This is a genomic window from Helicobacter sp. MIT 21-1697 (genome assembly GCF_026241255.1).
Classification (GTDB): domain Bacteria; phylum Campylobacterota; class Campylobacteria; order Campylobacterales; family Helicobacteraceae; genus Helicobacter_C.
On record NZ_JAPHNC010000001.1, the window covers coordinates 230,687 to 288,357 of the forward strand.

General features: G+C 37.1%; 51 protein-coding genes and 2 tRNA genes (2 of these 53 running past the window's edge). 18 read left to right on the top strand and 35 right to left on the bottom strand.

From position 1 onward, the window contains the following. From OQH61_RS01165 to OQH61_RS01210, 10 genes are all read right to left on the bottom strand, one after another. On the bottom strand, positions 1 to 1,019 hold the 5' portion of the coding sequence (locus OQH61_RS01165) for an AAA family ATPase (protein ID WP_266025403.1). Its footprint begins 31 nt before the window's first position; the window shows 1,019 of its 1,050 coding nt (coding positions 1–1,019); its start codon is at positions 1,017 to 1,019; its stop codon lies off the left edge, out of view. 179 nt (positions 1,020 to 1,198) lie between these two features. Further along, the gene (locus tag OQH61_RS01170; protein WP_266025404.1) at positions 1,199 to 1,330 is read right to left on the bottom strand and encodes a hypothetical protein; all 132 of its coding nucleotides are present in this window, start codon (positions 1,328 to 1,330) and stop codon (positions 1,199 to 1,201) included. Positions 1,331 to 1,341: 11 nt separating this feature from the next. After that, on the bottom strand, positions 1,342 to 1,737 hold the full coding sequence (locus tag OQH61_RS01175; protein ID WP_266025405.1) for a hypothetical protein: 396 nt from the start codon (positions 1,735 to 1,737) through the stop codon (positions 1,342 to 1,344). A 213-nt stretch (positions 1,738 to 1,950) separates the two neighbouring features. Beyond that, complete coding sequence (gene motB, locus OQH61_RS01180; protein ID WP_266025406.1) at positions 1,951 to 2,706, bottom strand: flagellar motor protein MotB; 756 nt, start codon at positions 2,704 to 2,706, stop codon at positions 1,951 to 1,953. 19 nt (positions 2,707 to 2,725) lie between these two features. Further along, on the bottom strand, positions 2,726 to 3,496 hold the full coding sequence (motA, locus tag OQH61_RS01185) for a flagellar motor stator protein MotA (protein ID WP_266025407.1): 771 nt from the start codon (positions 3,494 to 3,496) through the stop codon (positions 2,726 to 2,728). A gap of 56 nt (positions 3,497 to 3,552) precedes the next feature. Next, complete coding sequence (locus tag OQH61_RS01190; protein ID WP_266025544.1) at positions 3,553 to 4,176, bottom strand: MBL fold metallo-hydrolase; 624 nt, start codon at positions 4,174 to 4,176, stop codon at positions 3,553 to 3,555. A gap of 7 nt (positions 4,177 to 4,183) precedes the next feature. Continuing rightward, positions 4,184 to 4,573, bottom strand: coding sequence for a 30S ribosomal protein S9 (gene rpsI, locus OQH61_RS01195; RefSeq protein ID WP_266025408.1), 390 nt, complete (start codon positions 4,571 to 4,573; stop codon positions 4,184 to 4,186). An 8-nt stretch (positions 4,574 to 4,581) separates the two neighbouring features. Further along, the gene (gene rplM, locus OQH61_RS01200; RefSeq protein ID WP_266025409.1) at positions 4,582 to 5,010 is read right to left on the bottom strand and encodes a 50S ribosomal protein L13; all 429 of its coding nucleotides are present in this window, start codon (positions 5,008 to 5,010) and stop codon (positions 4,582 to 4,584) included. Between the two features lie 80 nt (positions 5,011 to 5,090). Continuing rightward, the gene (locus OQH61_RS01205; protein ID WP_266025410.1) at positions 5,091 to 6,935 is read right to left on the bottom strand and encodes a menaquinone biosynthesis decarboxylase; all 1,845 of its coding nucleotides are present in this window, start codon (positions 6,933 to 6,935) and stop codon (positions 5,091 to 5,093) included. Positions 6,936 to 7,028: 93 nt separating this feature from the next. Then, the gene (locus OQH61_RS01210) at positions 7,029 to 7,538 is read right to left on the bottom strand and encodes an outer membrane beta-barrel protein (RefSeq protein ID WP_266025411.1); all 510 of its coding nucleotides are present in this window, start codon (positions 7,536 to 7,538) and stop codon (positions 7,029 to 7,031) included. Between the two features lie 201 nt (positions 7,539 to 7,739). Here OQH61_RS01210 and OQH61_RS01215 point away from each other — a divergent pair, with 201 nt between their 5' ends. After that, complete coding sequence (locus tag OQH61_RS01215) at positions 7,740 to 9,833, top strand: RNA degradosome polyphosphate kinase (RefSeq protein WP_266025412.1); 2,094 nt, start codon at positions 7,740 to 7,742, stop codon at positions 9,831 to 9,833. Positions 9,834 to 9,913: 80 nt separating this feature from the next. After that, complete coding sequence (locus OQH61_RS01220; protein WP_266025413.1) at positions 9,914 to 10,813, top strand: DUF5131 family protein; 900 nt, start codon at positions 9,914 to 9,916, stop codon at positions 10,811 to 10,813. A gap of 7 nt (positions 10,814 to 10,820) precedes the next feature. On the opposite strand, the gene OQH61_RS01225 is transcribed toward OQH61_RS01220, so the two are convergent. Then, positions 10,821 to 10,897 (bottom strand) — tRNA-Arg (locus tag OQH61_RS01225). On the opposite strand from OQH61_RS01225, the gene OQH61_RS01230 reads away from it, so the two are divergent. From OQH61_RS01230 to OQH61_RS01240, 3 genes are read left to right on the top strand one after another with little or no spacing between them, the layout of a single operon-like run. Further along, positions 10,870 to 10,992, top strand: a complete 123-nt coding sequence (locus OQH61_RS01230; protein WP_266025414.1) for a hypothetical protein — start codon at positions 10,870 to 10,872, stop codon at positions 10,990 to 10,992. The two genes, OQH61_RS01225 and OQH61_RS01230, sit on opposite strands and share 28 nt — an antisense overlap. A gap of 51 nt (positions 10,993 to 11,043) precedes the next feature. Then, entirely contained in the window at positions 11,044 to 12,027 is a 984-nt protein-coding gene (gap, locus tag OQH61_RS01235; protein ID WP_266025415.1) for a type I glyceraldehyde-3-phosphate dehydrogenase, read from the top strand. Positions 12,028 to 12,035: 8 nt separating this feature from the next. Then, on the top strand, positions 12,036 to 13,286 hold the full coding sequence (locus OQH61_RS01240; RefSeq protein ID WP_266025416.1) for a glucose-6-phosphate isomerase: 1,251 nt from the start codon (positions 12,036 to 12,038) through the stop codon (positions 13,284 to 13,286). On the opposite strand, the gene OQH61_RS01245 is transcribed toward OQH61_RS01240, so the two are convergent. From OQH61_RS01245 to OQH61_RS01280, 8 genes are all read right to left on the bottom strand, one after another. Next, a complete protein-coding gene (locus OQH61_RS01245) occupies positions 13,276 to 13,470 on the bottom strand; it encodes a hypothetical protein (RefSeq protein ID WP_266025417.1) in 195 nt (64 codons plus the stop codon). The genes OQH61_RS01240 and OQH61_RS01245 overlap by 11 nt on opposite strands. Before the next feature lie 169 nt (positions 13,471 to 13,639). Then, positions 13,640 to 14,602, bottom strand: a complete 963-nt coding sequence (locus OQH61_RS01250; RefSeq protein WP_266025418.1) for a TIGR01212 family radical SAM protein — start codon at positions 14,600 to 14,602, stop codon at positions 13,640 to 13,642. Positions 14,603 to 14,610: 8 nt separating this feature from the next. Further along, on the bottom strand, positions 14,611 to 16,035 hold the full coding sequence (purF, locus tag OQH61_RS01255) for an amidophosphoribosyltransferase (protein WP_266025419.1): 1,425 nt from the start codon (positions 16,033 to 16,035) through the stop codon (positions 14,611 to 14,613). A gap of 68 nt (positions 16,036 to 16,103) precedes the next feature. Continuing rightward, positions 16,104 to 16,871 (bottom strand): 4-hydroxy-tetrahydrodipicolinate reductase, encoded by a 768-nt coding sequence (dapB, locus tag OQH61_RS01260; RefSeq protein WP_266025420.1) that lies wholly within the window; start codon positions 16,869 to 16,871, stop codon positions 16,104 to 16,106. A gap of 41 nt (positions 16,872 to 16,912) precedes the next feature. Beyond that, positions 16,913 to 17,848: a thioredoxin-disulfide reductase gene (gene trxB, locus OQH61_RS01265; protein WP_266025421.1), complete on the bottom strand. Its 936-nt coding sequence runs from the start codon at positions 17,846 to 17,848 to the stop codon at positions 16,913 to 16,915. A gap of 77 nt (positions 17,849 to 17,925) precedes the next feature. Beyond that, a complete protein-coding gene (gene hisH / locus OQH61_RS01270; RefSeq protein ID WP_266025422.1) occupies positions 17,926 to 18,579 on the bottom strand; it encodes an imidazole glycerol phosphate synthase subunit HisH in 654 nt (217 codons plus the stop codon). After that, on the bottom strand, positions 18,572 to 18,805 hold the full coding sequence (locus tag OQH61_RS01275) for a hypothetical protein (protein WP_266025423.1): 234 nt from the start codon (positions 18,803 to 18,805) through the stop codon (positions 18,572 to 18,574). The genes hisH and OQH61_RS01275 overlap by 8 nt, the downstream gene beginning before the upstream one ends. 14 nt (positions 18,806 to 18,819) lie before the next feature. After that, on the bottom strand, positions 18,820 to 19,710 hold the full coding sequence (locus tag OQH61_RS01280) for a 3'-5' exonuclease (RefSeq protein ID WP_266025424.1): 891 nt from the start codon (positions 19,708 to 19,710) through the stop codon (positions 18,820 to 18,822). 63 nt (positions 19,711 to 19,773) lie between these two features. Between OQH61_RS01280 and purH the strand changes: the two genes are divergently transcribed. Continuing rightward, positions 19,774 to 21,309, top strand: coding sequence for a bifunctional phosphoribosylaminoimidazolecarboxamide formyltransferase/IMP cyclohydrolase (purH, locus tag OQH61_RS01285; RefSeq protein ID WP_266025425.1), 1,536 nt, complete (start codon positions 19,774 to 19,776; stop codon positions 21,307 to 21,309). 158 nt (positions 21,310 to 21,467) lie between these two features. After that, positions 21,468 to 22,190, top strand: a complete 723-nt coding sequence (locus OQH61_RS01290) for a hypothetical protein (RefSeq protein WP_266025426.1) — start codon at positions 21,468 to 21,470, stop codon at positions 22,188 to 22,190. Between the two features lie 83 nt (positions 22,191 to 22,273). Here the strand turns inward: OQH61_RS01290 and OQH61_RS01295 are convergent, their stop codons facing one another. After that, complete coding sequence (locus OQH61_RS01295; RefSeq protein WP_266025427.1) at positions 22,274 to 23,338, bottom strand: ATP-binding protein; 1,065 nt, start codon at positions 23,336 to 23,338, stop codon at positions 22,274 to 22,276. Between the two features lie 1,790 nt (positions 23,339 to 25,128). Here OQH61_RS01295 and OQH61_RS09565 point away from each other — a divergent pair. Then, entirely contained in the window at positions 25,129 to 25,569 is a 441-nt protein-coding gene (locus tag OQH61_RS09565; protein ID WP_416232488.1) for a methyl-accepting chemotaxis protein, read from the top strand. On the opposite strand, the gene OQH61_RS01305 is transcribed toward OQH61_RS09565, so the two are convergent. The 10 genes from OQH61_RS01305 to alr all read right to left on the bottom strand — a co-directional run bounded on the left by OQH61_RS01305 (position 25,570) and on the right by alr (position 39,153). Next, positions 25,570 to 27,327, bottom strand: a complete 1,758-nt coding sequence (locus tag OQH61_RS01305) for an ATP-binding protein (RefSeq protein WP_266025428.1) — start codon at positions 27,325 to 27,327, stop codon at positions 25,570 to 25,572. It abuts the gene before it with no gap. After that, positions 27,311 to 29,056: an ABC transporter ATP-binding protein gene (locus OQH61_RS01310; protein WP_266025429.1), complete on the bottom strand. Its 1,746-nt coding sequence runs from the start codon at positions 29,054 to 29,056 to the stop codon at positions 27,311 to 27,313. Before OQH61_RS01310 ends, OQH61_RS01305 begins: the two co-directional genes overlap by 17 nt. Before the next feature lie 50 nt (positions 29,057 to 29,106). Next, on the bottom strand, positions 29,107 to 30,930 hold the full coding sequence (locus OQH61_RS01315) for an extracellular solute-binding protein (RefSeq protein ID WP_266025430.1): 1,824 nt from the start codon (positions 30,928 to 30,930) through the stop codon (positions 29,107 to 29,109). 9 nt (positions 30,931 to 30,939) lie between these two features. Beyond that, complete coding sequence (locus OQH61_RS01320; RefSeq protein WP_266025431.1) at positions 30,940 to 32,367, bottom strand: sodium-dependent transporter; 1,428 nt, start codon at positions 32,365 to 32,367, stop codon at positions 30,940 to 30,942. Next, positions 32,367 to 33,554, bottom strand: a complete 1,188-nt coding sequence (locus OQH61_RS01325; RefSeq protein ID WP_266025433.1) for a cation:proton antiporter — start codon at positions 33,552 to 33,554, stop codon at positions 32,367 to 32,369. Before OQH61_RS01325 ends, OQH61_RS01320 begins: the two co-directional genes overlap by 1 nt. After that, positions 33,551 to 34,174, bottom strand: a complete 624-nt coding sequence (gene purN / locus OQH61_RS01330; protein ID WP_266025434.1) for a phosphoribosylglycinamide formyltransferase — start codon at positions 34,172 to 34,174, stop codon at positions 33,551 to 33,553. The genes OQH61_RS01325 and purN overlap by 4 nt, the downstream gene beginning before the upstream one ends. Before the next feature lie 13 nt (positions 34,175 to 34,187). Next, positions 34,188 to 34,457, bottom strand: coding sequence for a hypothetical protein (locus OQH61_RS01335; RefSeq protein WP_266025435.1), 270 nt, complete (start codon positions 34,455 to 34,457; stop codon positions 34,188 to 34,190). Beyond that, a complete protein-coding gene (locus tag OQH61_RS01340; protein WP_266025436.1) occupies positions 34,457 to 35,581 on the bottom strand; it encodes a DHH family phosphoesterase in 1,125 nt (374 codons plus the stop codon). Before OQH61_RS01340 ends, OQH61_RS01335 begins: the two co-directional genes overlap by 1 nt. A gap of 8 nt (positions 35,582 to 35,589) precedes the next feature. Then, positions 35,590 to 37,797, bottom strand: coding sequence for a flagellar biosynthesis protein FlhA (flhA, locus tag OQH61_RS01345; protein ID WP_266025437.1), 2,208 nt, complete (start codon positions 37,795 to 37,797; stop codon positions 35,590 to 35,592). A 108-nt stretch (positions 37,798 to 37,905) separates the two neighbouring features. Then, positions 37,906 to 39,153: an alanine racemase gene (alr, locus tag OQH61_RS01350; protein ID WP_266025438.1), complete on the bottom strand. Its 1,248-nt coding sequence runs from the start codon at positions 39,151 to 39,153 to the stop codon at positions 37,906 to 37,908. Positions 39,154 to 39,380: 227 nt separating this feature from the next. Between alr and leuS the strand changes: the two genes are divergently transcribed. From leuS to OQH61_RS01395, 9 genes are read left to right on the top strand one after another with little or no spacing between them, the layout of a single operon-like run. Continuing rightward, complete coding sequence (leuS, locus tag OQH61_RS01355) at positions 39,381 to 41,873, top strand: leucine--tRNA ligase (protein ID WP_266025439.1); 2,493 nt, start codon at positions 39,381 to 39,383, stop codon at positions 41,871 to 41,873. Further along, a complete protein-coding gene (lptE, locus tag OQH61_RS01360) occupies positions 41,873 to 42,385 on the top strand; it encodes an LPS assembly lipoprotein LptE (RefSeq protein ID WP_266025440.1) in 513 nt (170 codons plus the stop codon). The genes leuS and lptE overlap by 1 nt, the downstream gene beginning before the upstream one ends. Next, positions 42,375 to 43,406, top strand: coding sequence for a hypothetical protein (locus OQH61_RS01365; RefSeq protein ID WP_266025441.1), 1,032 nt, complete (start codon positions 42,375 to 42,377; stop codon positions 43,404 to 43,406). Before lptE ends, OQH61_RS01365 begins: the two co-directional genes overlap by 11 nt. Further along, positions 43,400 to 44,611, top strand: coding sequence for a Mur ligase family protein (locus OQH61_RS01370; protein WP_266025442.1), 1,212 nt, complete (start codon positions 43,400 to 43,402; stop codon positions 44,609 to 44,611). Before OQH61_RS01365 ends, OQH61_RS01370 begins: the two co-directional genes overlap by 7 nt. Then, the gene (locus tag OQH61_RS01375; protein ID WP_266025443.1) at positions 44,596 to 45,471 is read left to right on the top strand and encodes a M23 family metallopeptidase; all 876 of its coding nucleotides are present in this window, start codon (positions 44,596 to 44,598) and stop codon (positions 45,469 to 45,471) included. Before OQH61_RS01370 ends, OQH61_RS01375 begins: the two co-directional genes overlap by 16 nt. Before the next feature lie 3 nt (positions 45,472 to 45,474). Further along, a complete protein-coding gene (locus OQH61_RS01380; protein ID WP_266025545.1) occupies positions 45,475 to 46,374 on the top strand; it encodes a M23 family metallopeptidase in 900 nt (299 codons plus the stop codon). After that, the gene (locus OQH61_RS01385) at positions 46,332 to 46,754 is read left to right on the top strand and encodes a bactofilin family protein (protein WP_266025444.1); all 423 of its coding nucleotides are present in this window, start codon (positions 46,332 to 46,334) and stop codon (positions 46,752 to 46,754) included. The genes OQH61_RS01380 and OQH61_RS01385 overlap by 43 nt, the downstream gene beginning before the upstream one ends. Before the next feature lie 24 nt (positions 46,755 to 46,778). Beyond that, positions 46,779 to 49,778 carry a transcription-repair coupling factor gene (gene mfd, locus OQH61_RS01390; RefSeq protein WP_266025445.1) on the top strand — a complete coding sequence of 1,000 codons (3,000 nt, stop codon included), beginning with the start codon at positions 46,779 to 46,781 and terminating at the stop codon, positions 49,776 to 49,778. Between the two features lie 10 nt (positions 49,779 to 49,788). Beyond that, positions 49,789 to 50,037, top strand: coding sequence for a hypothetical protein (locus OQH61_RS01395; protein ID WP_266025446.1), 249 nt, complete (start codon positions 49,789 to 49,791; stop codon positions 50,035 to 50,037). Between the two features lie 31 nt (positions 50,038 to 50,068). Here OQH61_RS01395 and OQH61_RS01400 read toward each other — a convergent pair. The 5 genes from OQH61_RS01400 to OQH61_RS01420 form a co-directional block, all read right to left on the bottom strand. After that, positions 50,069 to 50,143 (bottom strand) — tRNA-Asn (locus tag OQH61_RS01400). Positions 50,144 to 50,215: 72 nt separating this feature from the next. Continuing rightward, positions 50,216 to 50,923, bottom strand: a complete 708-nt coding sequence (locus OQH61_RS01405) for a CheB methylesterase domain-containing protein (protein ID WP_266025447.1) — start codon at positions 50,921 to 50,923, stop codon at positions 50,216 to 50,218. Between the two features lie 3 nt (positions 50,924 to 50,926). Continuing rightward, on the bottom strand, positions 50,927 to 51,760 hold the full coding sequence (locus tag OQH61_RS01410; protein ID WP_266025448.1) for a CheR family methyltransferase: 834 nt from the start codon (positions 51,758 to 51,760) through the stop codon (positions 50,927 to 50,929). A 20-nt stretch (positions 51,761 to 51,780) separates the two neighbouring features. Next, positions 51,781 to 53,217: a Do family serine endopeptidase gene (locus tag OQH61_RS01415; RefSeq protein ID WP_266025449.1), complete on the bottom strand. Its 1,437-nt coding sequence runs from the start codon at positions 53,215 to 53,217 to the stop codon at positions 51,781 to 51,783. Positions 53,218 to 53,271: 54 nt separating this feature from the next. After that, the gene (locus tag OQH61_RS01420; RefSeq protein ID WP_266025450.1) at positions 53,272 to 56,157 is read right to left on the bottom strand and encodes an FtsK/SpoIIIE family DNA translocase; all 2,886 of its coding nucleotides are present in this window, start codon (positions 56,155 to 56,157) and stop codon (positions 53,272 to 53,274) included. Positions 56,158 to 56,498: 341 nt separating this feature from the next. Between OQH61_RS01420 and OQH61_RS01425 the strand changes: the two genes are divergently transcribed. Further along, positions 56,499 to 57,671, top strand: the 5' portion of a protein-coding gene (locus tag OQH61_RS01425) for a hypothetical protein (RefSeq protein WP_266025451.1). 300 nt of this gene lie beyond the right edge of the window; only the first 1,173 of its 1,473 coding nucleotides appear in the window; the start codon lies at positions 56,499 to 56,501; its stop codon lies beyond the right edge, outside the window.

The following is a 57,671-nucleotide window of genomic DNA, read 5'->3' on the forward strand; positions in this document are numbered from 1 at the left end:
AAATTTTCTAAGTCTTTCATATCATATTTATAAGTTTGCAAACCTTTAAGATTAGTTCTTGCAATATTAAAAATAGCAATTTGTTCGTATTGATACTCGCTAGAGATTGTATTAAGAATTTCTAAAAACTCATAGCTATGGGCGGAAATAAAGAGCTGTATATGTGTTTCTTTCGCTAAAGCAATAATGGCTTTAAGCAACTTTTGCATTGATTCAAAATGAAGTCCATTTTCAATTTCGTCAATACAAATATATTCGTATTCCCCCACAATGATACTTGCCAAAATCGCCAAATATTTTTTAAACCCTTCTCCCATAGTATGAAAGCTAATTTTTTTAGACATACCTGCCAAATCAACCATTATCTCACCATTGATTACCTCTATTCCCTGTATATGCTCATCAAAGATTTGGAGGTATTGTAATAAATCTTTTTCTTTTTTGTGAATCCTTAGTCTAGCTAAAATTGAGGCTGTATTCATAAATGTATGGCTTGGGAGCATCATACCTGAAAATGAGGGATAATCTGCTTGGGCAAATCTATTAATAATATTATTTTCGTGAATGTCAAAGCCACTTTTTACTGCAGGATCCCCATTAAATTGTATATCAAATTTTAAACCTGTGATATAAGCATTATCTGTTTTTTTATCTAAAACTTTATTTATGTTTATATCATTTGGCAACATTTGGGCAAAATCATTTGTCGTTTTTGGTGTAATTTGCAAGTGCATTTTTTGTTGCTTATAAAACGAGGTAATTTCAATCGGTTGGCTCACATCAAGCTGATGAAAAAAATAATCTAAATTGTCGTGGCTCACTTGTATTTGTCTTACAAAATTAGACACAATAGATACGATATTCATAGAATTGCTTGGCTGAAAATTAAGAAATATCGCCTCAAGCAAGGAGGTTTTACCACAATTATTCTTGCCTACAAAAATATTAATCTGTGTGAGGTTTTCAATTTGTATAGAATCTAATACTTTATAATTCTTTACTTCTACACTTTCTATCACACTAGACTCCTAAACTTTAATTGATTGAATGAGAACAGCAAAAATAATTCCTTGACATTTGAAATATATAAAAAGTTTGTTAATATAGAATTTAGTAGCTTTATTTTTTTCAAAAGCAAGAAGATTAAAAAATTGATAGATATGAAAATAGATGAGTGAGAGTAGTATTCACTTGGTGCTTATCCTAGTATTTTTGACAAACTCTTCAACTCTATTTCATTAGGCTGTGGAACATAGCAATAGCCATTTTCTCCATTACTATATGAAATTTTAAAAGCTAAATTATATTTTTCAATTTTTAGTCCATCCATTAAGTCTCCTTTTATTTTTCTTTTATAATACCATATATTCTCAAAAATTTTTCTAAATTTTCGGACAGCCCTACCTCATAATGAGTCATAAAATTATTATATACATCATCGGGCATAGAATCTAACATCCAAAAATACCCTGATTTTTGGAATACCTTATAATAACAATCTTTATTTATTTTTTTCATATCTAGTTGGAGATTATACCTTTTTGCTCCATCAATACGATTTACAACACAATATGCAACATTGACCCCATGATTATAACCTTGATGCCCTCTATATATTTTTTCTTTTTTACCTTTAACATCAATATATTTATAATCCAAACCTTTTTCATCTTGTAACCAATTATCATCTCCCCTCGCCTCATTTGCAAAAGTAACAACCAACCAAAACACTAACAACCAAACTCTTAATATTACCTTAAAACTCAAGTAATAAGGAGGTGCGTTGTCTTTGTGATGTGTGGCAAGATTCACAGAATGTGGTGTGTAGGAAAGTAGCTTATGCCCCCCCCCCCGTTAAAAAGCACTTCATAGTTACCCTCCATTAGATAAATTAAAGCCACAATTTTATAAAAATAATCCAAAAGAGTTTCTTAAGGATACAACGCAAGATTACTGCTGCGAGTTTTGCAGTGTCTCCTCTAAAATAGATTGCGTTACAGGCGCGTCCTTTGGATCAACAAAGAAAAATATTTCCACGCGATTATTTTTCGCACGATTGAGCGGACTATCATTGGGTGCAATCGCTTGATGTTCCCCATATCCCGAAAATGAAATGCGTTCAGGCGAAATACCATTTTTGATGAGATTTTTCATCACGCTTAAACTTCGCGCAGAGGAGAGCTCATAATTATCCTTATAGCGCGAACCAACAGGCAATGGCGCATTATCTGTATAGCCTCGCACATCAATTTTGACATAATCGGGCAGTTTTTTGATAATAGCGCTCATTCGTTGCAGATACAAAAACACATCGCTATTATCAATCTCCGCACTACCAGATTCAAAGAAAAGATTAGAAGGGAGGCGCAATGACATACCCATTTCCATTTGCTCTAAAATCCCGCCTTCCTCTGCCATTTGCTCAATCTCTGCCGAAGTAACTGATGAGCTTTCGCTTATTGCTCCACTTTCGTTTTCTACTTCGGAATCATTGACATCATCTTGGTCAGAAGCAAGCGGAGAGGTAAGAGTAAAATCAAAAATTTTAACAAATTCGGTTTTAAGCAATTCAGAATCTGCATCACTTGTTGAGCTAATTGCCCATAGTGCAATAAAAAGTGCCAACAAAAGCGAGAGGAAGTCCGCATAGGGAACAGCCCATTTCTCTCCTGCTGGACAAGCATCACATTTTTTCTTTTTAGCCATTTTGCGCTCTTAATATATCTTATTCAAATTGTGAGATTTTAGGCTCACCCGGTGGGATAAATCCAAGTAATTTTTCTTCAAGATTCCGAGGGTTATCGCCATTAGCAATACCTACAACGCCCTCTAGCACAACCATACGCCCTCTTATTATATCTGCGCTTTTAGAGTGCATTTTATGTCCCCAAGGTCCAAAAAGCGCGTAAGAACAGAAAATCCCTGTAACTGTCGCTGTAAATGCCCCTGCAATCCCTGCCGCCATTGCCTTTGGATCATCAAGGAGCTGGAGAGCAAGCATAAGCCCCATAACCGCCCCTACAAGTCCCATTGTCGGACAAGTTTCTGCATAGAGAATCCAAAAGTGAGAGCAACCCTTGTAATACTCTTCTAAAGATTCTATTTGCACCTCCATATCTTCGCGTACAGCGTGTGCATCGCGTCCATCAATAATCATTGAGAGAGATTGGCGTAAGAAATCATCTTCAATTTGCGCTGCTTTTCCTTCAAGCGCAAGTACACCATCTTTTCTCGCGAGCGTAGAGAGCTCTACAAGCTGTCGTATTATCTCATTAATATTTACTCCTGTTGAGCCAAAAACAATTTTTAACTCTTTCATCGCACCTTTAATATGTGTGCCGTGAGTTGCACTTGCTGCGGCACACAAAGCAGTAGGTATGATGATAATCAGTGAGCTTATGTGGATAAGATGTAGAGGGTTACCTCCTTCAAGGAAGTCCCCAACGCAAAGGCTTATAATCGCCCCAACTAATCCACCAATGGTCGTTAAATCCATAAATGCCCCTTTATTATTTAAAATTTAAAGATTAAAGAAGCAAAAATCATTCCTAGCTATAAACTATGCTCTAGGTGCTTAATCCAAAAACCGACATTGCGTTGTTCTTCAACAAGATGTGTAGAAATCCCGTGTCCGGGGTGGATTGTTTTGTTTGGATTTGAGGGCAAGGAGCTAAAGCGTATCAGGGATTCCCTCATATCCATTGAGTTTGAGTAAGCAAAATCACTGCGCCCAATGGAGCGATGAAAAATAAAGTCGCCACTAAAAATTTCTCCCTCAATCTCTACAATAGAGCAACCCGGTGTATGTCCGGGAAAATGCGAGAAAATCACTTCAATGCCTTTAAAATCAAGTCTTTGCGCGTCTTTTTGACACTCTACGAGAATATCCGGAGTGCTAGGCGGGACGCCTATGTCAAAACAATCAGATTCTAACATAAATGCATCAAGTGAGGGACAAACTAATGGCACATTAGGAAAATGAGCTTTAAGTGTAGCATTGCTCCAAATATGATCAAAATGCCCGTGTGTGTTGAGAAAAGCAAGTGGGGTGGGGCATTGCTCTATTACCCAATTATGCGCCCCAATTCCTGCGTCAATGACAATCTCTCCTTGAGGAAATTTACAAATATAACAATTTGTCTGATATTCGCCAAAACTTTGAGAGAGAATTTCCAATGCAATTTTACCTCTTTGAGAATTGCGGACTTCGGCGTGCTTTTCGTTTTCCATATTTTTTGCGTTCAACCACACGAGAATCTCTTGTTAAAAGCCCTTTTGGTTTTAAAATTGCTCTAAAGGCGACATCATAGGTGTTGAGCGCTTTTGAAATGCCGTGTCGCAAAGCTTCAGCTTGAGCAGAATATCCGCCACCAAGTGTAACAGCGTGAATATCCACTGCTTTTTCCTGTTTAGTAAGGATAAGCGGTTGCATTACTTTCATTTTGATAGCTTCGTGCCCTCCGAGCCAGTCATTGAGGCTTTGTCCATTGATAGTAAGCTTACCACTCCCAGAAGTAAGCCAAACTTTTGCTATTGCTGTTTTTCTTTTTCCTGTTGCATAAACTTTTGCCATAGTATTCCTTATTTTGAGTTTTTGGCGACTTGAGCACTGTGTGGGTGCTCACTGCCGCGATAAACTTTGAGTTTTTTAAGCATAGCTCGCCCAAGTTTGTTTTTAGGGAGCATACCACGCACTGCAAGATGATAGAGTTTTTCGGGAGTTTTTTCTAGCATTTCTTGAAGTGTTTTGCTTTTAGTGCTGCCGAAGTAGCCTGAATGCGTGAAGTATTCTTTATCTTGGAGTTTCATACCTGTGAATCTTACCTCTGTGGCATTGATGATGACTACAAAATCGCCACAATCAATATGAGGTGTGAAACAAGGTTTATGTTTGCCTCGCAAAAGTGTAGCTATCTCTGTGATGAGACGCCCAAAGACTTTATCTTTTGCATCAAGGACAATCCACTGACGATTGATGTCATTTTGTGTTGCTATTTTTGTCAATTCCATTCTTTTCCCTTAGATTCTATAATTTTAGAAAGGGGATTGTAGGGTAAAAAAACTTAAATTTTTATTAACTTAAGCATTTTTTAATGTAAAATACCGAAATGTTCCAAAAATTCATCGTCTATATCGTCAATCAAACCTTTGTCTTTTAATGCAGCAATGACAGAGGGGCTACAATTTGTATCTTGTGGCCATTCACGCAGATGTCCATCGCAAGCTGATTTATCGGTTGCATCAACAAAAACAAGATTCTCAACAATGAGAATATCACGCTTTGCATCAATGTTATTGACAATACGCCAAGTAAGCATATAAGGGTTTGCAAGGTTATTTTTATGTGAATCTACAAAGACAACAATACTTAAGCAATGTTGCAATGTTTTAAAGTCTTCTAAACGCTGTTGTATTGCTGTAAAAAGATGACTTTGCTTTGCTACGCCTACGATACAAATAGGATTAAGCGTGTGAGTAAAATATTGCTTCAATGCAGTAGCTTGGGGAAAGAGTGGAGCAAATTTCTCCCATAAGCACTCATCATTAAGAGCGGCAAATGAGGGCTTATGCACAGGTGTAATAGCCTCTACACCAAGTTTTCCTCCGTGGGCAAATTGTGGGCTTGAATGATCAAGTGCATCGCAGATTCCCTCTGTGATGAGCAGATTGCTAGGAGAGAAGCGCTCAAGTATATAAGTGCCAAGTGCTTCATAATCTGTCAGTTCTGGAGCATTTTCATCAACAAAGATAGCGTGCTTTACAAAGCTCATTTGTCCCACTCCCCAAAAATTGTGCATAATCTGCTTACTATGCGAGGGATAATCAGGCTTGATTTTTGCAAAAATAAGATTATGAAATACGCCATTTTCTGGCATATGATAATCTTTTAATCCGTGTGCAGTAGTTTGCAGTAATGGCAAAAATACGCGTTCAGTGAGATAACCCATATACTTATCCTCAAGTGGAGGTTTGCCAACGATTGTTGCTGGAAAAATGGGTTTTTTGCGCATTGTGATTGCACTCACTTCAAGCACAGGGTAAGGCTCAATGGGTGTATAGAATCCTGTATGGTCGCCAAATGGTCCTTCATCACGCATTTGTGTTGTATCTACCCAACCTTCAATAACAATATCTACATCATTTGGCACAAAGAGTGGATTACTGATACAAGAGCAAAGCACAGGCTTTTTAGAGCGGATAAAGCCATAGAGCATAAGTTCAAAGATTCCCATAGGCAAAGGTGCTTGTCCGCACCAAATATACAGCGGGTCGCCACCAAGTGCAATGCTCACAGGCATTTTTTTCCCTGCTTGTTTGTATTGATGAAAAAAATGTTGAGAATCTTTGTGAATCTGCCAATGTAGTCCTAAATGTTTTTCATCATAAACTTGCAGACGATACATACCTAGATTTTTTGCTTTGCCTTCAAGACTTTGGGTATAAACTTGCCCCATAGTGATAAATGCTCCGCCATCGTGTTCCCAAGTTGTGAGGATAGGGAGATTCAAGAGATTAATGTCTTCACCTTTAAAGATAATCTCTTGACATAAACCTTTAGATTTTGTGTATTTAGGAAACACGAAGCGCAGGGCAGCAAGTTCTTTTAAGCGAAGTAGAATCTCCTTTATGCCTTTGGGTGGGCTAAAGTGTAAAAGATGTTGTATGTGAGCTGCAATTTGTGGAATGGGCTTATCAACAAGGAGATTGAGCCTTTGATATGAGCCAAAAATATTCATAAGCACAGGTATATCAAAGGTTTTTCCAGTTTTGGCACAAATAGGATTTGTAAAAAGCAGGGCTTTGCTATTGGGTTTTTTGACTTCAAGATAGGCAAGTTGGGGGATTTGTAAATAAATATCAAGAGGTTCATTAATAATAGTCAGTTCATTATGGGATTGCAAAAATGCAATGAGCTGGTGAGAATCTAAAGTCATTTAGAGCTCCAAAAAATAATTCATTGCACTCTTGCTTTATTTTATGATAATGCAAGAGGCTTGATTCTATCAATTAAGATTCTAAAATTTTTTCTAAAAGTGCAAACCGATAAGAGCTTGAATAGTTTGCATCTTTTCTTTAGTTGTTGTGCTATTGAGCTCTGGATTTTGATAGGTATAAAGCAATCCAAGAGAAATAGGAATAAAGTCAAATTTAAGTTTTAATCCCGCATTGTAAGCAACAGTGTCTTTGAAAGTTTTATTAAAACTTGAGTAATTTACGCCTACATAGGGTGTTAAGCGTGCTACAATAATGCCAATATTATATCCTGCAGATATTCCATATTGAAGATTCCTAAAGTCAGCATCAGAGTTTGAATGCGAGTTGAAGTCGTATTTGATTTGTGGAGCAACCACAAAGTCAAAAGCACCAAGCCATATGCGTCCAAATGCACTATAATCTTTGAACTTAGCATTATCAGTTTTTGTTTGTCCTGCAGCAAAACCAATTTCAGGGCTTATTTCAAACCCTGCAAAGCTCCCAGCTTGCACATTTTGGCTCAAACCTGCTACACAAAGTAGCGAAAGTAAATATTTTCTCATCTTGTCTCCTTAGTTTTGAAAATGACGCGCATTATAATCAAAATATCATTTATTTCCCTTAAAAATTTTTCTAAAATTGTATAGAATCTGAAACAATTTTGCCAATCTTTATGAAATTATGTGGCAAATCAAAATAAAAGAAAGTATTTAAGGCGAAGTTGAGATACAATGAAACTTATACATTACTACAAAGGGGGCAATATGACAATCAACGATGCGAAAATGTATTTTAATCGGGAGCTTTCGTGGCTTAAGTTTAATACACGTGTGCTTAATGAAGCTAAAAATACGAATATTCCGCTTTTAGAGCGGTTAAAATTTGTGGCAATTTATGGAACGAATCTTGATGAATTTTATATGATACGTGTAGCAGGGCTTAAACGCCTATATGCAAGTGGCATTACGGAAGTGGGTGCAGACAAGCTTACACCATTACAGCAGCTTAAAAGCATACGCGAATACCTTGATAAAGAAAAAAATATGCTTGAGAGTGTTTTTAAAGATATTCAAGGTGGCTTAGCAAAGGAAGGTATGCATATTAAACAAGTCAATCAGTTAAATAATGAACAAAAAAAGCGATTGCACGAATTTTTTATTAATTATTTATATCCTGTGATTGTGCCTGTGGCAATAGATGCTACACACCCTTTTCCTCATTTGAATAATTTAAGTTTTGCCATTGCACTTAAACTTAAAGATACGCAAGAGGGAAGTGTGAAGTTTGCTATGGTAAGAATCTCGCGCTTGTTATCACGTTTTGTGGAGATTGAGAGCGGTGTGTTTATAGCAGTTGAAGATATTGTAGGTGAGTTTGCAAGTGAGTTGTTTGGGGAATATGAGATTCTTAATTATGTTCCTTTTAGAATCACGCGCAATGCAGATATGGAAATTGAAGAAGAAGAAGCAGATGATTTTATTGAGATTATGAGTGAGGGGCTTAAAACTCGTAGAAAAGGTGAAGTGGTGCGCCTTGAGATAGGCGCGGATAAAGACAGCAGCCTTTTAGATTTTATTAATTCTCATTTAAAAGTTGATTCTAAAGATGTCTATGTATATCATATTCCGCTTAACTTGAGTGGTTTGTGGGAATTAGTAGGGAGCAAAGCGTATGCTCATCTGACCACCCCACCTTTTAATCCAAAAACACTTCCGCCATTACACGGAAATGGGGAGATTCTCTCTACAATGGAAAGCGATGATATTTTGCTCTTCCACCCTTATGAGAGTTTTGACCCGATAGTGAATTTTATTCAAAGCGCGGCAAAAGACCCTGATGTGTTGTCTATTCGTATGACGCTTTATCGCGTGGGAAAAAACTCACCCATTGTTAAAGCTCTTATACAAGCGGCTGAAAACAATAAGCAAGTAACAGCGTTGGTTGAGCTTAAAGCACGATTTGATGAGGAAAATAATCTGTATTGGGCGCATTCTTTGGAATCTGCTGGAGCACACGTTATTTATGGTGTGCCCGGGCTTAAGGTGCATGCTAAAATTGCCCTTGTAATTAAAAAAATTGGCAATACACTCAAAGAATATGTGCATCTTAGCACAGGAAACTATAATCCTAGCACAGCAAAAATTTATACCGATATTTCGCTTTTAACTTGTAATGAATCTTTTGCAAAAGACGCAATTAAGCTTTTTCATTCTCTCTCTACAGGTTCATCATATCGCACCAAGCTTAATCATTTACTGATTGCTCCTACACAAATTAAGACTAAAATTTTAGAGCTTATTGAAAATGAAAAGAAAATGGGAAATAAGGGACGCATTATTATGAAAGCGAATGCTTTTATAGATATTGATGTTATACGCGCACTTTATGGAGCTTCAATAGCTGGAGTAAAGATTGATTTGATTGTGCGTGGTGTATGTGCCTTGCGTCCGGGCATAAAGGGTGTAAGTGAAAACATTCGCGTATTTTCAATCATTGGTAAATACCTTGAACACGCCAGAATCTATCATTTTAAAAACGATAAAGTAGGCGTATATTTTGCTTCGGCAGATATTATGCCTCGTAATTTAGAGCGCCGCGTGGAGATTCTCACACCAAGTTTAAATACACAGATGAGCAAACGTTTGATGGAGATTCTCCAAATGCAGCTTAATGATAATGTCCAAATGTATGAGTTGCAAAGCAATGGCGAATATCAAAAAGTAGTGAGTTCGCAAAAGCCCTTTAGCTCACAGCTTGCTTATGAGGAATATGTGAATGCTATTTATGGAGATTTGGTAGGGAATGATGAAGTGGTTAAGGCAAAAAAACTTGCTAAAAGAATGCTCAAAGAGAGTTAAAAAAACAGAATATTAAACGATTTATAAGGAGGTTTTAGAATAAGGCAAAGAAGCTTTATAATGCATAGAGAGGCGAGGCGATGGGCAGGTTGCACTATACAGAAGTTTGGAATTTTATCACAGGTTGCACCCAAATATCCCCAGCGTGTGATTATTGCTATGCTATGACTATGACTAAGAGATTGCAGGTTACATCAAAGAGTGAGCTTGATAAAACCATAAATAGGCTTGATTATAGTAAATGTGCTCCTAAATGTAAAGATATTACAATGAGCCAAGAAGGCGATAAAATACATATAATTTGTGAATGCAAAAATACAGAACATTTAATTGAAGTGCCTAAATATTATTATGGCTGGGAGCAGGTTATATTCCATAAAAGTGTGTTAGAGGAAATATTAAATACAAATATGTATCCAAGTGGCTCTAAAGTTTGCGTGTGCAATATGAGTGATTTGTTTCACGAGAGTATTACAGCTGAAGATTTATCTCTTGTTTTTGAGTATATGATTAAACGCAAAGATTTAATTTTCCAAGTCCTCACTAAACGACCAGAGCGAATGTTAGAGAGTGTGAAAAACAATATAGTCAATACAGATGATGCAAGGCATATTTGGTTTGGCATATCGGCTGAAAATCAAGCTACTTTTGGTAAGCGTATGCCTTCACTTGTTGAGGTAAAAAAAAACTTGGGCGAAAAAGTGAAAATCTTTGCAATGATTGAGCCTATGATGAGTGGCATTGATTTACAATCTTATAAGGAAAAGCTTGATTGGGTTGTTGTCGGAGGAGAGAATATCCCTGAAAATCCAAAAAAAGCAAGAAGTATGCAATATGAATGGGTAGAAGATTTGTATCAACAATGTAACAAATATGATATTCCTTTCTTTTTCAAGCAATGGGGCAGCAATCCTAGAAATAGACCAGATTTGATTAATTTAAAGTCTGGATTCCCAAAGGTTGAGGAAGCTGAAACCTAAAAACTTATGGTGTCCCCGATGCGATTCGAACGCATGACCTCACGATTAGGAATCGTGTGCTCTATCCAGCTGAGCTACGAGGACAAGAAGTAGGGTGCGCATATTTTGGAATGGGCATTTTACACTCATTTGTCAGAGAAATCAAGCCAAAAGGTGGAGAAAGGGCTTTTTTATGTTAAAATACATATTTCAACCCTTTGATTTGGGCATATTTGATAAAAGGAGACAATATGGCGATTAAGCTCGCAATTAATGGCACTGGGCGCATAGGGCTTTGTGCAGCGAGAATTATCGGACAACGCGATGATGTGGAGCTTGTAGCAATGAATACTACGGCAGATATTGACACACTTGTGCATTTACTGCGGTATGATTCTGTGCATAGAAGCTATGATGTGCAAAAACGAGATGAACAAACTTTATGTATTGGTAAAAGTAAAAATGTTAAGATTATAAGTGATAGAGAGATTAAGAATCTTGATTTTGGCTCAGCTGTGGGTGTGCTAGAATGCACGGGTAAATTTAATTCCCTTGAAAAATCAAGCTTTCACCTTAAAGGTAGTATTAAAAAAGTTATTATATCTGCCCCCGCAGATGATACGCCTACATTTGTTTATGGCGTGAATCACACAAGCTATCAGGGGCAAAGTGTCATTTCAAATGCTTCTTGCACGACAAATTGCCTTGCGCCTATTGTGAAAGTGCTTGATACTCACTTTGGTATAGAAAATGGCTTAATGACGACTATCCATAGCTATACAAATGACCAGAATCTGCTTGATGTCAAACATAAAGACTTACGCCGAGCGCGTGCAGCAGCGTTAAATATGATACCCACAAGTACAGGTGCAGCAAAGGCAATAGGGCTTGTATTGCCACATCTTGCAGGCAAACTCAATGGAGTTTCTGTGCGTGTGCCAACCCCAGATGTGAGTCTTGTGGATTTAAACGTGAATCTTAAAAGTAAGGTGAGTAAAGAGAGCATTAATGAAGTATTCTATAAAGCCCAAGAGGGTGAAATGAAAGGGCTTATCGTTGTTGATAATGAGCAAAGAGTGTCAAGTGATTTTATTGGCTCAAGTGCGAGTGCAATCATTGTGCCTGATAAGAGTGTGGCTATTGATAAAAGCGCGAAGATTCTCGCGTGGTATGATAATGAAATGGGCTACACACATCGCCTTGTAGATATGAGCGTATATGTATGTAAGGCATAGATAAAACTATGGTGGCGTTTTCATTGCATTTTCAAGCACAGAATCAAAAAGTATGTGATAACCTCTTTGAAAGCATTTGTAAGGAGCGAGATAGTCAAAAAAGTGGTTATTATGATTTGCCTTTCGCGCAGGAGGCGATGAATGAAGCCTCTTGTTTTGTCAATGATAACAAAGCGTTTTTGCATACCCTCTCTCATTTGGTAATTATTGGCATTGGTGGAAGTTCGCTTGGACTTAAAGCCATAGATTCTATGTTAGAGCATTTGCCTCATCGCAATACACTTAAACTCTTATTTTTGGAGCATACTGACCCTATTAACATCACTAAGATTACGCAAGGCATTAAGCGTGAAAATACACTTTTTATTGTCATTTCTAAATCAGGCACGACTATTGAGACTTCATCTTTGCTTAAATTCGTGCTTGCAGAATATAATTTACTTCAAGATGCGCAGAGCAAACAACATTTGCTTGTGATTACTGATAAAGATTCTCCACTTGAGCATTGGGCGCAAAAAGAAAATCTGACATATTTTGTAATCCCACCAAATGTCGGAGGGCGATTTTCTGTATTGAGTATGGTTGGCATTTTGCCTCTTAGTATTTTAGGCTTTGATATGCGCTCACTTTTGCGTGGTGCAGCGGATATTACACAACGATTTTTTGAGCGCAAAGAAGAGCATATTTTGCATAAAGCACTCACTTATGCTGCCCACAAAAAACAAGTTTCTATGAATGTGCTTTTTTCATATTCAAGCCTTTTTACACATTTTAATGCGTGGTATGTGCAATTATGGGGCGAGAGTTTGGGCAAAATTAATGCTATGGGTGAAAGAGTAGGGCTAACGCCCATTGGGCTTATTGGCAGTATTGACCAACATTCATTTTTGCAACTTATTGTGCAAGGAGTGCGTGATAAAAGTGTAACTTTTTTAAGCCTTAATCCTGTCCATAGCGCACAGCCGAGCATTCCAAATATTGAGATTCCATTTTTAGAATCTACGAATTTTGTGAATATGCAGAGTTTTGCTACTTTGCTCAATAATCAACGCATTGCCACAATGCAGACGATAGAAAATGAGGGGATTCTCACTGATTGTATTGAAGTGATGAGCTTATGTGAGCAGAGTGTAGGGACACTTATAGCGTATTTTGAGATACTCACTTCGTGTATGGGGCAGCTTTTTGAAATCAATACTTACGACCAGCCCGGCGTAGAGTTTGGCAAGGCAAGATTAAAGAAGCTTTTTAAGGCTTAGATTCTCTTTCTTCTTCATTTTGTATGGAGATTTGCACATTTGTCAAGTCCTCTATATTCAAATCATTGATATGTGCTATTATTTTTTCTTTGATTTTTTTGGGAGGCACATTAGTGTGTGTGATTACGCCACCTCTAACCTTGCCATTCATATCGCGTGTAAAGATTTGCACATTCACTTTCATCTTTTCTCCTTCAATAGAGCATTTGGCAAAAGTGCATTACACATTTGCCTCTCTTAGATTCATACCTTTAAAAATGGAATCTTATTTTTACAAAAAAAAAAAAAACGACCTTAAGTTTTGAAATAGAATGCGATTTTTAGCCTTTAAACACAAAAAAGTAACAAAAAAGTTAATATTCTATCCCTACTTCTTTTAATCTATCACGAATATAGCGCATTTGAATGTTTTTATCAAAACACCACTTAGGAGCAAGTAAGCTTTCATCGTGCGCTCCTGCACTGATTCTCTGCACTACGACATTAGGTGGGATTTTTTGCAAGGATTTGACGATAAGCTCACTAAAGGTTTCTATGCTAATAGGCTCATATTGCCCATCTTTATAAAGCTTGGCAAGGCGCGTGCCATTAACGACATACAAAGGGTGAATCTTAATGCCATCAATGCCCCATTCTAGGACAGAATCTAGCGAGTGGAGCATCATTTCAGGGGTTTCTTCAGGTAGCCCATAGATGAGGTGAGCGCAGACTTTAATGTTTTTCTCACGCGTTTTTGCAAACATTTCCTTTGCTCCTGCAATGTTATGTGCGCGATTTGTGATTGCTAAAGTTTTATCATATACAGATTGGATTCCATATTCTAGCCAAATCTCTTTCCCCCTTTGCACATATCCACCTAAGAGTTCAAGCACTTCATCTTTGACACAATCAATGCGTGTGCCTATGCTTAGTCCCACGACATTTGGGAAGCTTAATGCTTTATCATAAAGGGCTTTAAGTGTGGAATAAGGCGCATAAGTGTTTGTATAAGATTGAAAATACACCATATATTTGCTTATGCCAAATTTTTCTTGGTGAAATTGAGAATGCCAGTAAAATTGCTCTTCTAATTGCTGAAGTTGCTTTTGCAAAAGGGGATTTTGCGTGAGGGTAAAATTCATTTTGACTTCAGAGATTCTATCAAGTTTAATCAGGCTTGGCGAGAAGCTTTCGTTATCACAATAGATACAACCACCCTTAGCAAGGCTTCCATCAATATTGGGACAAGTAAATCCTTGTAAAGAAATGGGAATCTTCCTCACGCGCGAGCCAAAACGCCTTTTAAAATATCGCCCAACACTCAACATTATGCGCATTTAATGTCTTAATGAGAGGATTTTAAGGGAGCAGGGATTGCTGCACCTGTGGTATAATCATCAATATAGCGTCCATCAAAGCACGCTTTGCACAAAGAGCTATCTTCGCCTATGCTTTTAGTCAAGCCACTTAGAGAGAGGAAACCTAGAGAATCTGCACCGATATGCTTGCGCACTTCTTCTATGCTTTTATTAGCGCAGATGAGCTGTTCTTTATCTGGCGTGTCTATGCCATAAAAGCAAGGCGAAATTGTAGGTGGAGAGCTGATAAGGAGATGAATTTTTCGCGCTCCTGCTTGACGCAAGATTCTAATAATCTGCCTACTTGTCGTGCCTCTCACCACAGAATCATCAATGACAATAATATCTTTATTTGCAATGAGTTCGCGGATAGGATTGAGTTTAAGGCGAACTTTAAGCTCTCTCTCTTGCTGTGTAGGTTCAATAAAAGTGCGTCCTACATAGTGATTGCGGATAAATCCTAGCTCAAAATCAATCCCGCTTTGTTTGCTATAACCAATAGCTGCTGCTACGCCAGAATCTGGCACAGGAATCACCATATCCGCTTGAATCTGATGTTCTTTGGCAAGCTCTATACCCATTTGTTTGCGTGCCTGATAGACATTATGCCCAAATACATTGCTATCAGGACGCGCAAAATATATATATTCAAATACGCAAGAATGTGGCTTTGGCTCAAAAACTTGAATGCTTTTAGGTTGGGAATCCTGCAAGGCATACGCCCCATCAAAAATAATCATCTCACCTGCTTTGACATCTCGGACAAATTCTGCACCAATAAGATCAAATGCACAGCTTTCACTTGCGACAACATAACCCGTGCTTCCATCTTCATTTTGTATTTTGCCTAGACTAAGCGGACGCAACCCATATCTATCACGGACTGCAAACATTTTGCTTCGTGAGAGAAATACAAAGCAATATGCCCCATCAATATAGCTTAAAGCATCAATGATTCTATCAGTAAGCGATGTTTTTTTACTTCGTGCAATGAGGTGAATGAGGTTTTCTGTATCAAGGTAACTTTGAAATATCGTCCCCTCTTTAATGAGCATTTCGCGCACTTCTTTGGCATTTGTGAGATTTCCATTATGTGCGATTGCCATTTCGCCCAAATCATATCGCGCAAAAATAGGCTGTGTGTCATTTATAGAGTCTTCACCCGCAGTTGAATAGCGATTATGTCCGATACTTGAGCGACCTTGCAGTTTATCAAGTCGCTTTTGTGTAAAGATTTTAGTTACTAAACCTGTATTTTTGATAGTTGTGATTTTTGTGCCATTACTTGCAGAAATCCCACTTGCTTCCTGCCCTCTGTGCTGCATTGCAAAGAGTGAGTAATAGCTTAAGAGGGCTGCATTATCAACATTATATACGCCCACGATGGCACACTCTTCATTCCAGCTTTCCATTACTTGTCCTCGTTATATTTTGTATCTGTGATTGTATAGCAACAAAACCAACAAGCAAATCTTAAAGCTTAAATCTCAAGTGCGTCCTCAATACCATAAAGACCATTTTTTTGCTCTACAATCCATTTTGCCATATCAAGTGCGCCTTTAGCGAAAGTGAGACGTGAAGTAGCATTGTGCGTAAGTTCTAAATATTCACCATCAAGATAGAATCCTATTGTATGCCTTCCAGCAACATCGCCTCCGCGCAAGCTCATCACGCCAATTTCATTCGCGCTTCGCTCTCCAATATTGCCATTGCGCCCACTTATGCGGACATCACTCAATTTGAGATTGCGTGCTTTTGCGCAGCTTTGAGCGAGACTAAGAGCAGTCCCAGAGGGCGCATCTTTTTTATAACGATGATGAATTTCGCAGATTTCTATATCACTTTCTTTTAATGTTGCAGCCACTAATGCACCGATTTTATTGAGCATTGCCACACCTTTGCTCATATTTGTTGCATAGAGTATGGGCATCGTATGTGAGGCATTTTCAAGGAGATGTTGTATATCATTATCCAAGCCTGTTGTGCCTATGACAAGCGGTTTTGGATAAGAGAGAGCGACTTCAAGAAGTGCTTTTGTCGCTTCAGGCGAAGAAAAATCAATAATAACATCACTTGATTGTAAGAATATCTCAAAGTCTTTTGTTATCATTGTGCTTGAGGGAAGCGAATATTGTAATTCATTGCGCACATATACACTTGAGAGATTAAAGTGATTGTGATTGAGTATTTCTTCAATCAGTAGTTTTCCTACGCGTCCGGTAGCACCAAAAATCCCCACTTTTAGCATATATTCTCCTTCATAAATATAATGGATTCTATAAAATAATATTATTTATGTTCTAAATATGCAATAGCCTGCAAAGCCGCAGTTGCACCATCTCCAGCTGCGCACACAACCTGTTTAGGAGCAAGTGTGCGGACATCTCCAGCTGCAAAAAGTCCATCTACACTTGTTTTCATTGCTAAATCTACCTTGATACTGCCATATTCATCGCATTCACAAAGCATTGAGCCATCATCTTGTTTAAGCGTAGCTGTATTGACATTATAGCCTACAAAGATAAAGATTCCCATAACAGGGATTTCCTCACTCGTATTTGAATCTGTATGTTTGATTAACACGCCTGTTACGCCTGATGTATCACCTTTGATTTCCTCAACAACTGCAGGAGTAACAATGCGAATCTTATCATTTTTCTTTACGTGTTCAATTGTGCTGGGTGCGGCGCGAAATTCATTTCTCCTATGCACCAAATGCACTTGAGAGCAAATCCGACTAAGATATACAGCCTCTTCAAGCGCTGTATCACCACCACCAAGCACAACAACCTCTTGGTCTTTGTAAAAGAATCCATCACAAGTGGCACAAGTGCTTATGCCTCTGCCCCAAAACTCATCTTCTCCTTTGAGATTTGCTCTTTTTGGGCTACCACCGGCACAAAAAATGACTGCTTTTGCTTCATCAATACTGCCATCAGCTTGGTGAATGTAAAAAATATCATTTTTCTTTGTGATTTGGCTCACTTCACTCATTTTGTGTTGTAAGCCAAAGCGAAAACATTGCTCTTGCCAAGGTTCCATAAACTCCATACCACTGACAATATCTTTCACACCCGGATAATTTTCTATTTCACTGCTCCCTGTAATTTGCCCGCCGGGCATTCCTTTTTCAAAAAGCACCACATTTTTAATGCCACCTCTTGTCGCATACAAACCTGCACTTAGCCCAGCTGGACCACCACCTATAATTGCTAAATCAATCATATTTTGCTCCTTACAAATAATAAAAATTTTCCATTACTATAATAAACTAAAACAACAACTAGGTAAATGGCAAAATATCATAGGGCAAGAAAATTTGCAAGGAGTTTTAAGCCTACATTATGGCTTTTTTCGGGGTGAGCTTGAATCGCAAAAAGGTTATCTTTAGCAACAATAGCGCCAAAGGGATAGCTATAAGTGCATTGAGCGAGGATAAATCTCGGCTGTGTTTGTATATGAAAGCTATGCACGAAATAAAAAAAGCTTCCATCAGCAATACCTGTAAAAAGCTTAGAATCTACTCCTTGAGGCGTAAAATCACAGCTATTCCACCCGATATGAGGCACTTTGAGCGGTGCAATATCTCCAAACCTCACCACTTCACCCTCAATAAGTCCCAATCCTTTATGATTGCCAAATTCTGCACTTTGCTCAAAAAGTAGCTGCATTCCTAGACAAATCCCAATAAGATATTTGCCACTTTGGGCAAATTCTTTAATAGCCTCATCTAAATGAGAATCTTTTAAATGTGCCATTGCATTGCCAAATGCTCCAACACCGGGCAATAAAAGCTTATCATATTCTTGTAGTTTTTCGGGGTGAGATTCTATTTTGACTTCAAGTGTATGCGGCAATATATCGCTAAAATGTGTTTGCACAAAAGTAAAGGCATTTTGCACACTGCCGAGATTGCCTACGCCATAATTAATAATACCAACGCGAAGCTTACTCATTGGCAAGCCCTAAAAGCCATTGTTTATTCTGTGCAATCACATCATTGCTTTTTTGTAAAAGAGTATCACGCACATTTTCCAAATCTACACAAGAGAGAGTGCCCATAACGGCAGGAGAGAGCGTAGTATGCGAAGTGGGGATTGCATTAAGGAGTTGTTCTATCTCGGAGATAAGCTGGGCTTTGGTAGTAATTTCGCCGCTTTTAGTAGTATAAGGGGTATTCATTTCTTTCCTTTGTGTCAAGAATCTGCTTTGAATTTTTGCGCATAAGATTGTATATGTTTTTGAAGGCTTTGAGTGAAAATATCTGAATAAGGCTTATCTTGAGGGAGTTTTTCGCAAAATTCTGCAAGCAGCGCATAATAGTCATTTTCTAAGAGAGTGCCTTTAAGCAATTCATATTTCAAATAGAGCCAATAAGTATTGAGCACATCACTATGGCAATAGTGATTAATGTTCTCAAGTGCCGCTTTTTTGGATTCTAAAGTGTTTTCTCCACCAAGATAAGTTTGATACACTTGCTCGCCGCTCATATCATATTTGCCTACCATATCAAGCATACGACAAAGCGTATTGAGATTGAGCCCACGCACTGCCCCAAATTGTCCCAAGCTATCAAGCAAATCTGTATGAAACATCTCGCTATATCGTTGGCGATAATTATCCCATTTGGTTTTATTATGTGCTGGGTTATGTTGTTCAAAATAGGCATAAGCACTGATATTATAGCGCATAGAGCGTAGAGCAAGAGTAGGTAAGTCAAAGCCTCGTCCATTGAAGCTTACAAGTTTTGGATTATTCTTATTAAAAAACTGCCAAAACTCATTTAAAAGCGCAGATTCTAAATCATCCAAAAACTCTTTTGATAAACAATCTGTGCCCTCTTGCACACAATCTAAAAATCCCTGCCCAAAATGCCCTACTTTACGAAAATGCCCGAAGTCATCACAAAGCACACTGCTTATGCTTATCACACGATGGAAGCACACAGGGAGAAATTCACTTCCGCTTTTTTCATATTGAGCCTTAAATGCGCTTTGTGCGATGTCTAAAGGGTCGCCCTCATAGTCAAAAGTAGCTTGAAGCAAGTCAAAATCTGGGATTGTTTCACAATCAAAGACGCATATCATTTATTGCCCTCTATAAAAAATATAGCTACAATATTACCAAAATTTACACTAATAAGGACAGATATGTATGCGTTATTAAGCGTCAGTGATAAAGAGGGTATTGTAGAATTTGCACAGGATTTAGTGAAGTTAGGTTATAGGATTCTAAGCACAGGTGGCACACTCAAGCTTTTAGAAGATTCTCAAATAAAAGCCATTGATGTGGGAGAATATACGCAGAGTGAGGAGATGTTTGATGGGCGGGTGAAAACCTTGCACCCTAAGATTCACGGCGGGATACTCTATCGCCGCGAATGTGAATGTGATTGCCAAATGGCGCAACAAAAGGGCATTGAAAGCATTAGCATTGTATGTGTGAATCTTTATCCTTTCAAACAAACCATAGAGCGCACAGATGACTTTGGAGAGATTATTGAAAACATTGATATTGGCGGTCCTGCAATGGTGCGCTCTGCCGCAAAAAATTATGCAAGTGTGCTTGTGATTACTGATAAAAATGATTATAAAGACATTATAGAATCTTTGCGCACAGGTAACAACACACTTGAGCTTCGTCAAAAAATGATGATAAAAGCTTTTTCACATACAGCAGATTATGATAGCACGATTGCCAATTATATGAATAAGCGATTTAATGGGGGATTTGGAGAGAGGGTATTTATCACAGGGCAGAGGGTATTCCAAACGCGATATGGAGAGAATCCACACCAAAAAGGCGCACTCTATGAGTTTGGGAGCTTTTGGAGAGAGCATTTTGAGATAAAAAAAGGTGAGCCAAGTTTCAATAATCTCACTGATATAAATGCCGCAATGAAGCTTGCTTCAAGCTTTGGTAAAGATGCAAAAGCAGTGAGTATCATTAAACACGGCAATCCTTGCGGGTTTGCCCTTAAAGATTCACTTTTAGATGCTTATATTCACGCCCTTGCGTGTGATAGCGTGAGCGCGTATGGCGGAGTAGTGGCAGTAAATGGCATTGTGGATTTGCCCTTAGCCCAAGAGATGAATAAAATCTTTGTTGAGGTGCTTGTAGCTGGGGATATTACAGATGAGGCACTTGCAGTCTTTGAGGGCAAAAAGCGTATGAAAATCTTTACACAAAATGCTCCTTATGTATCGCTGCCAAATGATACTTTTGATTTTAAGCATATACAAGGAGGTGTGCTTTTCCAAGAGAGCGATAATGTGCAAGAGAGCGAGATAGATAATGCCACGCTTGTGAGTGAGAGTGCCGCAAGTGAGAATCAAAGGCAAGATTTGAAAATCGCCTATATCATTGCTGCGCTTACAAAATCAAATTGTGTAGCCTATGTCAAAGATGGCGCGCTTGTGGGTATTGGTATGGGTATGACAAGTCGCGTTGATGCCTCAAGGGCAGCTCTTGCAAAGGCAAAAGATATGAATCTCAATCTCAATGGTTGTGTATGCGCTTCAGAGGCGTTTTTTCCATTCCGCGATAGTGTGGATATGGCTCATTGCAATGGCGTGAGCGCGATTATTCAGCCCGGTGGGAGTATCCGCGATGATGAAGTGATAGCTGCGTGCAATGAGTATAGTATAGCGATGTATTTCACGCACACAAGGCATTTTTTGCATTGAAATCTTTATTTTATTGCTGTTACTTTTTATAAAAGTATGTAAAATAATACCCCTAAATTTTAAAAAAAATTTTATTTTCAGCATATTAAAATAATGCCGTGATGTTTTCAATACATTGCAAAGCATCACAATTTATATTTGAATCATAAGGAGTAGTGATGAATTTCAAAAGATTCTTTTTTCCTTTGTTAGTATTAGTATGTGTGAGTTCTTTATATGCTGAGGATAGAAGCGATTTTCGCATAGGTGTAGGTGGTTTGTATAGCTCTTATGATGCTGATACAGGCGGGAGAGATTTTGCTGCCACAGGTGGGTATTTGACTTTTGTAGGCAGAAGTTTTTTCGCAAATGGACGCTTTTGGAGTGAGGGCGGCACAGATGGCATTGCCATTGCTTCACTGAAAGAAAAGGACAGCTCATCAAATAAAACTCTTTATAGGGGTGCTGCACATATTAAATATGGTGTGAATATCACTTCACAAAATGCCCCCATTTATCTTGGCGTAGGCTATTCGTGGGATTTGGGGACACAAAGATTCGCTGATTCTACGCAGTTGGAACATAGTATGCATCTTGTCGGGCTTGATTTGCAAGGCTTTCTCTATGGCAGTGGTAAAATGAGCATTGAATATAATGTAGGCTATTGGTATCCTTTCTATATTGCCTATACCATTGATGATGTGCATTCGCGTGTCAAAGATTATAGCCATATTATTAAAGCACATATTGGCTTTAGCTATAAACTAAGTGAAAATTTTGCTTATTTTATGAATCTCAAAGCAAAATATGATGACTTAGCAAAGACTGCCACAGGCTATGGCGCGAGTTATCCCAAAACGCAAAATCTCACAGGTATGGTGGAGATTGGTTTGCAATTTTAATGCAAGGATATGAGATTCTTTCATAGAATCTCGTGCTGTAATATTAAATGCTGTAATATTAAAATAGAATCTGCCCTTATTTGCTAAAGGGGTAGATTCTCTGCTTCCCACTCAAGCGCGAAGTTAATAAAACTCATTGCTTGATATGTAATATTTTTTATCTTTCCTTTTCCCTCAAAATTTAATGTGATGATATACATATGCGTCTTTTGTGTATATGTAGCGAGTTTGGATTCTATATGTTCTTGTGTGGCAAATGGGAGGAACAAAAAGATACCCAGTGCGCAAACAAACTCTCCCACATCGCCATATTCTATAATATCACTCTTTCCAGTGCGCTCAAGTTTGGCGTAGAGCTCTAATAAAAGCATATTTTCTAAAATAGCAATGAGATTTTTTTCATTTCGCACACAAAGTGGCAGCGTGAAATCATAAAAATAGAGCTTTTTGTTTGCATTTTTTCTATGTGGCACAAGAGAGATGATACCGCATTTTTCAAGAGAACTAAGCCACGGATAAATTTTATCTTTGGAGATTTTGTGAGATTTTTTTAAAAGCGTGTAGATGTGATTGATAGTGAGCTTTTGCCCTTGCATAGACAAAAGTGAGCAAAATAAAGCAAAGTTATTTTTAAGTGCGAGTTTAAGAATCTCTTGTTTGCGCGTGATTTTATAACTTGGTTGCAGTCGCTGGATTTCAGGGAGATTACCCTCTTTGAGGAAAAGATTAAAGAGATTGCTAATGGAGATATTTTTATTATCAAAGCTTACATATTCCTCAAAGCTTAAAGCGCGTATATGTTTAGGCGTGAAGTCTTTTGGGCAGTGTGCTATTGAGGGAGCAATAAGGATAATATGAGAAAGGTTAGGCAAAGAGATAGCAGGTGTGTAATTATCTACAATGAGTAGCTCAAGATTGCGCTCAAGGTAGGATTTGAGAATAAACGCATTGGCAGATTCTATATCAGTGCGGCAATCAGCGCAGTTAATATAAAGCGTCTTTTTATGCCAAACAGAATGAAAAAACGCTAAGGCACTTTTGCCCACAGCGGGCGCACCATAAAGGAAGATTCTATCCTTTTTTAGTCCATATCGGCGAGGCAATATACCTACTACACGTTCAAGATAAGATTTGGATATATCTTGCATACTCTGCCTTTGTTTATGATTTTGCAATTATAGCTAGGTTTATCTATCTTTTTAAGTATCGTTTTTTTTTTTTTTGATATATTTTCATTCAAGCTTTATACAAAACACACTTTTCTTTTTTAGGTTTGGTTAAAGGAGACATAATGAAATTCTTTCGTTCTTTAAGCATTGGTGCAAAAATTATATTAGGCTTTTCAAGCATATTGATTGTTTGTATGTTGGCTGTAACGATTATTATTGTAAAAATTTCTCAAAGCATTCAAATGAATGAAGCAAATAAAATGCTTGTCAATGCCTCCAAACGCGAGGCAAATTGGGTAGGAGGGATTTTTAATGAAATCTATGTCGCAGTGAATGCTTCTAAGGATTTTGTTATACGTGATGTGCAAAATGGCACGCAAGCTATTTTGCAAGAAGATGTGATGGATATGTTTAATAGCAATGAATGGGGGAACTTTGGCTATGTGTATCTTAAAGATGAGCGATACAAAGGCGCAAATATCACTAATCCTAAGCATAAACTGCCTAATGGCGAGTTTATGGTGCTTGTTGTTAATGAGGGGAACAAGAAAAGTCGCATTATCCAAGCAAGTGATGTGATTGCAAATTTTGGGAGTGTGCAAGAAGCTCTAACCACAGGCAAACCAAGTGTGGGCAGACCCTTGTGGGTAAGTATTGATGGGAAAGAATACTTTGGTATGGGGATTAATCAACCTTTAATAGACAAAAATGGCGCAGTAAAAGGCGTTTTAGGGGTATTTATTGACTTATCAACCATTACAGCAACACTCCAAGACCCTAAAAATTCTATTTATAAGGGCGACTTCAAAGGCGTGTATGCGACTGATTCTACTATTGCAGCACACGGGAGAAAGGAATTTTTGGGCAAATATTTGCGAGAAGTCAATCAAAGCCCTACGATGAATGAGCTTAAACACGCTATTGAAAACCAAATTGAGGGGATTTATAGCTATATCAATTCGCTTGGTGAAATGAGCTATACCGCTGTGGCAAATATTCATATCGGTGATAGTGATGATACGAGTGTATGGACGCTTATTGTTTCAGCGCCGGAGGGTTCTATTTATGAATCTGTCTCAAAATTGAGAGCCACAATGATAGGCGCGAATATTGCTATTATTGTTATTGTGATGTTTGCGATGTTTATTTTTATCCGCACGCAAATTGTCGCAAGGCTTAAAAATATTTCTGCTCTGCTCTTTGACTTTTTCAAATATATCCGTCACGAGGTGGATACGCCTCCTGTGCTTTTAACACCAAAGGCAAATGATGAATTTGGCATAATGGCACAAGAAATCAACCAAAGCATACAAGATGTCCAAAAAGGACTAGAGCAAGATAAAAAGGCAATAGAGCAATCTGTCTCAACCGCCAAGGCGATAGAAGAGGGAGATTTAACAGCAAGAATCATAGAGAATCCTTATAATCCACAATTAATAGAGCTTAAAAATGTTCTTAACGCTATGCTTGATGTCTTGCAACATAGAGTAGGGAGCAATATGAATGAGATTCATCGTGTATTTGAATCATATAAAACCCTTGATTTTACGACAGAAGTGCCTAATGCACAAGGTAATGTAGAGAAGACTACGAATATTTTAGGCGAAGAGATTAAAAAAATGCTTCGCTCCTCTGATGAATATGCTAAAAAACTTGTCCAGCAAACACATCATTTGCAAGAATCTATGAACAATCTCCTAGATGGTAATGCCTCTCAAGCAAGTTCTTTGCAACAATCCGCTTCTTCTATTGAAGAAATCTCTAGCTCTATGCACAATGTCAATGAGAAGACGACTGAAGTTACGCATCAAGCAGAGGATATAAAAAATATTGTCGCTATTATTAGAGATATAGCAGACCAAACAAACCTCCTTGCACTTAATGCTGCTATTGAAGCAGCAAGAGCAGGAGAACACGGCAGAGGATTCGCGGTTGTGGCTGATGAGGTGCGAAAGTTGGCGGAAAGAACGACTAAATCACTCAATGAAATTGAGGCGAATGTAAATGTTTTGGTGCAGGGCATTAATGAAATGAGCGAATCTATCAAAGAGCAGACTTTAGGGATTGAACAGATTAATGAGACTATCTCCCAGCTAGAAACTCTTACTGATAGCAATGTGGGTGTAGCAAATGCTACCAATGATATTGCGCAAAATGTCAATCAAATCGCTGATGATATTCTCAATGATGTGAATAAGAAGAAGTTTTAATTAACTTCTAAAACCCATACTTTTAGTGCCATCAAAATTTCCACTTAGCTCGGCTTTGATATGTGTAATAAAGTCTTGTTGCGTAAAAATGGGTTCTTTTTTTGTGGCAACTTTATAGGCGGTATTTTTGATGACAAGACTAATCTGCCCTCCGCTTAAATCATATTCTGCAAGGGCTTTGGCAAGATTTTCTTTAGAATCTACACCAAAATCCGCATTTTTTGGCAGATATTTGAGCCACAAGGCGATTCTTTGCTCTTTATTTGGACGTTTAAATTCAATTTTATAATTAAATCGCCGCGAAAATGCGCTATCAAAGTTTTCTAAAAGATTTGTTGTAGCAATTAAAATACCCTCAAAACGTTCAATTTGCTCTAAAAAAATATTTTGCATTTGATTGTGCATTTTATCTGCACTATTCCCACTGCTTGCGCGCGTGCTAAGAAATTGGTCAGCTTCATCAAGGAGCAAAATAGGCTCATTTTTAATTTTTTTGCAAATTTCTTGGTAGCTATCAAAAATTTTACGCACATTTTTTTCGGATTCTCCCACATACATAGAGAGAATCTTTGAGCAGTCAAAGCTTAACACTTGCTTTTTAAGGCTTTTAGCCAACGCTAGAGCAGTAAGTGTTTTTCCTGTGCCAGCTGCACCATAGAGTAAGATTTTTGCATCAATGCCTTTTTTCTTATCTTTTATCCCCCAAAGTCTAAGCAGCGAAATCACATTGCTATTGACTTGAGCCAAGAGATTATCCAAAATCTCGCGCGTGCTGGAATGTAAAATCACATCATTGATATTTTGTTTTGGTTCTATGAGCTCAAAAATCTCTTGCTCTTTAATGATAGAATCAAGACTGATTTTGGTACGTTTCTTTTTTTTGTTGGGGTGAATGATGTTTTGAAGTATCTCTTCAGGGATAAAAAATGTGCGTGATATGCCTCCAAAAGGATTGAGTAATTCATCATAATCTATCAAACCCTTTTGCACAAGATGGGAATTTTCATCAAGTAAGGAGCGATGTTTGATTTTATCATATTCATCAAGGCTAATAAGCTCAAGCAAGGCGTTCATATCGCGTAGATTCTCTTCGCTACTTGAATATTCCTCTTTAAGCAGAGCAAAAAAGATAACCTGCTCTTTTTGTTCTAAATGATGTTCTTTGATGAGCTTAATGATACTAATGTCTTTGGTTGTAAGCTTTAAACGTGAATTGATAGTATCTTCAAGGAGCTTGAGACGATAATTTGCACGCAAAAGAGAAGGAGAATCTATTTTTTGTGAAAATTTAAGCTCACTCATTTTGTGGAGCAAATCAATGTGTGCAAAGCGATCTTTGAGATATTCAAGATGGTCTTCATAGGGAGTAATTTCGGGCAAATCAACATTAAGTGTGCCATCTTCAAGGAGCTTTAAAAAGGTGTGTGTGAGACAAATATTGTCATTATAGAGCTCAAGGAGTGCAATGTCGGTGAGTTTAGGCTGTAAAAATGAGCTTTGGGTAACCCAACCTAATTCAATCAAATTGCGAATATGAGGCAAAAATGCAAGGCTATGCTCACCTTGTGGGATTGATGTGTCCTTGTGCGGGAAGACTTTAGCGAGCAGGATATGCACGATGAAATCCATTTCTCCCTCAAGTAAAGCTTTTGCCATAAATTGCAAAATTTTCCCCTCATTTTCACTACATTTAAGAAATGCGAAAAGACTATTGCTCTGCAAATCTTTGCACGAGATAAAATCAAGATAGTGTTTCATTTATTATCACCCCCCCCCCGTTACTTCCTAGAATCTCAATTTTGCGCGAACAATGTTCAATTGTGCTTAAGCGGTGAGCAATAACAAGAAGTGTTTTATTGCCTGCAATATCGTAGATTTGTTCCATAATATCGGATTCTGTTTGATTATCAAGTGCAGAGGTGGCTTCATCAAGCACAAGAATCTCTGGATCATCATAAATTGCTCTAGCAATACCTATCCTTTGCTTTTGTCCGCCACTTAGCAAAATGCCTCCTTCGCCCACGCGTGTATGAATGCCTTGATGAGATTCTAAAAAGTCAAGAATTTGAGCTTTTTTGCATACTTCTCTTATTTTTTGCTCATCAAGTTTTGAGCCAAAAGCAATATTTTCTGCGACACTTCCATCAAAAAGATAGATTTGTTGCGGGATATAGCCAATTTTTTTCCGCCAAGAGCGAAGATTGTGATTATTAATGGGCACATTATCTACAAGTAATTGTCCCTTTTGAGGCTTATAAATACCAATGATAATATCTACCAAAGTGCTTTTCCCCGCTCCACTCTCTCCTATAAAGGCGACTTTTTCACCTTTTTTTATGCTAAGAGAGAAATTTTGCAAAATGGGTTTATTATCTACATAAGCAAAATCTATGTTTTTAAGCACGATGGAATGTTGAAAATCACAGGGTTCATTATCTTCGTATTCTGTATGATAGATGAGGTTTTCATATACTTTTTTGAGTGCAGATGTATAATAATTCATATAGTTGAGATTATTGAGAATACGCGAGAGAGCAGGGAGGATTCTATAAAGAGCAAGGGCATACATAGAAATGATAGGAATCACTGCACTCGCATCTTGGTATTTAAAGAGAATGTATGCTACACAGGCAATAAGCACACTAAAGCCAATAGTTTCTAGGATTATGCGTGGCAAAGGCATAAGTGTATGCGTGGTAATTTCGGCTTTTGTGCGCTCACGAGAGATAGATTCAAACGCATCATAAATTTCTTTTTGGTTGCCTTTGAGTTTGATAAATTTGAAGTTTCCAAAGGTTTTAGTGATGATTTCGCTGACTTTGGTATTCACTTCTATATTGATTTTTCCATTATCTTTAATTTTATTTGAGAGGAATTTGAGTATAAAAGCCACTTGCACACCTAGTAAAAGAGTAAGCACTAAAGTCATTTTCCAGCTCACAACAAGAAGCAGTGCATACATAAGCATAATGGTAAAAAATTCAGAGGCAAGTTGTAATAAATTCATCAAATAAAGTGATGTATTATTTGCCTCATTGACAATACTTTGGCGAATTTCATCTAGTTTTTTATTTGTAAAATCAAGATAGCTTAATTCTACACTCTTACAAAAAAGCCGATAAGCGAAAAAATGAAATTTCCCAAAAGCAAAACGCGAGAGTGCATAACTATAAAGTGTATTATATATTGCGCGAAACACATAGAATCCAAGCAATAGCCCACTAAAAGCATACATAAAATGCAGTGTATCGGGCATTTGGAGTTTTTCGTAAATTTCTGCTGAAATCCAATATGAAAAAATCATTTGAGGATTGCTGGCAAAAGTAATAAAGGGCATAATAATGCTAATACCCATTGTTTCAATAAGCGAAAGTCCAATCGTAGCAAGAAACAAAAATGCCAAAATGATTTTATCGCGTCTCGTAGTAAGAGAACGTAACATTGTGAGGCTATTTGGCATATTATGTTGCTCTTTAAGTTTTGGCACAATTTTCCTTTAGTATGTTAGAATTTTTAAAAGAAACATTATAGCAATCCCTAGCTTTTTGGCTTCTTAGGATTATTTTTAGTCCTCTCCCACCACAAATATGGGTCAATGCCATAGGGTGGAGCAATGCTTGGCATCTCAATTTTACGCCAATATGCTACACGAAAAGCAGGGAGATTAAAATGCGGGATAGCATAAAATCCCCACAGCAAGATTCTATCTAGTGCCCTGCCAATAGCTATGCGTTCATTTTCATCTTGAGCATTTAATAGTTGCTTAATGAGTTCATCTACCACAGGCTCTTTCACTCCTGCAAAATTTTTGCTTCCATTTGTATCTGCCACTGCAGAACTCCAATAATAATTTTGCTCATTACCCGGAAATAGGCTTTGTCCCAAAAGCTCAATAACCATATCATATGCAAAAGTGCGCACACGATTGATGTATTGTGAATCATCTACTTTTTTGATTGTGGCGGTGATACCGAGTTTTTGGAGATTTTTTACAAAAGGCAAGCAGATGCGCTCAAAGGCTTCATAAGAGATAAGAATCTCAAAAGTAAAAGGTTTGCCTTGTGGTGAATAAAGTCTGCCATTTTTGATATAAAATCCCGCACTTTTAAGCAAATCTCTTGCGTATTTGAGATTTTCTCTTAAGTTTTCTCCCCGCACTTTTGCGCCATCGGTGCGGGGGATAATGTAGTTTTGAGTAAAGATTCTAGAATCAAGTTTATTTTTGTATGGCAGAAGTATCTCTAGCTCTCTGCCTTGAGGAATCCCAGAGCTTGCAAAAGGCGAGTTATTAAAAATATGCTTTGTGCGCTCATATTGATTGAAAAATAAATTTTTATTACTCCATTCAAAGTCAAACGCATAAAATAATGCCTCTCGCACTCTTTTATCAGCAAAAAGCGGATTGCGCGTATTGAAAAAAAAGCCTTGAAATGTGCTTGGAAGCTGATGTTTGAAGCTTTGTAAAATAATTTTTCCCTCTTTTTTTGCTCTTCCTTCATAGTCGTTTGCCCATACTTTAGCTGAAGATTCTATGCGATAGTCATATTCTCCAGCCATAAAAGCATTTTGCGCCACAGAAGCGTCTTTGTAATATTCTATAATGACTTGATTAAAGTTATACATTCCCTTTTGTGTGGGGTGATTTTGTGCCCAATAGTGAGGGTTGCGCTCATAAGTGATACTTCGTCCTAAGTCAAATTTTTTCACTCTATACGCGCCACTGCCTATGGGTAAATCCAAAGGATTATCACCAAAAGTATTTTTACCATTTTTGAGATAAATATGTGCAGGCAAAATGGGCAGCTGCCCTAAGATTAAAGGCAGCTCTTTGTTAGAATCGCTCTTAAAATAAAATGCTACTTCACTCTCATTGAGCACTTTTACGCTTTTGACATCGGCATAATATCGCTTAAACTCTATCTTGCCCTTAGTCATAAGTGTCTCAAAACTAAAGGCAACATCTTTTGCACTCACTCTCACACCATCGCTAAATCTCGCCTGTGGATTGATATGAAAGATAATAAAATCCGCTCCCTTTGTCATAGAATCTGCAATCAGCCCATATTCACTAAAAGGCTCATCAAGGCTTTGGTGTGTGAGCGTATTATATACGAGCGTGGTGAGTTCTGCAGCGGGGTTGCCTTTTTGCACAAAGGGATTGAGGCTATCAAAAGTGCCAAGCGCAAAGCCCTTCATTGTGCCACCTTTTGGAGCATTGGGATTAGCATAATCAAAATGTGTGAAGTTTTGCAGATATTTTGGCGTGCCATAAATGCTAAGGGCATTGGTTTTTGTTGTGTGTAAAGTATTTGCGTTTATCCCTACACATAAAATAAATAGAAGTATAAAAGAGATTTTCATTGGCAGGAATCATAGAATCTTAAAAAATAGTTGTAAATAAGCTAGGAAATTTTTAAGTGTTTCAGGGAATACACCGGCGATAAAAATCAGCATAATGACAAAGGGTAAAATATATTTAACATATCCATACCAAATGCCTACAAGTTGTGGATTCAGGCTGCCATTATTGCTTAGCTCTTTTTTTGCTGCGTCTTTGAGAACATAGCCTACAAAAAGCAGTGTGCCAAGCGAAGTAAGCACAAAGAGGATATTCCCGCTGATAAAATCAAAGTTATCAAAAATATTTTTGCCATTCCAAGTGATATGTTCCCACGCTCCATAAGAGAGGATACAGGGGAGATTCCCACAGATGAATATAAAACCAAGTGTGATATTAATCGCCTTAACGCGTGAGATATGGCACTTTTCATAAAGTGCGGTGATAATCACTTCATAAATAGGCAAAGAAGTGGTGAGTGCCGCAGTGATGAGGAGCAAGAAAAAGACAAGGGCTAGGACATTGCCAAAATAAATATGTGAAAATACGATAGGGAGCGTTTGAAATACAAGGCTTGGTCCTTGATTTGGCTCTAACCCAAAACTAAAGAGTGAAGGAAAAATCATAAATCCAGCTAAGAGCGCAATAAGAGTGTTGAGTACGCCTGTGGCAACAGCGGTTTTAATCATATTTTCATTTTTTTGCAGATATGAAGAGAGTGTAATCATCACGCCAAAACCAAGTGAGAGCGCAAAGAAAACTTGCCCAAGCACATCAATAAAGAGTTTGGCAGTGATTTTGCTAAAATCAGGCAAAAGATAGAATCTCACCCCCTCCATTGCTCCCGGAAGCGTGAGATTACGAATAACAATAATAAATAAGCAGATAAAAAGTAGAGGCATTAAATATTTCATACTGCGCTCAATGCCATCAATAATGCCTTTTTTGAGAATCACCCAATTTATAGCGACAAATACACTTGTCCAAATGCCAACCATTAGTGGATTGTGTTCTATGTTGGCATTATAAAAGCTTTGGGCGAGTTCTTTATCAATGGGCGAAGAGAGGTTGAGCTCCCCACTTAAAATGTTTGTGATATAAGTAATCACCCAGCCGCCTAGCACCATATAATATGCCATAATCCCAAATGCCCCTGCAATACCACAATATCCAATAATTTTATATACACGCGATATGCTTTTGCCCTTTATCTCTCCACCAAAGGCATCAATTGCATTTTTATGTGCGCGTCTGCCGATGACATTTTCTACCCAAATCACAGGGATTCCCACTAAAATCATTGCAAGGATAAACACAAGCACATACGCGCCACCACCATTTTCGCCCACAAGATATGGGAATCTCCAAGTTGCCCCAAAGCCAATAGTCGCTCCTGCAACGGTTAAAACATAAGTGAGGCTAGAGCTCCAAGTTTGGCGAGTAGGGGTAGGATTTTGCATTATTTTTCCTTTTGTTTGGGTGTTTTCCAAAAAACATATACAATTTTAATAAGCACACTAAAAATAATGCCCTCCAAAATCGCACCAAGCACAAATGACGCATAAAGTGTATCGTTGAGTTCGCCAATACTTTTACCTAAAGTAGCAGTAGCAATCAAAAAGGTAAGTGGCATAGAATCGCTGAGGGCAAAAAGTAGCGTGAATTTTACGCTTTTAAAATATTTGCCAAAAACAATACTTGCGCTAATAATACGCAATGTAAGCATACCAATGACAAGATATAAAGCGTGATAGAGAATCTGCGTATCGCCAAAGACTTCGTTGAGATTGAGTGTAGAGCCCACATGCACAAAGAAAAATGGCACAAAGAATCCAAATCCAAAATGATTAAGCTTTTCTGGCAATTCGGCTTTATGTTTAAAAAATGTGGCGAGAATAGTGCCGGCTAAAAATGCTCCAAGCACGGCTTTAATCTCTAAAAACATCATTAAAAGCACGAAGCCAAAAAGCAGCATAAAGACAAATCGTAAGTCTTGTGAGTTGCTATCATTGTTTGGTAAAAACAAGAATCTTACTTGAGGTATCCACCAAAAAATAACTTTTGCAACCTTAAAGCCAAAAATGACAAAAAGCAAGAAAAGTGCAAGCATAAAGAGTTTTCTTCCTAGCTCACTTCCTACTCCGTGCCGCGATGCACCATCAATAATCACAAGTGCGGCAATACTCACTAATTCGCCTAAGATTCCAATTTTGAGTGCTAAATCAAGCCAAGGTTGGTCTTTGCCATAATCTTTGATGAGTGCTACAATCATACCTAAGCTCATAACAGGAAAGGCTGCAATATACACATAAGAAAGTTTTGCGCTAAAAACAACAATACAAGTAATGCCATAGAGTGTGCAAAAATAGGCTAAGGTTTGGAGCAAAAAGGGCTTGCCAAGCTTGGCAAAAGATTTAATATCTACTTCCAAGCCGCATAAAAACATTAAAAATAAAAATCCTATTTCTGCAACAATATGTATTTCTTGAGAATCATTAAGGAAGGTAAAAAAATGCGCAGCAATAGCTCCTAAAATCATCTCTACTACTACAATAGGAATACGCGTAAGGCTACTGATAGGTGAAGCAAATAAAATAAGGAGGACAAAAATGCTAAAAGCACTTAAGGTTTCAATAGGATAACTCATTGTAATTCCTCTACACTTTTGACTGAATCTTTTAATCCAAGTGCGAGTAAAATAGCGCGCGGATAGAGAGAGTATTCAAGGGCGTGGATTCTAGATGTGAAATCTTCAAGGCTTTCATTTGGAATCTTGTGTAATTTTTCTTGCGCAATAATTTCTCCACTATCAAGTTCTTCATTCACCCAATGCACACTTACGCCACCATAAGATTGGGTAGAATTAAAACTTTCTTTAATGGCGTTTGCACCCTTATGTTCTGGTAAAAATGATGGGTGGATATTGATTGTTTGATAGGCTTGTGTGAAGCAAGATGTAAGAATGCGCATAAAACCAGCTAAAAGCACAATATCTATGGAATGCGCGCGGAGCATCTCTATCATAGCATTATCAAAATCACTGCGTGAGGAAAAATCTTTGTGATTGATAATTTTGCAAGGTATAGCCAGATGATGAGTGCGTGTAATGCCATAAGCAGAGGGATTATTACAAAGAGTGAGTGTGGTTTCAAGGCGCACAGGATTGTTAGCATTATCATAAAATATTTTATTATGCAAAGATTCTATAAGATTTTGCATATTGCTTCCATTTCCGCTAAATAAAATAGCGCACTTGATACTTCTCATCGTTTTGTAAAACCTATGCTTTGATAAAAAATTGTGGATAGTCTTTTTTAAGAGATTTGATAATACTAATCATCTCTTCCTGTCCATAATTTGCATCTTCGGGGAGTTTGGCATAGAATTTATCCATTTGTTCTGAATAGAGTTCTATGAGTTCATCAATATGCTTTTTTTTCGCCCCAGCAAAATAAAGTGCAACGCCTAGCATATCAATGACTTCTAATGCCATTTCTTCTAAACTCATTTCAAGCGTGAGTTCTTCGCTGATGTTTTCATCAATCTTCATCAATCCTCCTTATGTTTATTTAAGATATATTCAATTTGCATTTTAATATCTGCATATGCAAAACTTTCTTTAAAGCCATCAATCTTACCTCCAGCAGCATTTTTATGTCCTCCACCATTAAAAAGTTCTTTGCTCATTGTATTCACATCGCAGTTACCATTAGCACGAAGGCTTACATTGCCACGCGCATTAACATCAATATAAAAATCATATTCAGGATTGCACCGCAAAAAGAGATTTGCCAAAACACTAATGCCCCCTAAAGAGTAGCTTAAGAATCCTTTTTTATCCTTATAGTGAATTGTGCAGAGATGTTTTTTTGTGCTTAAGAGTTCTACTTGCGCATTTGAGGTGATAGTATCCATTGTTTGTGTTTTTGGTTCGCCTCCAAGTGCGCGTTTTTTGATTTCATACAAGGCATTATCAAAAGCGACCTCACCATTTGGAAGCTCTAAAAACTCTTTTGCAGATTCTATGAGGGCAAATTTGTATGAACGATGTTCTTCATCAAACATAAAACGATTGAGTTCATAACTTGAACTAATCATATTCATCGCAACTTTGCCAAAATCAAATTTATATCCATCTTCAAGCCAAATATCCACAGAATTAATCATTTCGCTTAGATTTGTAATCCATTCTTTACGCGTGCAATCAAGCATATCATAGTGTTGGATAAGTGTTTGAAAAGTAATTTTACTTGCACTTTTTAAACTATCAAGATGATACCACTCATACTTATCTGCACATTCTTGTCCGCTGATATGATGGTCTAAAAGTAGCAGTTCTATATTATTTCCTGCAATTTTGAGCTCACTTACGCGTTCGTTGAGGTAATGTGCTTCATTCAATGTGAGATTTAAATCTGTGATAAGCAAAAGATATTTTTCATTTATTTCTTGTTTTACAGATGAATTTTTGGGCGTTTTACCAAATTTTGAAGCGAGGAGATTTTGGGCTGATTGCGTAGAGTGCATTATATAATCAAGTATGCTATTAAGGCGCACAAGCACTTCTTTACCATAGTTTGCATTATAAAATTTGATATGAGAAAAAAATTCTTTAGCTATAAATTGGCAACCATAGCCGTCTAAATCGGTATGCGAGAGGTGAAAAATTTGCATATATATCCTTAAAATTCAATATTAAGTGTGCCTACAACCTCAAAGTTTGCGTGAGGATCAATTTCGGCGTTGCCAAGTATGGTGATACTCATTCTGAAAGGTTCAAGGAGTTTAACAAGTGGCTTACGGATTCTATAATCTACAAGGAGCACGGGCATAATATTTTTTTGTTTTAATTTCATATCTTCTTCTTGAATTGCGTCTATGAGTTTTTGCACCTCATTGGAGTGTAGGACGAAATTTTTACCACTAGGTTGCTCTTTAAGTCTATCAATAAGATATTGTTCGGTAGCAAGAGAGAGTGTAAAAAGTTTAAGATTCCCATCTTCGGCTTTGAAAATATCTGTAATAGTGCGCGCAAGACGAGAGCGCACTTGCTCTACAATCGCATCCGTATCATCTTGTAAAACAGGATAAGTATCTGTGATGCTCTCTAAGATTGTAGGCATATCTTTGATTGGGACTTTTTCGTGGAGGAGCTCACGCAATACACGCAAAATAATACCCATAGGAATTTTTGATGCTTCGCCAACCACCACAGGGTAATCTTTGGCGTGTCTGTCCATAAGGACTTTGACTTCATCTTTGGTGATAAATTCTTCTGCATAAGTTTTAATCAGCTCTGTCATATGTGTGGTAATAATCGTAGATGGGTCAATAATATGATAACCTTGAATAATCGCTTCTTCTTTATCTTTTGGGTCTATCCATAGTGCATCAAGCCCAAAGGCAGGCTCTTTAGTAGGGATACCCTCAATAGCTTGTCCTACCATACCTGTATCCATTGCCAAAAATTTATCAGGCATCACATCACCCTCGCCAATTTTTACACCTTTAAGCAATACTTCATAGTTGGTAGGCTGGAGATTCAGATTATCTTTAATGCGAATTTGCGGGATTAAAAACCCATAATCTGTGGCAATTTTTTTACGCATAGCGCGGATTCTCTCTAATAAATCACCATTTTGTTTCACATCAGCGAGGCGGATAAGTTGATAGCCTAGATAAATTTCTAAAGTCTCTACTTTCAGTGCTTCGTTAATAATGGCTTCCTCTTCTTTTTTGATTTCTTCTTCGCTTTTTTGTGCTCTTTGCGCTTTGTGTTGAGATATATCAATATCTTGCTCTCCACCTTGTGCTGGAGATTTGCTAAGTTGTGCAGAATCCTCTTTGCGCAACCATTTTTCTATAAGAGAAAACATACTACTTAAATCTTCTCGGCTCGTGAGCCACGCTACTATAAGGAAAAATGCTCCTACAAAACCAAGTGAAATTGGCAACCCGGGCACGAGCGCAAATAAAATAAGAATAAAGCCTACAATACTAAGAATTTTCGCGCTGCTTGTAATTTGTGTGATAATATCTCCTGCAAAGTTGGCTTGTGAGTTTTTTGCCGCGCGTGTAGTAATGATACCTGTGGCAGTAGCTACAATCAAAGCTGGGATTTGTCCCACAAGTCCATCACCAATGGTAAGGATTGTGAAAGTTTCTGCACTTTGTTTGACACTCATTCCGTGTTCAAATACACCAATAAGGAATCCACCAATGATATTGACAATGGTGATGATGATAGAGGCTATTGCATCACCTTTGACGAATTTGCTTGCTCCGTCCATTGTGCCATAAAAATCGGCTTCTTGCGCCAGAGCATCGCGGCGTTTTTGTGCTTCTTCTTGCCCGATAAGCCCTGCATTTAAATCTGCATCAATCGCCATTTGTTTGCCGGGCATTGCATCAAGTGTAAATCTAGCGCGCACTTCTGTTACGCGTGTAGAACCATTTGTGATGACTATAAGATTCACAATCACAAGAATAGTAAAAACAATAATTCCAATGACATAATTTCCACCTACAACAAAATGCCCAAATGCTGCGACAATGCTACTTACTGCTTCTACGCCATTATGTCCCTCACTTAGAATCATACGCGTGGTAGCAACATTGAGTGCGAGGCGATAAAGCGTAACAATAAGCAAAATCGTTGGAAAAGCTGAAAATTCTGTCGCTTTATCCACATAGAGTGTAATGAGGATAATCAAAATAGAAAGAGCAATAGAAATACTGAGTAAAAAATCAAGCATTGCACTTGGCAAGGGCACCATTATAATGCCTACAATCAACACCATAAAGATGACAACAATCATCTCTTTGCTTTGAGAGAGGCTTTTAAAAGATGACATTATTTGGTCTAAAATGTGTGTCGCGTTAAATGTCAATGCTCCTCCTATACTCACTTGATTTATAAAAATAAAGTGTGGCATTGTAGCAAGAATTTTTAAATTTAATGCTTTGCCACTTTTGAATATATTTGCATCATTTTAAAGTTATTTACATACTTCCCTTGTTTTATAATCTTTAACAAAAATAGGGTTTGCACTTCCCCAATATCCTAATGTTTCAGAGAGAATCGTGCCCGTGCTTTTTTCAAATTCGGCTTGAGTGATTTCGTTGCCGCATTGTTTGCCAAAAAGCACAACCTCATCACCTGCTTTAATATCCGGATAATCAGTTACATCTACCATAAAGGTATTTTTTGTAACTCTCCCAACAACAGGCACTTTATGTCCCCTAATAAGAATCTTGCCTTGATTACTTAAAGATTTTGCATAGCCATCATAATAACCCACAGGAATATTAGCAAGTTTAGAATCTCTTGTAAGCGTATAAGTACCATCATAGCTTACTTTGCTTCCCTTTGGATATTCATTTACAACTGCTACTTGCGATTTTAAGCTCATAACTTGTTGTATAGGCAGACTTGCATCTCCTCCACCATAGCCATAAATAAGCTTTCCGGGTCGTATCATATCCAGTCTTGATTGAGGCACTTGCACAGCTGCATACGAAGCAGCAGCGTGTAGCACAAGTTTGTTTCTCTCAAGTTTTGCATTGTTGATAAGAAAATTTGTATCTTCTTCAAAACGTTTTAAGCCTTCCTTTACCTTTGAAGTATCATCATAGGGAAAATGCGTCATAAGTCCCTTTATTACAAGATGTGGCAAGGTAGCCAACTTTACCACAGATTCTTTGCCTTTATCAGTGCTCAAATCAATACCATTTCTATCCATTCCACCTGAATTAAGCTTGATATGAATAGAAAGCTTTTTACCCATTGCTTTTGCTAGAGAATCTACTTGTTTTGCTTGGTCTAAATTTCCCAAAACTTCCGTGATATTATATTTTAAACCATCTTTTATCTCTCCCATTGTAGCTGTTCGTATGCGTAGCACTTCACCTGTATATTTCATTTTGCGAATAACTCTTGCTTCTTCATTGCTTGTGATAGCTACACAAGGGATTTTTTCTTCTAAAATAGTGGGCAAAACCTTGCTAATTCCAGCTCCATAGGCATTTGCTTTTAAAACAGCGCAAACTTTTGCTTTTCCTGCTATTTTTTTGGCGACTTGGACATTGTTCTTAAAGGCTTTTATATCAACTTCCATAAAAGAGTTTGTATTGTTTTTATTTACATTTGTGCTCTCAAATGAGTTGAGTATGGGTGAGGCAAGATTCGCACCAGCAAATATTCCTAATAATGATAGAGTAGTCAATCCAGTTTGAAATATATTCATTTTTTGCTCCTTTGAAACATATAAGTTTGTTTATAAAATATTTCTACACCAAGTAGGAGAAAAAATATTAAATTTTGTAACATTGGATATGGGTATTTTGTAAAAATAATTTCAAAAAGTAACAAAAATTTAAAGACAAAAAGCAGCAATGAGTTGTATGGATTATGGTGTGATTTAAGCTTTTTTTCTATAATGCCACTTTAAATCCAAGTAAGTGAGTATAAGTAATGCAAGAGCGGAAATATAATCCTAAAGATATAGAATCTAAATGGCAGCAATTTTGGACAAAGCATAAGAGTTTTGAACCCCTTGATATAGATGTCGCTCAATCAGATTCTATGAAAAAAAAATATATTTTAAGTATGTTTCCTTACCCAAGCGGAGCAATTCATATGGGACACGTGAGAAATTATTGCATTGGTGATGCTTTAGCGAGGAACTATCGCAAAAATGGCTACAATGTCTTGCACCCTATGGGCTGGGACGCTTTTGGTATGCCTGCTGAAAATGCTGCTATTAAGCATAAGACACACCCAAAAACTTGGACATATAGCAATATTGAGGCAATGAGAAAGGAACTTGCTACGCTTGGACTTAGTTTTTCTAAAGAGCGCGAGTTTGCTACGAGCGATAGTATTTATACGCGTTTTGAGCAAGAATTTTTTATCAAAATGTGGGAGCAAGGGCTCATATATCGCAAAGAAGCCTATTTGAATTATTGTCCAAATGATAAAACAATCTTGGCAAATGAACAAGTCATTGAGGGTAAGTGTTGGCGATGTGATACGCCTGTGATACAAAAGCAAATGTTTCAATATTACATCAAAATAACAGATTATGCTGATGAGTTGCTAGAATGCCTTGATAAGCTTGAAGGACATTGGTCTCCACAAGTGTTAAGTATGCAAAGAAATTGGATTGGTAAATCAAAGGGGTTAAGCTTTGCTTTTGATTTTAGTGCAGATTCTATACAAAAACTAGGCGATGATAAAGCAAAGCTAGAAGTTTTTACAACGCGTCCGGATACAATTTATGGTGTTACCTATTGTGCAGTTGCGCCAGAACACCCTGTTGTGCAGCAGTTGATAGAAAGCAAAAGCCTTGATGAGAGTGTGATAAAATCTATTGAAGCAATCAAAAATACTACTGCTAGAGCGCGTGCAATGAGTGAGAAGATAGGTTTTGATTTAGACGTATTTGTAATACACCCATTGACACAAGAAAAATTGCCTGTGTGGGTCGCAAATTTCGTGCTTATGGATTATGGTTCTGGGGCAGTAATGAGTGTGCCTTGCCACGATGAACGCGATTTTGAATTTGCCACAACTTATGCTTTGCCTTTTAGATGTGTCCTTACAAAAGAGAAGGGGGCTGAAGAGCCAACACAAGAAGTATGTGCTGCATATGAAGAGGGCTTTTTAATCAATAGCGGAGAATTTAGCGGTATGTCAATCTCACAAGCAAAAGAGCGTATTATCGCACATTTTGAGAATCTCGGTATTGGTAAGGGTGTAATCAATTATCGTTTGCGTGATTGGGGTGTGTCAAGGCAGAGGTATTGGGGTGCACCTATTCCTATGGTGCATTGTGAATTGTGCGGCATTGTGCCTGAAAACATAGAGAATCTCCCTATTACACTGCCTGAAGATGTCATCATTGATGGAGAGGGCAATCCGCTTGATAAGCATCTCACTTGGAAAGACTGCCTTTGTCCCAAATGTGGTAAAAAGGCGCAAAGAGAGAGTGATACAATGGATACTTTTATTCAATCAAGTTGGTATTTTTTGCGCTATACCACTCCAAGAGCATTGTGGGAAAAACAAGCTTTTGACAAAGAGCATTTGCAATATTGGCTTAATGTTGATGAATATATTGGTGGCATAGAACACGCTATCTTGCATTTGCTTTATGCACGATTTTGGACAAAAGTATTGCGTGATTTGGGCTATGTGGAAATTGATGAGCCTTTTGCGAATCTCCTCACACAAGGTATGGTGCTTAAAGATGGAGCAAAAATGTCAAAATCTAAAGGTAATATTGTCAATCCAAATGAGCTCATAGCGCGTTATGGGGCAGATACAGCAAGACTTTTTGTGCTTTTTGCTGCACCACCTATGCGTGAGCTAGAATGGAATGATAAGGCAGTTGAGGGTGCGCATAGATTCTTAAAACGTTTGTGGGAGAGAGCTGAACATATAGAATCTTGCTCACAAAAGCCACATATCAATCATCAAGCATTGCAAAAAAATGAACAATATGCTCGGCAAAAAGTGTATGAGGCATTGCAAAAAAGCAATGAGATTTTTAGCAAAAAGCAAAGCGGATATGCGTTTAACACGCTTATTGCTGCAAGTATGGAAGCTTTTAATGCACTCAATGAACAAGAGAATCCTGTTGTTTGGACAGAGGGGTATTTTGTGTTGCTGCATATTTTAGAGCCTATTGTGCCTCATATTTGTTGGGAGCTAAGTGAGCAGTATTTTGGACGATGTAATTTTGCACCTCTTAGCATTGATAAAGATGCACTTACAAAGCAGAGTGTGATATATGCTATTACGATTAATGGCAAAAAACGTGCAGAAGTGGAAATGCCTTTAGATTTAAGCAAGGAAGAGATTATTATTCAAGCCAAGCAGAGTGTGCCAAAATGGCTTGAGGGAGTGGAGATTTGTAAAGAAATAGTTGTGCCAAATAAACTTGTGAATCTTGTGGTGAAATGATGCCAAAAGCATTATTGTTGAGTTTGTGTTTATGTTTTGTAGGGTGTGGGTATCAGCCCGTGAGCTATTATGCGCAAGGTATTTTTAATGATGGCGTGTATGTAGATATTAGTATTAACTCTTCTGTGCCAGAATCTGGAGCGAGCATTAAAGATGCAGTAAATAATGCTATTATTAAGCGTTTTGCAAGTAAGCTTATGAGTAAGCAAGAGGCAAAAAGTTATTTACAAATCAAAGTCCAAAGTATTACGCAAACGCCAATAGCTTATAATCAGCAAGGTTTTATTAGTTATTATCGCACGAATATTGTGCTTGATATTCATTTTAAAAATGCACAAGGCAAGAGTTTTGATGTGAGCAATACAGGTTATTATGATTATAGTGCAGATTTTACCTCTACAATCGTATTTGACCAATATCGTTTAGAATCTATATCTAATGCTGCCTCTCAAGCTCTTGATAAATTTATTTCACAAGTAGCATATTATGGAGAATTTTATAATGAACATTAATGATATTTCTTACAAAGCACTTCAACATTTACACTCATCGCACAAAGCCCCTACTCCAGCCGCATATTTTGAAGCATTTTATGAGATTGCTAGAGTTGAGGGAGTAGGAGTAACTGAAGAATTGAATTGGCGCACACAATGGCTCAATAAATTTGATAAACACATTCAAAATCAACTTAAAAATGTAAGCAATCCTGATGAGTTTATTGATAGGGTTTCGCTTTTGCTCAAAGAGTATAAAGAAAGCTATGCACTTGAACATACGCAGTGGTTAAAGAATCTTAATCGTGGCTTGCTTGGCGTTATTTCTGATATATTTTCAATTGGAGCAAAAAATAAATTTCATTTTCTTTTTAGCTTAGGCGGACTTAATAGCCTTGAGGTAACAAAAAAGCTTGTAGGATATTGGGAGCATTTCCGAGATTCTAAGGTGCATTTGGGTGTGTTAAAAAGGCTTGTGGGAATTATAGTATATATTTTACGCACACCTGATAATAGAGGCGCTATCAACAAGGAAGCTTTAGAAATAGCATCTACACTGATGATGCACCCTGAAAGTCTTGTTGATACAGATTTGCTTAAGCGCATAGAGAAAGTTTTGGGTATAAAGGGCGCACAGGAGATAAAGTCTCCTCCAATCCAAACGAGTGCGTTGCATAATGTTTGTGTGGCAATATTTAAAATAAATCATTTGCATTTTTTACATCAAGAGAACGGAGCTGATACTCATCAGGCAATGTATAAGGCAATAGAGATTGCTCAAAAAGTATGTCTTCATACATTTAAAGAGAGCATTTTGCTAGAACATTATCAAAATGGATTTGTTTGTGTATTTCAGAATCTTACGCCTAATGAATTATTTAAAAAGGCAAATACTATTATGCAACAGGCGCAAAAAGTGTCTTATCAAGGTATGCTATTTTCTTTTAATATATCGGTAGAAGTGCTTAAAGAGAGAGATTTTACTTCATTTGAAGAGCTAAAACAAAAAATTCAACATAAGCTCAAAGATTTATGTTGAATCTTTCTCAAGTGCTTCAAAGCAAAGGCGCAGAGTATGCACCATTTGACCCTATGCGCGCCCATAGGATTTATGCTGGTATTGCTTCAAAATGTGGTTTTAAAGAGCATTTTGACACAAAATGTAAAGTGATTCATATCATAGGCACAAATGGCAAGGGTAGCACAGGGCGATTTATCACGATGGGCTTAGAACAACAAGGCAAGAGTGTATTGCATTTTAGTTCTCCGCATATTTTTAGATTCAATGAGCGCTATTATCTAAGTAATGCTTCACATAAGGGCGAGGTTGATGATGCAGTGCTTGAAGCAGCCCATCAGTTGCTTTGGTGTATGGAATGCACTCACGAGGCAAGTTATTTTGAATATGCAACCTTTCTTGCGCTTATTCTTGCAAAAGAATGTGAGTATCTTGTATTAGAATCTGGCGTTGGCGGGGAGTTTGATTCTACACATATACTAAGGGCTGATGTGAGTGTTTTTACACTTATTGGTTTAGACCATCAAGAAATGTTAGGTGAGAGTGTGCGTGAAATCGCATTGACAAAATTAAGAGCAATGGATACCCGAGCAATTATAGCAAGACAGAATGAAAGAGAGGTTGAGAATCTTGCCCAAGAGATAGCAAAGCAAAAAGGTATTGCGTGTGATTTGTGGCAGGAGTTAGATACAGATGAGGCTTTTAAAGAACAAAGAGATGCTTTTAGAGATTATGTGAGGACTTATCATTTACCTCGTTTTTTGTGTGATAATCTTCATAATGCAATGCGCACACTTGCTGTTTTTGGAATGAAATTTGATTTTAAGAATCTAGGCGAACTTACGCTTCGTGGGCGATGTGAAGTCTTAGCACCCCATATTGTGCTTGATGTAGGACATAATCTTGATGGCGCAAGAGTTTTAAAAGAGCAATTTATAGAAAAACAAGTAAATCTTGTGTATAATAGTTACGTAGAAAAAGATATTGAGGCAATTTTGCGTGAGCTTTTGCCAATTATTAAGAAAGTTTTAATAATTTCTGTGGAAAATTATAGAATCTGCCCGAGAGAGAGGCTCATTGATATTCTTACAAAGTTGGGGATTGTATATGAGGATTTTAATATCCATATTCTCTCACAAAACGAGAGTTATCTTGTTTTTGGTTCTTTTAGTGTTGTTCAGAAATTTTTACAAGAATATAAGGAAAGTAAGTGCAAGACAAATTAATGATTTCTATTATTGATGATAATGGTTCAAGGCAGTTTAGTGTGCATCGTCTAGTGCAGAAAGTGGCACTTTTTACGGGTGTTGGTATGGTATCAATGATTATTTTGTATTTTGTTATGGCTCATTTTTTAATGAGTGAGCTTGAAGTTATTTTGGCAAATAATAACCAAGTGCGTGAGAATTTCCAAAATATTTATGAAAAAAATAGTGCTTTAGAACGTGATATTGATTACAAAACAAATGAGCTTCTTAAGGTAAATAGTAAAGTGAGTGAGCTTGAGAGTATTGTAAATGTTCGTAAGCATAGCAATGAATTATATAATAACCAAGATATTGATATTGATGCGCTTACTCCCCTACAAAAAGATATGATTTTAAAGATTATTCCTAATGGCAATCCTGTTGATGATTTTGCATCAAAAAATTTTCCAAATAAAGGTGCTTCTACATACCATCTTACAAAAGCTTCTCCTGTGTATGCTACGGCAAATGGTATTATTGATTCTGTGCGAGTGGCAGGAAGCGAGAATCAATTTGTGCAAATTCAGCATTCATATGGATTTACTTCAAATTATGGACATTTGCGTAAAGTCATTGTGCAAAAGGGTGATTTTGTTACAAAAGGGCAAGTGATAGGATATAGTGGGGCAGGTGTAGGGTTATATTATGATTTGCGATTTATTGATTCTGCACTTGATGTAGCAAATTATACAGATTGGAATAGTGATAATTTTGCCCAAATCGTTGGTGTAAATAGTGTCATTGATTGGAAAAATTTAGTATGGGCACTTAATGATATTATTCAGTTAAAAAATTATCGCGTAAGTTACCAAGATAATGAGAAGATTCTCGCTTACTAGATGATGAGTTCTAAAAATAGCCGTCTTGTTTTAATGATTACTGACCAAAATGGGTCGCGTTATTTTAATATTAGTTCTATTTTTAAACAAATAAGCCTTTATTTTATTGTTCTCATTGTTACATTGATAGTTTTTGGTGTAGTCTCTATTAAAACTTTTAGCGCAGAGATTAATAAAATGTCAATGCTGAATGAAACAATAGCCAAACGTTATAATAAAATGCTCGCCAAGAATGAATCGCTTAATAATCAAATTGAAAGAAGACTTGAGGAAATTTCTCAAGTTGATGATAAAATAGGAGATTTAGAAAGTGCCATAGGTGTGCCTGTTGATGCGACTAAAGAAAATGATAGCAATCTTGAGTATCGTATAGATGTTGCCTCTCTTACCGGCACACAGAAGGCTTTTGTAATGAAATTTGTCCCCAATGGTTATCCTTTAGAACATTATAATCACATTTCTGCACACTATGGTTACAGAGTGCATCCACTTTTTTTTACACGACATTTGCACACGGGGGTGGATTTTGCTACCCCTATTGGGACACCTGTATATGCTACGGCTGATGGAGTTGTAAATGCTGCAAGTTTTTCAACTGGTGGTTATGGATATCTTGTTAAAATAGATCATTCACTTGGGTTTACAACTTATTATGCTCATTTGAGTAAAATGGTTGTGCATAAGGGAATGTTTGTAAGACACGGACAGCTTATTGCTTATAGTGGTAATACAGGACAAAGTACCGGACCTCATCTTCATTACGAAATAAGATTTTTGGGGAATGTTGTTGATCCTAGAAATTTTATGGAATGGAAGATGAGCAATTTTAATTCAATTTTTGAAAAAGAGAGGAATGTAGCATGGCAATCTTTGTTAGCGACAATAAACAACTTGATGGAGTAAGTTCATCTAGTGGCGGTGGAGCAACTATCATCGCGCAAGGCACAAGAATTAAGGGGGAAATCAACACAGATTGTAGATTGCATATTGATGGTGAATTTGAGGGGAATATTCACTCTAAAGACACCGTGATGGTTGGTAAGAGTGGTATCATCAAAGGTGATGTGCAAACAGCTTCTTTGATTGTAAGCGGACGTTTTGTTGGTAATGTAACTTCAAATGTGCTTGAGATTAAACCTCAAGGGCGTGTAGAGGGGATAGTGGTTGTAGGCGAGATTATTATTGAACGCAAAGGTATATTTATAGGCGAGAGCAAGATTAAAGATTCAAAGGTAAAAACAGATATTGCTTCACTTGAGTTATCTAAAAAAGATAAGCAATAAAAGATAAGTCTTCGGAGGGGTAGCTTGATACAATCTTGCCTATACAAGCTTCTTAAGCAGGGCAATTTCCCCTACGAATTATTACTTACTCAAGATGCTAAGCAATCTCAAGATGCGTATGAACTTTTCAAGCTTTTTGAACAAGAGGCTTTTATTCTGCCTGAATTACGCGTTCATTTTGGAGATGATTTAAGCTCATTTCGTGAGGAATTTTTGGCTGTTTTAAGCACATTGCGAAGTTTTTATGCTGCAAAATCGCCAAAGATTCTTATCTCGCCTGTTTCAAGCGTGCTTTATCCATTGCCAAAGGAGCAAATACTCCAAACCTTTAATCTCTTTCTTGGACAATCTTATAATGTAGCAGATTTGAAAGAGCGTATTTTAGAGTATGGGTATGAATGTGTAGAAGTAGTAGAGCTTGAGGGAGAAGTGAGTTTTAGGGGCGATATTATTGATATTTTTATGCCTCATAGTAACTCCCCTTATCGCATTGCTTTTTTTGATGATGAGATAGAGAGTATTCGCGCATTTGATACACAGACACAAATGAGCAATCCTACTGAAATTCAGGAGCTTTGCATTGCGCCCGCACTTTTTTCATTTGACACTCAACAAAGAAGTGATATACAATCCCTTATACATCACAGCGATTTTGATGGTTTTAGCAAGGACATAGCTTCATTTGGATTCTGGTTTTTGGGAGACAACGCACATTTTTTGCCTCTATCTTTTCGCTCTTTGCTTACACCACAAGCACTTTTAGAGCTCAAAGAGATTTATAGTTTAGATTCAATGCAGCACGCTCTTGCATTGGAGCAGCTCCAACAAATAGCGTGTTGTGAGGCAAGTGAAGGTTATAGTGATATACTTTTTAAGCCAGCTAATCTTATCTCAATGTTAAATGCTCATAGCAATCGCCAAATTACGCTTATTGCACATAATGATATTAAACTTAAAGCATTTGATATAAATACGCAGGGATTGCATATTAAATATTCAGATGCGGTAGTAAATATTATCACCCCAAATGAGCTTATTCTCTCACTCAATACTTTTGCACCTAAAACAAAACACAAAAAACCCACACTCAAACTCAATGAAATTGCACAAGGAGAGTATGTTGTGCATAGTGAATATGGCATAGGGATTTTTGAGGGGATTAAACAAGCCCAAGTGGTTGGGGTTGTCAGAGATTTTATTGAAATTACTTATCAGGGCGAAGATAAACTTTTGCTTCCTGTTGAGAATCTCAATATGATTGAACGTTATGTCGCAGATTCTGGTCAAATACCTTTGCTTGATGGATTGGGCAAAGGCAGTTTTGCTAAGCTCAAACAAAAGGTAAAAGCGAAGCTATTAGAAATTGCTCATAGTATTGTTGAGCTTGCTGCCAAACGCAATTTATTGCAAGGCATCAAGATTGACACACAAAATCCCGCACTTTTATCTTTTCAAAATGCGTGTGGATTCACTCTCACACGGGACCAAATACGGAGTATTGAGGAGATTTATGCAGATTTAAGCTCTGGCAAAGTAATGGATAGGTTGTTGAGTGGAGATGTGGGTTTTGGTAAAACAGAAGTGGCGATGAATGCTATTTATGCAGTGTGTTTAGGAGGTTTTCAAGCAGCAATGATTGTGCCTACTACGCTTTTATGTGCGCAACATTATCATTCGTTGCAAATGCGTTTAGAATCTTTTGGTTTGCGTATAGCACGATGTGATAGGTTTTTGAGCACAGCAGAAAAAAAACAACTCTTTGTAGAGCTTAAAAATGGTGCAATAGATGTAGTGATAGGCACTCACGCACTATTAGGTGCAGAGTTTGCAAAACTTGGGCTGATTGTGGCAGATGAGGAGCATAAATTTGGTGTGAAGCAAAAAGAAAGGATCAAAGCGCTTTGTGCGCATACTCATTTACTTAGTATGAGTGCTACGCCTATTCCACGCACTCTTAATATGGCACTTTCTCATATCAAATCTTTAAGCTCCTTGCACACGCCTCCTGTGGATAGAATCCCTGTACGGACATTTATTAAAAGTGCTCAACATTCGCTTTTAAAAGAAATAATTTTACGCGAATTGCGGCGCGGTGGGCAAGTATTTTATATTCATAATAATATCGCTACTATCCAAAACAAGGCTCAAGAGATTCAATCTCTGCTCCCGCAACTTAAAATTGCTATCTTACACTCAAAAGTAGAGAGTGCTCAAAGCGAAAATATTATGCTTGATTTTGCAAACAATGTTTATAATGTGCTTCTTTGCACAAGCATTATAGAATCTGGCATTCATCTGCCTAATGCAAATACTATTATCGTAGCAAGTGCTGATAGATTCGGTATAGCTGATTTGCATCAATTACGAGGGCGCGTAGGGCGAGGTAACAAAGAGGGATTTTGCTATTTTTTTGTAGAAGATATGGAGACAATTACGCCTGAAGCAAAAAAACGACTGATGGCATTAGAGAAAAATTCTTATCTTGGTAGTGGAGAGAATCTAGCATATTATGATTTAGAAATACGAGGTGGAGGAAATTTGCTAGGTATTGCTCAAAGTGGGCATATCAAAAATATCGGCTATGGTTTGTATTTGCGTTTGCTTGAAGAGTGTATTAATCATTTGAGTGGTAAGGGCAGTGTGCAGCAAGTCCAATGTGATTTAAAAATTAATCTCAATGCGTATTTAAATCCACAGCTGATAGCAAGTGATAAATTGCGTTTGGAACTTTATAGGCGACTTTCCCTTTGCGAAGAAATAAGTGAGGTTAATGATATAGAATCTGAAATTTTTGATAGATTTGGCACACTTGATACAATGAGTAAGGCATTTTTAGAGCTTATATGTATTAAGGTGCTTGCTAATAAGTTGGGATTAAAACAAATAATGCATTATGGACAAAATATTACAATCACTTATATGGATAATACTAAAGAAAGTATTATCTCGCCAAGCAAAGATTGGGACGATGTGCTGGGGTGTATTATGGTATTTTTGCGCAAACAGATTCAGAAAAAATCATAAGGAGGAAAATATGAGATGTGGTTTTTGTCAGCGGATTAAAAATCTTCGTAAAATTGATATTGTTTTAATCTTGCTTATTTGTTTCTTTATGTATATTGCCAATCAATTTCAAATGAGAGAATATTATGCGCAAAAAGCAAAGGTAGAGAGCCAAAGAGCCAAAGTTCAAGATAAAAAACTAGAAGAATTTGAGAATCTGCAACGAGAATGCCTTTTTAAACAAGATAAAACTGCGTGTGAAGCACTGAAAAAATATTAAGAAGTTGAAGTTTAAGTAGAAAAGCAGAATATGGCTCCGGATGCAGGATTCGAACCTGCGACCAAGTGGTTAACAGCCACCTACTCTACCGCTGAGCTAATCCGGAATAAACAAAAGCCCCGATTATATAGAAAAATCATTCCCTTGTCAAGGGTGGAGCATTTTAAAAAGTGCAAGATTAAATTATATAACCATTATCCGGGGGAGGGGGTGAATGCTCACCTCCATCTTTTATTAATTTTTTCAGTGGTGTATTTGCATAATCAATAATACGCTTAATGATCATATCAAGGCTTAGAATCTCGCTTACAGCACCTACTTCTATTGCTTTTTTGGGCATACCAAATACTATGCAGTCTTTTTCATTTTCTGCTAGAGTGTATGCACCATTATCATAAAGCTCTTTAAGTCCTATGCAACCATCATCGCCCATACCTGTAAGGATTATGCCAAGCGCAGAGCGTCCAGCAGCATTATTTGCGCTTCGGAAGAGAATATCTACACTTGGTTTATGACGCGATATGCGTAGCTCTTCATCAAGCGATTTTGCATAATATGAACCCATTGCAAATTCTATAACCATATGTTTATTGCCCCCTGCAATATAAACGCAATTATTTTTCATAGGTGTTTTGGAGGTAACTTCGCAAATATTAAGTTGAGAGAGTGTATTAAGCCTTTTGATAAATGAAGAGCCAAAACTTTGTGGGATATGTTGCACTACGGCAATGGGAGGGAGATTAGCAGGGAGACGAGAGAAAATATATGAAAGCGCATCAACCCCACCTGTGGAAGCCCCTATAACAACAAGTTTATCTCGGACAATTTTGCAAGGATTGCTTTTAAGAATTGTATCAGGGTGATATTTTATAGTATCCATCAACATCATTTATGCCTTAATTTTAATAAAAGTTTTGTTGCCAAGCTTTTTAAATTTTTCTTGGAGATCATAAAGAGTTTCAGAATGCCCTAAATAAAATGTGCCATTGATACACAAAGTATCAATGAGTTTTGAGAGAACCTTTGGCTGATCTTCTTGTTTGAAGTAAATAAGCACATTGCGACAAAAAAGTATGTCAAATTCTTCGTGCATAAAAGGATAATGTTTGTCAAAAAGATTAAGCTGTTTGAAAGCAATCATTGATTTAAGCTTATCTTTGACTTTAAATAAAGGCACAGATGAGGTCTTATCCTCAATAGGTTCAAAATATTCATTAATATCAAACCAATCTGGAAATTTGTCTATTTTAAAATCAATCGTATAAATGCCTTCTGCTGATTTTTGCAACATATCTGTATCAATGTCTGTGGCGATAATGCTTACAGGTGTGGAACTACCATAAAGCTTTTTTGCGTATAAAACGCTCATAGCAATAGAATAAGGCTCTTGTCCTGTTGAACTTGCGCAGCAGTAAATTTTGATAGGTTTATTGAGCTTAAAAAGTGCAGGGAGGCAACGATCAATCATATCTTCAAAATGAAAATATTCACGAAAAAAATCTGTTTTATTCGTGGTGAAACTATTGATAAATTGTTGTTGAATTTTTAGATTGCTTTCAATGCTTGAAAGCAATGAATCAATATTATCAATGCGTGTTTCCTGCATAAGGCGATAGATTCTATTTTTTATCATCGTAAGTTTAGAATCATTTAAAAAAATACCACTATATTTATACAACCGCTCCTTAATAATGGCGAGTTGTGTGTTATCAAGTATGAGCATTTTATTTCCTTAATAATTTGTTATTTCATCATAATTGTTTTTGTGCCATTAGCACTATAAACCAAAATTCTCTTGTTTTTACCCTTAAAACGTGCAAATGCATTGCTTAAATCCATTGGTTTTTTAATAGCCATATTTTCAACTTGTGCAATAATATCGCCCACCTCAAATCCTGCTTGTTGAGCTTTTGAATTAGGATTGACACGAGTAACGATTACACCATCAATATTGTTTGGCACTCTATAACGCTGACGTTGAGCTTGACTCAGTGCTTCTACACTTAAACCCTCTACGCTTGAGGTAGAACCATTTGGCGTATTTTGTGGAGAAGAAGTTTGGCTTGATTTTGTATCAGGCAATTCTCCAAGTGTGATTTGAGTTACACGCTCTTGTTTATCGCGGATAAATTTTACGACAACTTTTTCATTGGGAGAGAGCATACCAATAAGGTTTTTGAGCTCGGCTGCATTTGAGATTTTTTTGCCATTAACGTGCGTGATTAAATCCCATACCATAAGCCCTGCTTTTGCCGCTGGAGATTGAGGCTCTAGGCTGATAACTACTGCACCACTATTATCGCCATAACTTTCTTTAATATCATTATTAATATCTTGGATTCCCACACCCAAGAATCCACGTTTAATCCCACCTTTTTCAATAAGTTCTTTAGCGATTTTTTTTGCCATATCTGAAGGTATCGCAAAGCCCACGCCGTGATTACCACCTGTGCGCGAGAGAATAGCTGTATTAATCCCAATGAGTGCTCCACGAGAATCTACCAATGCCCCACCTGAATTACCCGGATTGATTGAAGCATCAGTTTGGATAAAATTTTCATAATCATTGATGCCAATGCCACTTTTATTGAGTGCAGAGACAATGCCTTGGGTGATTGTTTCGCCCACGCCAAAGGGATTTCCAATGGCAAACACCACATCACCTATAAGAACATTGCTACTTTGGGCAAAGGTGATAGGAGAGAGGTTTTTTTGATCAATTTTAATCACTGCTAAATCGCTTCGTGCATCTGTGCCAATGACTTTAGCAGTGTATTCTTTTGTGCCTTCAGAAAGTGAAACAAGCACTTTATCGGCATCTTCAATCACGTGATTATTGGTAATAATATATCCATCACTTGAGATAATTACGCCACTTCCTAGACTACGTTCTACGCGCTCTTTGGGAATCTGTCCATAAATATCGCCAAAAAACTGCCGAAAAAATGGGTCGTTAAACATTGGGTAATTAGGAAGCTGATTGCTGACATTTTTTTGCGTAGAAATATTCACAACAGCTTTTTTTGCACTTTCTATGGAGGAGTTAAAAGAGTAAAGCGTATCACTATTTTGTTGAGGATTGACACGTTTTTGAATCACTGGCGCTTCTTGAAAATCAATAGCTAAAATATGAGTTATAAAGAGCGCACTGATAAAGAAATATAGACTCGCATATTTCATAAAAACTCCTTAGTATGTAATGGTGAGATTCTATAAATTTAAATTAAACACTTATTAATCATTCCTCAAAGTGCCTTCTCCTAATATCTCTCGCACACCTTTGACATTAGGCGCAGATAAGAATCCTTCGCGTTCAAGTTGCTCAATAATGTTTGCTGCTTTGTTGTAGCCAATGGACAAGCGCCGTTGCAAATAGCTTGCAGATGTTTTTTTATCTTGCAAAATAATATTTTTTGCCTCTGTGAGTAAATCATTATTTTCGCTACCTAGATTCTCTGTATTTTCGCTCATAAGATTCTCCTTTTCATCAAGCATAAAATTTTTATCATATTCTACACTTTGCTGTGATTTGATAAATTCAACAACTTTCTCAATTTCTTCCTCTGTATTCCAAGGTGCGTGCAAACGTATCACTCCACCTTCACGTGGAGGTGTAAAAAGCATATCGCCATTACCAAGCAAAGATTCTGCTCCAAAAGTATCAAGAATGATTCTAGATTCTGCATTTTTACTCACCTTATAGCTAATGCGCGAAGGAAGATTTGTTCTGATGAGTCCTGTAAGAATTTCCGCACTTGGACGCTGGGTTGCCACGATAAGATGTATGCCACAAGCGCGTCCCATTTGAGCGATTCTCGCAAGGGAAAATTCTACTTCCTTGCCTCCTGTCATCATCAAATCTGCTAATTCATCAATGATAATCACAAGATAAGGGAATTTCTCTCCATCCTCATTTATTATCTTGTGATTATAGCTATCAATGTCTTTGGTGCGCATTTCGCTCATTAGGTCATATCGTCTATCCATTTCAGCTAGCGCACTATTTAAGCCTATAATGGCTTTTTTGGGTTGGGTAATAATGGGGGTGATAAGATGAGGAATATCTGCATATATGCTAAATTCTACCTTTTTTGGGTCAATCATAAGAAGTTTGAGATTATCAGGTGCATTTTTATATAGCAAAGAGAGAATCATTGCATTAATCCCCACGCTCTTACCACTTCCTGTCGTGCCCGCAATGAGCAGATGAGGAGCTTTTTTTAAATCTGTGATAAAAGGATTGCCGATAATATCTTTACCAAGTGCGAGGGTAAGTGGCGAAGTAGAACTCTTAAATAAATCAGATGCTAAAACCTCACGCAAATAAATTGTCTGCATCGTATTATTGGGAATCTCAATTCCTACCACATCTTTTCCCGGAATAGGAGCTTGGATACGAATTGAACGCGCACGCAACGCCATAGCCAAATCATTTTCAAGGGCAAGAATCTTGCTTACTTTAATATGAGGAGCTGGGCGAAATTCAAAGGTTGTAACAATAGGTCCCGAATAAGTGCGCACAATATCTCCCTCTATATTGAGGTCTTTGAGCTTTGCTAATAAATCTTCTATCTTTCTATCAATTTCGCTCTCATCAATCTCATTTTTTTCCTCCAATGGCTGATTCAGAAGACTTATGGGAGGAAGTTTAAAATGAAGTGGTTTATTGACTTTGCCATATTCAAGGTTATCAAGCAGTGTTTTATTTTCAGCAAGTTCTGTTACTTGGATTCTGCTTGGCTTTGGTTTTGGGTTTTGCTCTTGTGGGATTTCTTGCACGATAGAATCTATCCAATTTGCATTTTCTGCTGGTGTCTCTTGAATATTGATATTGGGTGTTTGTGCCATAGTGTGAGAGATGGTATTTTGGGGATTTGATTGTATAGTGTTTTGTGTGTGTTGGGGCATTTTTTCTTTGGGTGGGATAGGTGGTTCAATCTCTGATTGTATGGGCGTAAGTGGTGGGAATGGCTCAAAATGGGGCATTTGTGTTTGGAGATTGTCATCATATTGGGCATAATTAAAAAGCGTTGCATTTGTATGAGAATCTTGTTTTGGTTGAGTGGGTGCTTGTGCAGCAGCTTTTATATTTTCATCTTTGATGTGAATGGGAGTGATAGAAGATTCTTGTTTGGGTGCAGTTTGTAAGAATACATTAGGGTTAATCGGACGCGGAGGAGGCGTGGAAATTTCTTTGGTATCTGATGTTTGGAATAGGGTATCAGTTTGTGATGATGTGCTTTCTTGAGGCGGAGTGGATTCTTGTTGAGGCGCTACAACTTTTAATTTTGAATGCTTCAATGCGGGTTCAGAAAGAGCAGTGTGTTGGTGGAGTTTGAGATTTTGAAGCATATCAAAATGTTTTGCAACTTGATTTTTGAAAAAATCCTCCAAGTTTGTGTCTTCAGAGGCTTCAACAATTTCTAATTGAGATACTTGAGGCTTGTGCGATATTGTAGGCTCTAAAGTATCCAATGGTGGTTGTTCCATAGCATTTGTAGATTCTGTATTTACAGATTCTGTTTGAGGAGAGGAGGAGTGTGTTTCATCAAAAGTTTCTTCTATAATGACATCTCTAAAATCATAATGCGCCTGTGTGGTTCGCTCTTGTGTAGCAGTTTGTAAATCAAGCACATCTTGTGTATTTTTGGCAAAAAGTTTTTGTAGAAATGGTGTAATGCTTACAACGCAATGCGCTAAAAGCTTCTTAATGAAGCTATAAGATGAGGCAATGCTATGTTTTAAAAAATCAAATCCCACGAGAATCTTATTTTGTATTTGTTTGAAAAGTAAATCAATGTTATGTTGTGTAGAAATAAGCCACGAAAAAAGAAAAAAGAATAAATCAAGCACCCATATACCAAAATAGCCAATGTAATCCTTTAAAAAGAGTATAAGACTATTGCCAAAAGAGCCTTTATGGGAGAGAAGAGATTGTAAAATCAATAATGCTACAAAAAAAAGTGAAAAAGATACAATAAGTTCAAGTCGCCTAAAAGTGAGATTTGAATGTTTATAAAGACAATATGCAGGGTAAAATAAAAAAAGCGGATACGCATAGGCGACATAGCCAAAGATGCTGATATTAAGATGAGCTAAATGTATGCCAAAATTACCCACGAGTCCATAACTACCAAAAATAGTTGCTACGCAAAGAAAAAGTAAAATAATATTAAGCCCAATGTAAAAATATAATTTTTTTATGAGATATCCTTTATTATTCCTTTCAACTCCATAAATTAATCTGCCCTCAATAATGACAATTCTGATGTGGGAATATAATTTTGTGTTGATTTAAGATACAATTTGTATTATATCATAAAGACTTTGATAACTCATTTATAGATTATATTTTTTTTTATTTTTATTGAGCTAAAATTGTCCCCTATGCAATGCTATATACACAAGATATATAAAAACAAAAGTGTAATTTAGAGTTTTAAGAATTAAGGAGCGCAATAGTGCATGGTAAAATATTGAGATATTCAAACCAAACAAAAAATGGTGTTATTATTAATGCAAATAAGAAAATTTTTGAATTACGTGGAAAAAATTGGCACGATCAGCGAATGATGCCAAGCACAGGTATGCTTGTTGAGTTTCGGCTTGATGATGATGGTAATATAGTTACAAGCTGTAAGGCTTCAAAGTATCAGCATTTTCCAGAAGGAGGACTTTTACGAGAGATTGACTTTTGGCGCACTAATACTGATGAAGAGCTTAAAAGTAAAGAATCTGATGCGCAAGGAAATATTGCTAAACAGATTTTTGAAGAAACAGATTATTATAAACTTAACAGCATTGAACTAAGCACACCTATTCAAGATACAATAAAGAATTATTTTCAAGCAGAGTTTAATGCACTTAAATCTATTGAGGGAATGGAGAGTGAGCAAAATGAACCACAAACAAGGATTAATTATATTATTCTCAAACCTTATCTTTCAAAGGCGATTGATTTTTTAGTTTTTAATGACCGACACGTAACTATTGATAATTTTGCCGATGATTTACAGATACTCAAAAAGCTTGAATACTCCTATAAGCAGTTTCAAATTAATACCAATCTCACAGCTGATAAGATTTATCAAGAATGTTTTCTTGATGTGCAATATCACTATAAAGGCGTATTAAGAGCAATAGAAAACTTTAACGAACAAAAGCTTTCTATGCAAAATAAAATTCGTGTAGGTTCTATGGAACTGCGTTCAATTCAATCTAAAATTGATGCAAAAAAAGGCGACCCACAAGCATTAGAAGAGAAAAAAAAGCGCACGATGGCTGTTATAGCCAATGCAGAAGCCGATATTAAGGTTATCACTGAAACTTTTGAGAGGCTTAAATCTCTTGCTGAAGACTTTAAAAAAGAGAATCTTGCAAAGTTTGAAAGTGTATTTAATAAAATGTATGATCTTCTTGTGAGCAAAACAAAAGATGCTATGGATGTTTGTGCTACATACATTGATGATAAGCTTTGGAAGCTTGGTATGGCTTCACTTGCTATTAAAAATGTATTTTTTAAACATAATTTAAATAGTCCTTTTTGCTCAATGACTTTTTTAGGCAATCATACTAAAATGCTTGATAAGGCGAAGTTGCGTGATAATGAATATGCTGTGTATCAGTATTATAAT

What these genes read in the sequence shown, in the direction of transcription:
- purF (WP_266025419.1), bottom strand. Translation starts at nt 16,035, where the DNA reads ATGGAAAGCTGGAATGAAGAGTGTGCCATCGTGGGCGTATATAATGTT.
- OQH61_RS01380 (WP_266025545.1), top strand. Translation starts at nt 45,475, where the DNA reads ATGAGTTCTAAAAATAGCCGTCTTGTTTTAATGATTACTGACCAAAAT.
- OQH61_RS01215 (WP_266025412.1), top strand. Translation starts at nt 7,740, where the DNA reads ATGACAATCAACGATGCGAAAATGTATTTTAATCGGGAGCTTTCGTGG.
- OQH61_RS01295 (WP_266025427.1), bottom strand. Translation starts at nt 23,338, where the DNA reads ATGCAAGATATATCCAAATCTTATCTTGAACGTGTAGTAGGTATATTG.
- leuS (WP_266025439.1), top strand. Translation starts at nt 39,381, where the DNA reads ATGCAAGAGCGGAAATATAATCCTAAAGATATAGAATCTAAATGGCAG.
- alr (WP_266025438.1), bottom strand. Translation starts at nt 39,153, where the DNA reads ATGAATATATTTCAAACTGGATTGACTACTCTATCATTATTAGGAATA.
- OQH61_RS01325 (WP_266025433.1), bottom strand. Translation starts at nt 33,554, where the DNA reads ATGAGTTATCCTATTGAAACCTTAAGTGCTTTTAGCATTTTTGTCCTC.
- OQH61_RS01405 (WP_266025447.1), bottom strand. Translation starts at nt 50,923, where the DNA reads ATGTTGATGGATACTATAAAATATCACCCTGATACAATTCTTAAAAGC.
- OQH61_RS01210 (WP_266025411.1), bottom strand. Translation starts at nt 7,538, where the DNA reads ATGAGAAAATATTTACTTTCGCTACTTTGTGTAGCAGGTTTGAGCCAA.
- motB (WP_266025406.1), bottom strand. Translation starts at nt 2,706, where the DNA reads ATGGCTAAAAAGAAAAAATGTGATGCTTGTCCAGCAGGAGAGAAATGG.
- OQH61_RS01205 (WP_266025410.1), bottom strand. Translation starts at nt 6,935, where the DNA reads ATGACTTTAGATTCTCACCAGCTCATTGCATTTTTGCAATCCCATAAT.
- OQH61_RS01275 (WP_266025423.1), bottom strand. Translation starts at nt 18,805, where the DNA reads ATGAATACCCCTTATACTACTAAAAGCGGCGAAATTACTACCAAAGCC.
- motA (WP_266025407.1), bottom strand. Translation starts at nt 3,496, where the DNA reads ATGGATTTAACGACCATTGGTGGATTAGTTGGGGCGATTATAAGCCTT.
- OQH61_RS01250 (WP_266025418.1), bottom strand. Translation starts at nt 14,602, where the DNA reads ATGCGCATAATGTTGAGTGTTGGGCGATATTTTAAAAGGCGTTTTGGC.
- OQH61_RS01305 (WP_266025428.1), bottom strand. Translation starts at nt 27,327, where the DNA reads ATGAAACACTATCTTGATTTTATCTCGTGCAAAGATTTGCAGAGCAAT.
- OQH61_RS01335 (WP_266025435.1), bottom strand. Translation starts at nt 34,457, where the DNA reads ATGAAGATTGATGAAAACATCAGCGAAGAACTCACGCTTGAAATGAGT.
- OQH61_RS01385 (WP_266025444.1), top strand. Translation starts at nt 46,332, where the DNA reads ATGGCAATCTTTGTTAGCGACAATAAACAACTTGATGGAGTAAGTTCA.
- rplM (WP_266025409.1), bottom strand. Translation starts at nt 5,010, where the DNA reads ATGGAATTGACAAAAATAGCAACACAAAATGACATCAATCGTCAGTGG.
- OQH61_RS01410 (WP_266025448.1), bottom strand. Translation starts at nt 51,760, where the DNA reads ATGCTCATACTTGATAACACACAACTCGCCATTATTAAGGAGCGGTTG.
- purN (WP_266025434.1), bottom strand. Translation starts at nt 34,174, where the DNA reads ATGAGAAGTATCAAGTGCGCTATTTTATTTAGCGGAAATGGAAGCAAT.
- OQH61_RS09565 (WP_416232488.1), top strand. Translation starts at nt 25,129, where the DNA reads ATGCACAATGTCAATGAGAAGACGACTGAAGTTACGCATCAAGCAGAG.
- OQH61_RS01315 (WP_266025430.1), bottom strand. Translation starts at nt 30,930, where the DNA reads ATGAAAATCTCTTTTATACTTCTATTTATTTTATGTGTAGGGATAAAC.
- OQH61_RS01240 (WP_266025416.1), top strand. Translation starts at nt 12,036, where the DNA reads ATGGTGGCGTTTTCATTGCATTTTCAAGCACAGAATCAAAAAGTATGT.
- OQH61_RS01170 (WP_266025404.1), bottom strand. Translation starts at nt 1,330, where the DNA reads ATGGATGGACTAAAAATTGAAAAATATAATTTAGCTTTTAAAATTTCA.
- hisH (WP_266025422.1), bottom strand. Translation starts at nt 18,579, where the DNA reads ATGAGTAAGCTTCGCGTTGGTATTATTAATTATGGCGTAGGCAATCTC.
- rpsI (WP_266025408.1), bottom strand. Translation starts at nt 4,573, where the DNA reads ATGGCAAAAGTTTATGCAACAGGAAAAAGAAAAACAGCAATAGCAAAA.
- gap (WP_266025415.1), top strand. Translation starts at nt 11,044, where the DNA reads ATGGCGATTAAGCTCGCAATTAATGGCACTGGGCGCATAGGGCTTTGT.
- OQH61_RS01370 (WP_266025442.1), top strand. Translation starts at nt 43,400, where the DNA reads ATGTTGAATCTTTCTCAAGTGCTTCAAAGCAAAGGCGCAGAGTATGCA.
- purH (WP_266025425.1), top strand. Translation starts at nt 19,774, where the DNA reads ATGTATGCGTTATTAAGCGTCAGTGATAAAGAGGGTATTGTAGAATTT.
- OQH61_RS01220 (WP_266025413.1), top strand. Translation starts at nt 9,914, where the DNA reads ATGGGCAGGTTGCACTATACAGAAGTTTGGAATTTTATCACAGGTTGC.
- OQH61_RS01320 (WP_266025431.1), bottom strand. Translation starts at nt 32,367, where the DNA reads ATGCAAAATCCTACCCCTACTCGCCAAACTTGGAGCTCTAGCCTCACT.
- lptE (WP_266025440.1), top strand. Translation starts at nt 41,873, where the DNA reads ATGCCAAAAGCATTATTGTTGAGTTTGTGTTTATGTTTTGTAGGGTGT.
- OQH61_RS01415 (WP_266025449.1), bottom strand. Translation starts at nt 53,217, where the DNA reads ATGAAATATGCGAGTCTATATTTCTTTATCAGTGCGCTCTTTATAACT.
- OQH61_RS01245 (WP_266025417.1), bottom strand. Translation starts at nt 13,470, where the DNA reads ATGAAAGTGAATGTGCAAATCTTTACACGCGATATGAATGGCAAGGTT.
- trxB (WP_266025421.1), bottom strand. Translation starts at nt 17,848, where the DNA reads ATGATTGATTTAGCAATTATAGGTGGTGGTCCAGCTGGGCTAAGTGCA.
- OQH61_RS01280 (WP_266025424.1), bottom strand. Translation starts at nt 19,710, where the DNA reads ATGATATGCGTCTTTGATTGTGAAACAATCCCAGATTTTGACTTGCTT.
- OQH61_RS01365 (WP_266025441.1), top strand. Translation starts at nt 42,375, where the DNA reads ATGAACATTAATGATATTTCTTACAAAGCACTTCAACATTTACACTCA.
- OQH61_RS01290 (WP_266025426.1), top strand. Translation starts at nt 21,468, where the DNA reads ATGAATTTCAAAAGATTCTTTTTTCCTTTGTTAGTATTAGTATGTGTG.
- OQH61_RS01340 (WP_266025436.1), bottom strand. Translation starts at nt 35,581, where the DNA reads ATGCAAATTTTTCACCTCTCGCATACCGATTTAGACGGCTATGGTTGC.
- OQH61_RS01395 (WP_266025446.1), top strand. Translation starts at nt 49,789, where the DNA reads ATGAGATGTGGTTTTTGTCAGCGGATTAAAAATCTTCGTAAAATTGAT.
- dapB (WP_266025420.1), bottom strand. Translation starts at nt 16,871, where the DNA reads ATGCTAAAAGTGGGGATTTTTGGTGCTACCGGACGCGTAGGAAAACTA.